The organism is Pseudocalidococcus azoricus BACA0444, from assembly GCF_031729055.1.
Lineage (GTDB): Bacteria > Cyanobacteriota > Cyanobacteriia > Thermosynechococcales > Thermosynechococcaceae > Pseudocalidococcus > Pseudocalidococcus azoricus.
The window spans coordinates 1-57,531 of record NZ_JAVMIP010000015.1 but is presented as its reverse complement, the minus strand read 5'-3'; the positions used below and the strand labels follow the sequence as shown (position 1 = coordinate 57,531).

56 protein-coding genes, 1 other RNA gene and 2 pseudogenes (1 of these 59 only partly in view) are annotated in these 57,531 nt (G+C 48.1%); 26 read left to right on the top strand and 33 right to left on the bottom strand.

Annotated features, from left to right (window positions below; all coding sequences use genetic code 11):
• The 15 genes from RIF25_RS12870 to RIF25_RS12800 form a co-directional block, all read right to left on the bottom strand.
• Positions 1–159, bottom strand: partial view of a type II toxin-antitoxin system PemK/MazF family toxin gene (locus RIF25_RS12870; protein WP_322878941.1) — the start only. It extends 222 nt beyond the left edge of the window; 159 of the gene's 381 nt are visible here — the first part of the coding sequence; the start codon lies at positions 157–159; the stop codon falls past the left edge of the window.
• Positions 152–424: a hypothetical protein gene (locus RIF25_RS12865; protein ID WP_322878940.1), complete on the bottom strand. Its 273-nt coding sequence runs from the start codon at positions 422–424 to the stop codon at positions 152–154. The genes RIF25_RS12870 and RIF25_RS12865 overlap by 8 nt, the downstream gene beginning before the upstream one ends.
• 44 nt (positions 425–468) lie before the next feature.
• Positions 469–1,107, bottom strand: coding sequence for a Uma2 family endonuclease (locus RIF25_RS12860; RefSeq protein ID WP_322878939.1), 639 nt, complete (start codon positions 1,105–1,107; stop codon positions 469–471).
• Positions 1,107–2,312 carry a type III-B CRISPR module-associated Cmr3 family protein gene (locus RIF25_RS12855; RefSeq protein WP_322878938.1) on the bottom strand — a complete coding sequence of 402 codons (1,206 nt, stop codon included), beginning with the start codon at positions 2,310–2,312 and terminating at the stop codon, positions 1,107–1,109. Before RIF25_RS12855 ends, RIF25_RS12860 begins: the two co-directional genes overlap by 1 nt.
• Before the next feature lie 2 nt (positions 2,313–2,314).
• Positions 2,315–5,419: a type III-B CRISPR-associated protein Cas10/Cmr2 gene (gene cas10, locus RIF25_RS12850; RefSeq protein WP_322878937.1), complete on the bottom strand. Its 3,105-nt coding sequence runs from the start codon at positions 5,417–5,419 to the stop codon at positions 2,315–2,317.
• A gap of 299 nt (positions 5,420–5,718) precedes the next feature.
• Positions 5,719–6,117, bottom strand: coding sequence for a hypothetical protein (locus RIF25_RS12845; RefSeq protein WP_322878936.1), 399 nt, complete (start codon positions 6,115–6,117; stop codon positions 5,719–5,721).
• A gap of 157 nt (positions 6,118–6,274) precedes the next feature.
• Entirely contained in the window at positions 6,275–7,402 is a 1,128-nt protein-coding gene (locus tag RIF25_RS12840) for a pentapeptide repeat-containing protein (protein WP_322878935.1), read from the bottom strand.
• A gap of 66 nt (positions 7,403–7,468) precedes the next feature.
• The gene (locus RIF25_RS12835) at positions 7,469–8,806 is read right to left on the bottom strand and encodes an aspartate aminotransferase family protein (RefSeq protein ID WP_322878934.1); all 1,338 of its coding nucleotides are present in this window, start codon (positions 8,804–8,806) and stop codon (positions 7,469–7,471) included.
• A gap of 772 nt (positions 8,807–9,578) precedes the next feature.
• Complete coding sequence (locus RIF25_RS12830) at positions 9,579–10,583, bottom strand: alpha/beta fold hydrolase (protein ID WP_322878933.1); 1,005 nt, start codon at positions 10,581–10,583, stop codon at positions 9,579–9,581.
• 29 nt (positions 10,584–10,612) lie between these two features.
• Positions 10,613–11,083, bottom strand: coding sequence for an OsmC family protein (locus RIF25_RS12825; protein WP_407682417.1), 471 nt, complete (start codon positions 11,081–11,083; stop codon positions 10,613–10,615).
• A 13-nt stretch (positions 11,084–11,096) separates the two neighbouring features.
• The gene (locus RIF25_RS12820; protein ID WP_322878931.1) at positions 11,097–12,032 is read right to left on the bottom strand and encodes a fatty acid desaturase family protein; all 936 of its coding nucleotides are present in this window, start codon (positions 12,030–12,032) and stop codon (positions 11,097–11,099) included.
• Between the two features lie 151 nt (positions 12,033–12,183).
• On the bottom strand, positions 12,184–12,402 hold the full coding sequence (locus RIF25_RS12815) for a type II toxin-antitoxin system HicB family antitoxin (protein WP_322878930.1): 219 nt from the start codon (positions 12,400–12,402) through the stop codon (positions 12,184–12,186).
• On the bottom strand, positions 12,399–12,623 hold the full coding sequence (locus tag RIF25_RS12810) for a type II toxin-antitoxin system HicA family toxin (RefSeq protein WP_322878929.1): 225 nt from the start codon (positions 12,621–12,623) through the stop codon (positions 12,399–12,401). The genes RIF25_RS12815 and RIF25_RS12810 overlap by 4 nt, the downstream gene beginning before the upstream one ends.
• A gap of 214 nt (positions 12,624–12,837) precedes the next feature.
• Positions 12,838–13,827: a hopanoid-associated sugar epimerase gene (gene hpnA / locus RIF25_RS12805; protein WP_322878928.1), complete on the bottom strand. Its 990-nt coding sequence runs from the start codon at positions 13,825–13,827 to the stop codon at positions 12,838–12,840.
• An 8-nt stretch (positions 13,828–13,835) separates the two neighbouring features.
• Positions 13,836–15,311 carry a TldD/PmbA family protein gene (locus RIF25_RS12800; protein ID WP_322878927.1) on the bottom strand — a complete coding sequence of 492 codons (1,476 nt, stop codon included), beginning with the start codon at positions 15,309–15,311 and terminating at the stop codon, positions 13,836–13,838.
• 312 nt (positions 15,312–15,623) lie between these two features.
• Here RIF25_RS12800 and RIF25_RS12795 point away from each other — a divergent pair, with 312 nt between their 5' ends.
• Positions 15,624–16,058, top strand: a complete 435-nt coding sequence (locus RIF25_RS12795; protein ID WP_322878926.1) for a hypothetical protein — start codon at positions 15,624–15,626, stop codon at positions 16,056–16,058.
• Positions 16,059–16,081: 23 nt separating this feature from the next.
• On the opposite strand, the pseudogene RIF25_RS12790 reads toward RIF25_RS12795, so the two are convergent.
• The 10 genes and pseudogenes from RIF25_RS12790 to RIF25_RS12750 form a co-directional block, all read right to left on the bottom strand.
• Positions 16,082–16,273 (bottom strand): annotated as a pseudogene (locus RIF25_RS12790) (amino acid--tRNA ligase-related protein); the annotation flags it as partial.
• A 50-nt stretch (positions 16,274–16,323) separates the two neighbouring features.
• The gene (locus tag RIF25_RS12785) at positions 16,324–17,811 is read right to left on the bottom strand and encodes a DNA cytosine methyltransferase (RefSeq protein ID WP_322878925.1); all 1,488 of its coding nucleotides are present in this window, start codon (positions 17,809–17,811) and stop codon (positions 16,324–16,326) included.
• A 23-nt stretch (positions 17,812–17,834) separates the two neighbouring features.
• Positions 17,835–18,302, bottom strand: coding sequence for a TdeIII family type II restriction endonuclease (locus RIF25_RS17340; protein ID WP_407682412.1), 468 nt, complete (start codon positions 18,300–18,302; stop codon positions 17,835–17,837).
• Positions 18,287–18,601, bottom strand: coding sequence for a TdeIII family type II restriction endonuclease (locus RIF25_RS17335; protein WP_407682411.1), 315 nt, complete (start codon positions 18,599–18,601; stop codon positions 18,287–18,289). The genes RIF25_RS17340 and RIF25_RS17335 overlap by 16 nt, the downstream gene beginning before the upstream one ends.
• Before the next feature lie 123 nt (positions 18,602–18,724).
• Positions 18,725–20,251: a lysine--tRNA ligase gene (gene lysS, locus RIF25_RS12775; protein WP_322878924.1), complete on the bottom strand. Its 1,527-nt coding sequence runs from the start codon at positions 20,249–20,251 to the stop codon at positions 18,725–18,727.
• Positions 20,252–20,335: 84 nt separating this feature from the next.
• On the bottom strand, positions 20,336–20,806 hold the full coding sequence (locus RIF25_RS12770; protein WP_322878923.1) for a globin family protein: 471 nt from the start codon (positions 20,804–20,806) through the stop codon (positions 20,336–20,338).
• Positions 20,807–20,949: 143 nt separating this feature from the next.
• Complete coding sequence (locus RIF25_RS12765; protein WP_322878922.1) at positions 20,950–21,423, bottom strand: globin family protein; 474 nt, start codon at positions 21,421–21,423, stop codon at positions 20,950–20,952.
• A gap of 108 nt (positions 21,424–21,531) precedes the next feature.
• Positions 21,532–22,257 (bottom strand): V4R domain-containing protein, encoded by a 726-nt coding sequence (locus RIF25_RS12760; protein WP_322878921.1) that lies wholly within the window; start codon positions 22,255–22,257, stop codon positions 21,532–21,534.
• A gap of 195 nt (positions 22,258–22,452) precedes the next feature.
• Complete coding sequence (gene ligA, locus RIF25_RS12755) at positions 22,453–24,534, bottom strand: NAD-dependent DNA ligase LigA (RefSeq protein ID WP_322878920.1); 2,082 nt, start codon at positions 24,532–24,534, stop codon at positions 22,453–22,455.
• A 25-nt stretch (positions 24,535–24,559) separates the two neighbouring features.
• Positions 24,560–25,438, bottom strand: a pseudogene (locus tag RIF25_RS12750) (Rpn family recombination-promoting nuclease/putative transposase); the annotation flags it as partial.
• Positions 25,439–25,615: 177 nt separating this feature from the next.
• Here RIF25_RS12750 and RIF25_RS12745 point away from each other — a divergent pair.
• Positions 25,616–25,846 carry a hypothetical protein gene (locus tag RIF25_RS12745; protein ID WP_322878919.1) on the top strand — a complete coding sequence of 77 codons (231 nt, stop codon included), beginning with the start codon at positions 25,616–25,618 and terminating at the stop codon, positions 25,844–25,846.
• A gap of 17 nt (positions 25,847–25,863) precedes the next feature.
• On the opposite strand, the gene RIF25_RS12740 is transcribed toward RIF25_RS12745, so the two are convergent.
• Both RIF25_RS12740 and RIF25_RS12735 read right to left on the bottom strand, forming a co-directional pair.
• Complete coding sequence (locus RIF25_RS12740) at positions 25,864–26,970, bottom strand: NAD(P)/FAD-dependent oxidoreductase (protein ID WP_322878918.1); 1,107 nt, start codon at positions 26,968–26,970, stop codon at positions 25,864–25,866.
• A 3-nt stretch (positions 26,971–26,973) separates the two neighbouring features.
• Positions 26,974–28,374, bottom strand: a complete 1,401-nt coding sequence (locus tag RIF25_RS12735) for a folate/biopterin family MFS transporter (protein WP_322878917.1) — start codon at positions 28,372–28,374, stop codon at positions 26,974–26,976.
• Positions 28,375–28,625: 251 nt separating this feature from the next.
• On the opposite strand from RIF25_RS12735, the gene RIF25_RS12730 reads away from it, so the two are divergent.
• Entirely contained in the window at positions 28,626–29,369 is a 744-nt protein-coding gene (locus RIF25_RS12730; RefSeq protein WP_322878916.1) for a DUF928 domain-containing protein, read from the top strand.
• Here the strand turns inward: RIF25_RS12730 and RIF25_RS12725 are convergent.
• Positions 29,366–30,781 carry a DUF4335 domain-containing protein gene (locus RIF25_RS12725; RefSeq protein ID WP_322878915.1) on the bottom strand — a complete coding sequence of 472 codons (1,416 nt, stop codon included), beginning with the start codon at positions 30,779–30,781 and terminating at the stop codon, positions 29,366–29,368. The two genes, RIF25_RS12730 and RIF25_RS12725, sit on opposite strands and share 4 nt — an antisense overlap.
• Before the next feature lie 285 nt (positions 30,782–31,066).
• Here RIF25_RS12725 and RIF25_RS12720 point away from each other — a divergent pair, with 285 nt between their 5' ends.
• The 7 genes from RIF25_RS12720 to RIF25_RS17330 all read left to right on the top strand — a co-directional run bounded on the left by RIF25_RS12720 (position 31,067) and on the right by RIF25_RS17330 (position 37,215).
• Positions 31,067–31,819: a response regulator transcription factor gene (locus RIF25_RS12720; RefSeq protein ID WP_322878914.1), complete on the top strand. Its 753-nt coding sequence runs from the start codon at positions 31,067–31,069 to the stop codon at positions 31,817–31,819.
• Between the two features lie 311 nt (positions 31,820–32,130).
• Positions 32,131–33,330 carry an O-antigen ligase family protein gene (locus RIF25_RS12715; RefSeq protein WP_322878913.1) on the top strand — a complete coding sequence of 400 codons (1,200 nt, stop codon included), beginning with the start codon at positions 32,131–32,133 and terminating at the stop codon, positions 33,328–33,330.
• Between the two features lie 140 nt (positions 33,331–33,470).
• Positions 33,471–34,295 carry a sulfurtransferase gene (locus RIF25_RS12710; RefSeq protein ID WP_322878912.1) on the top strand — a complete coding sequence of 275 codons (825 nt, stop codon included), beginning with the start codon at positions 33,471–33,473 and terminating at the stop codon, positions 34,293–34,295.
• Positions 34,296–34,358: 63 nt separating this feature from the next.
• Positions 34,359–35,528 (top strand): GNAT family N-acetyltransferase, encoded by a 1,170-nt coding sequence (locus tag RIF25_RS12705; RefSeq protein WP_322878911.1) that lies wholly within the window; start codon positions 34,359–34,361, stop codon positions 35,526–35,528.
• Positions 35,529–35,677: 149 nt separating this feature from the next.
• Positions 35,678–36,061: a hypothetical protein gene (locus tag RIF25_RS12700; RefSeq protein ID WP_322878910.1), complete on the top strand. Its 384-nt coding sequence runs from the start codon at positions 35,678–35,680 to the stop codon at positions 36,059–36,061.
• Positions 36,062–36,202: 141 nt separating this feature from the next.
• Positions 36,203–36,886 carry a peptidylprolyl isomerase gene (locus RIF25_RS12695; RefSeq protein ID WP_407682416.1) on the top strand — a complete coding sequence of 228 codons (684 nt, stop codon included), beginning with the start codon at positions 36,203–36,205 and terminating at the stop codon, positions 36,884–36,886.
• Between the two features lie 101 nt (positions 36,887–36,987).
• On the top strand, positions 36,988–37,215 hold the full coding sequence (locus RIF25_RS17330) for a hypothetical protein (protein ID WP_407682415.1): 228 nt from the start codon (positions 36,988–36,990) through the stop codon (positions 37,213–37,215).
• Positions 37,216–37,226: 11 nt separating this feature from the next.
• Here the strand turns inward: RIF25_RS17330 and ychF are convergent, their stop codons facing one another.
• Positions 37,227–38,318 carry a redox-regulated ATPase YchF gene (ychF, locus tag RIF25_RS12685; protein WP_322878907.1) on the bottom strand — a complete coding sequence of 364 codons (1,092 nt, stop codon included), beginning with the start codon at positions 38,316–38,318 and terminating at the stop codon, positions 37,227–37,229.
• Between the two features lie 61 nt (positions 38,319–38,379).
• Positions 38,380–39,075: a Crp/Fnr family transcriptional regulator gene (locus RIF25_RS12680; protein WP_322878906.1), complete on the bottom strand. Its 696-nt coding sequence runs from the start codon at positions 39,073–39,075 to the stop codon at positions 38,380–38,382.
• A gap of 606 nt (positions 39,076–39,681) precedes the next feature.
• Between RIF25_RS12680 and RIF25_RS12675 the strand changes: the two genes are divergently transcribed.
• Genes RIF25_RS12675 through RIF25_RS12660 form a run of 4 tightly spaced genes read left to right on the top strand, consistent with a single transcriptional unit; the run spans position 39,682 to position 45,075 of the window.
• Entirely contained in the window at positions 39,682–40,146 is a 465-nt protein-coding gene (locus tag RIF25_RS12675; RefSeq protein ID WP_322878905.1) for a hypothetical protein, read from the top strand.
• A gap of 14 nt (positions 40,147–40,160) precedes the next feature.
• Complete coding sequence (locus RIF25_RS12670; RefSeq protein ID WP_322878904.1) at positions 40,161–41,456, top strand: sensor histidine kinase; 1,296 nt, start codon at positions 40,161–40,163, stop codon at positions 41,454–41,456.
• A complete protein-coding gene (locus tag RIF25_RS12665) occupies positions 41,456–42,679 on the top strand; it encodes an anion transporter (protein ID WP_322878903.1) in 1,224 nt (407 codons plus the stop codon). Before RIF25_RS12670 ends, RIF25_RS12665 begins: the two co-directional genes overlap by 1 nt.
• 2 nt (positions 42,680–42,681) lie before the next feature.
• Positions 42,682–45,075 (top strand): NAD-binding protein, encoded by a 2,394-nt coding sequence (locus RIF25_RS12660; RefSeq protein WP_322878902.1) that lies wholly within the window; start codon positions 42,682–42,684, stop codon positions 45,073–45,075.
• Between the two features lie 24 nt (positions 45,076–45,099).
• Here the strand turns inward: RIF25_RS12660 and RIF25_RS12655 are convergent, their stop codons facing one another.
• Together RIF25_RS12655 and RIF25_RS12650 are read right to left on the bottom strand one after the other, a co-directional pair.
• Positions 45,100–45,735: a hypothetical protein gene (locus RIF25_RS12655; RefSeq protein ID WP_322878901.1), complete on the bottom strand. Its 636-nt coding sequence runs from the start codon at positions 45,733–45,735 to the stop codon at positions 45,100–45,102.
• 345 nt (positions 45,736–46,080) lie between these two features.
• Positions 46,081–46,389 (bottom strand): transposase family protein, encoded by a 309-nt coding sequence (locus tag RIF25_RS12650; protein ID WP_322878900.1) that lies wholly within the window; start codon positions 46,387–46,389, stop codon positions 46,081–46,083.
• A 132-nt stretch (positions 46,390–46,521) separates the two neighbouring features.
• Between RIF25_RS12650 and RIF25_RS12645 the strand changes: the two genes are divergently transcribed.
• The 10 genes from RIF25_RS12645 to dacB all read left to right on the top strand — a co-directional run bounded on the left by RIF25_RS12645 (position 46,522) and on the right by dacB (position 55,659).
• On the top strand, positions 46,522–48,195 hold the full coding sequence (locus tag RIF25_RS12645; protein WP_322878899.1) for an alpha/beta hydrolase: 1,674 nt from the start codon (positions 46,522–46,524) through the stop codon (positions 48,193–48,195).
• A gap of 89 nt (positions 48,196–48,284) precedes the next feature.
• Positions 48,285–48,887 (top strand): recombination mediator RecR, encoded by a 603-nt coding sequence (gene recR / locus RIF25_RS12640; protein ID WP_322878898.1) that lies wholly within the window; start codon positions 48,285–48,287, stop codon positions 48,885–48,887.
• The gene (locus RIF25_RS12635) at positions 48,884–50,272 is read left to right on the top strand and encodes a flavin monoamine oxidase family protein (RefSeq protein ID WP_322878897.1); all 1,389 of its coding nucleotides are present in this window, start codon (positions 48,884–48,886) and stop codon (positions 50,270–50,272) included. Before recR ends, RIF25_RS12635 begins: the two co-directional genes overlap by 4 nt.
• A gap of 172 nt (positions 50,273–50,444) precedes the next feature.
• A complete protein-coding gene (locus tag RIF25_RS12630) occupies positions 50,445–50,942 on the top strand; it encodes a hypothetical protein (RefSeq protein ID WP_322878896.1) in 498 nt (165 codons plus the stop codon).
• A gap of 118 nt (positions 50,943–51,060) precedes the next feature.
• A complete protein-coding gene (locus tag RIF25_RS12625; protein ID WP_322878895.1) occupies positions 51,061–51,963 on the top strand; it encodes an ROK family protein in 903 nt (300 codons plus the stop codon).
• Between the two features lie 54 nt (positions 51,964–52,017).
• Positions 52,018–52,201, top strand: a non-coding RNA gene (gene ssrS / locus RIF25_RS12620) — 6S RNA.
• A 156-nt stretch (positions 52,202–52,357) separates the two neighbouring features.
• Entirely contained in the window at positions 52,358–52,888 is a 531-nt protein-coding gene (locus RIF25_RS12615) for a hypothetical protein (protein WP_322878894.1), read from the top strand.
• Between the two features lie 177 nt (positions 52,889–53,065).
• On the top strand, positions 53,066–53,503 hold the full coding sequence (locus tag RIF25_RS12610; RefSeq protein ID WP_407682410.1) for a DUF29 domain-containing protein: 438 nt from the start codon (positions 53,066–53,068) through the stop codon (positions 53,501–53,503).
• 137 nt (positions 53,504–53,640) lie between these two features.
• Positions 53,641–54,195 (top strand): pentapeptide repeat-containing protein, encoded by a 555-nt coding sequence (locus RIF25_RS12605; protein ID WP_322878892.1) that lies wholly within the window; start codon positions 53,641–53,643, stop codon positions 54,193–54,195.
• A 21-nt stretch (positions 54,196–54,216) separates the two neighbouring features.
• On the top strand, positions 54,217–55,659 hold the full coding sequence (dacB, locus tag RIF25_RS12600) for a D-alanyl-D-alanine carboxypeptidase/D-alanyl-D-alanine endopeptidase (protein WP_322878891.1): 1,443 nt from the start codon (positions 54,217–54,219) through the stop codon (positions 55,657–55,659).
• Here dacB and bioD read toward each other — a convergent pair.
• A complete protein-coding gene (gene bioD / locus RIF25_RS12595) occupies positions 55,633–56,349 on the bottom strand; it encodes a dethiobiotin synthase (RefSeq protein ID WP_322878890.1) in 717 nt (238 codons plus the stop codon). The genes dacB and bioD overlap by 27 nt on opposite strands.
• Positions 56,350–56,491: 142 nt before the next feature.
• On the opposite strand from bioD, the gene RIF25_RS12590 reads away from it, so the two are divergent.
• Positions 56,492–56,992 (top strand): hypothetical protein, encoded by a 501-nt coding sequence (locus RIF25_RS12590; RefSeq protein WP_322878889.1) that lies wholly within the window; start codon positions 56,492–56,494, stop codon positions 56,990–56,992.
• Positions 56,993–57,048: 56 nt separating this feature from the next.
• Entirely contained in the window at positions 57,049–57,528 is a 480-nt protein-coding gene (locus RIF25_RS12585; protein ID WP_322878888.1) for a hypothetical protein, read from the top strand.
• Positions 57,529–57,531 lie beyond the last annotated feature (3 nt).

The window sequence follows — 57,531 nt, the reverse complement described above, 5'->3', positions numbered from 1 at the left end:
GGGAGCTAATAGAATTAAAGGATAACGTGTTACGCCCTTTGGAATCCCAACAATGATCGCAGGTTTCTTTCCTTCCTGTTCATGACCTTGAGGTTGATTACTTGGCAAAGCAACTAACACAATATCACCATAACTGAGAAATTTAATCATTTCACTCATTCACACGAATGGCTAAACCTTGATTTGGAATATATTCGACAGGGTGCTCAAGCCTAAAATTATTTTCTTCCCAATCTGTACTTGAAAGGTCAGCCAAATTGCTATCAAGCCAGAGCTTACTTTCAGCATCAACTTCTGGACTCATCTCAGGATCAACGGAATGTACTTCCTGAGTTAATGCAGTTAATACAACAATTTTATCTTCACTGGATAGTTTCTTTATTAAATTTAAAATTTGTTCAACATCAATAGTATATTGGCTCATAAATCACCTATTCCTAAATTTCAATAGTATCGACAATGGTTAAGTTACTCAGATGATAAATTCTTTTTGACCCAGGCCCGGAATTGACGAAATACAGTTGTATTATCGCTAGTTTCCGTCAACTCAATAAAAGGCATTAAGTCAGATGCTTGCAGTTGAGGAAAAGCAGGACTAAACTCCACCAGGCCATACCCGGAATCTGACCATTGATAAAACTCTAATCTTGTCCCATCAAACCGCCAGACTTCCAATACACCAAATGCATGGTAGATAGACATCCGACTAACCGAGCAACTGGTAATATCAATTTCTATGGCTAAATCTGGTGGCGGATCGTACTGTAAATTGATCTCTTTCTTGCCTCGCACAGCAGTCTCATTTTGAAGATAAAAACACTCATCTGGTTCTAAACCTCGTGCAAGTTTCTTTTTCTTTAATGTTGTCGAGCCTGCACTTGCAATTGGCATATTCATTTCTTCCGTCAATGTCTCAATCAGTCGAGCAATTAAGCTTTTATATCGCTCATGCTGATAGGACATAATCATAATCTCTAAAATCCCATGACTATAGTTAAGCTTTATCGGCCGCTCACCAAAAGCAGAGAGGAGCTGTTCATAGGTTTCCCAACTCACGTCATAGAGAGTTAGTTGTTGCGTTGGGGCTGGAGTCAGAGTTGCGGTCATCATTTCACCTCCTGATAAGGAATCCAAAGTAGTTCCGAATAGCCCAGTTGTCGCCAGTGATTCACTTTTTTACTGATTTCTTGATCTTGATAGAGGGAATCTGGTTTTTCCAAAAAATAAACACTTCCCGATGGAGCGGCAAAGACTTGGGGGGCTGGCTTACTCTGATCCGCATCATCTCGAAACCGACAACTAATGGGAACAGGTTGGGCTGTAGCAACTCCGGCCAGAACTGGATTTTTAGCATTGTGCCGACCCATTGGTGTCCATTCCCACGGCCAGGCCTGGCAGATACTTTTCCGCCGCTGACTTTTGGAATCTAATGTAATGCGTTCAAAAACTCCTGGGGTAATCAAATAAGCTAAAGATTTGGATTGCTGTTGGAAGTTATGCTCTGAGTGAAGTTTTAATAGTTGCCATTGCTCAGAAATAGATACATTAGCTAGTTCTAAAATCACTCGATGTCCTTCACCGCCTAACCGTAATGATAAAGGCTGTCCCAGTTGTTGAAGTTGTTGAATTAAAGTATGGGTTTTCTCATCCAGGCCAATGGCTAAACTCCACTCAGTGGCTAAGCGAATCACCTTTTCAACAAAATATCCATCCGCTTCTTTAACTTGTCGTGTCCCGGCCTGGAGCGTGTTGTGGGGTCGAGTTTCAATTTTCCACGGTTTAGATGTTTCGTTAGCTTCTTGATTACAGTAAAAGTCTTCAGCCTTGAGTCTATTACCTTGAATCCATTTCAAAATAGACCGATAGGGTAAAAACTGGCGTATCTCGGGGCCTGGGGGTGCATCAGAGTCTGAATCGTGAGGATTTCGTTCGGGTAACACTAATGGCGAGGGTTGATCCGTATCCCAAACCATTTGTTTCGCCGGATGATCCTGTGGTAGCCAGGCCTGGGGGGTTAATAATTGCTCGCCCACCCAAGATAACGGTTTGGGAAAATAAAGTTCATTTTTATAACATAAAAACGGGCCTGTTAATTTAATTTCAAGTTTTTGACTTAATAAGCCTCGAATCGCACCCGCAATCGTATGACCATTCGGCGGAAACACATCCCCACTGGCCCAGGCCCGTTCTCCCGGCGTAAAGGGTTTAGCATCCCGAAACATCAAGACATCTAAGGGTGTAAGTGTGTACCAGTAAATTTCTTGAGTGGATGAGCTTTTTGGAGTTAGTTTGGTATCTGTTGTTAAAACCATGGTTAAACATTCCCCAACTTAATTTCTCGATGCCGTAACACAAAAGCCGCTAACTTTAACCACCTTTGAATTTCTTTATCTCGCTCTTTCTCGGACGTGGTTTGGCACAGGGAAATGAGGAAATTAGCCAGATTATCCTGGAATTTAGTTTTAAGTGTTTTGAGTTCAGGAGTATTGAGTTTTTCCCGCCGTTCACAAAATGCGATTGTCCAGGGTTCAATTGCCTCAAAGGGAGCCGGATGTTGTTGCCAAACGGTTGCGGCCTGTTCAAATAAGGCAGGTTCTAAATCGGTTTCTAACGTTTGATTGACCGTGAGCAGCGATTGCCACTGATGAAAGGTATCAAACTTAGCCGTAGCATTGAGAATATTGCCATTGCCATACATCACCCGAGTTTGGACAGCATCTTTCTTTTTCGGCTTTTTCTCCTGAACTGTTTCACAATAATGCTCTTTAGCTTCCTTCTCAGCCTCCCAAAGATTTTCCAAAGCAATCGCCAATGGCACCGAATGATGGGCAATCACAATCCCAAAACTAATCGTGGCAAATTTTCCCATCGTAAATAGGGGCCTGGTTGAGAGATTTGCAGGTACTTCGCTCGTTTTCCAACGCCAATAATCGCCCGTGTCATCAAATTCTTTTTGGGGATCCTGATCACCCCGAAAACATTGACGAATATCCCACAACCAGCGATCCCATTCCCAAAGATTTGTATAGGCTAGAACATCGTCACCCCCGCCATAAATTAAACGTCCGGCATAGCGTTGTTCAGTTAAATAAGGAACCAGTTGATTGGAAAAATCTAATAAGGCTCGACTTAAGGCTCCATGTGTTGCCGGCCCCATTCGTTTTTTCAGCGTAATAAAGTCTGCAAAGGCCTGGTAAAGTTCCTGACTGTCATTGTTATCAGAGTTTTTTGCTCGATCTTTAATCTTGGTTTTCAATTCAGTTGCAACATATTTCTCATACTCTTTTATTGGTGTTCCTTTCAACCAATTACTCATCCCATCCCCATCACCAGCCGCCAACACATACCAATCTGCCGGATTATTGCCAGAATACCTTTGCGTTAAACAATTGGTAATCTTTCGTTGAGTTTCTTTGATAATTTCATCATTAGTGTCATTCGATGTTTCTAGCAGCCAGCCTGGGTTCAAATAACGGGAATGGAAATCACGAAATGATGCTGTTCGATGAGTATCAATCCAAGGAATACCCCAGGCCTGGTTATCATCAAGGTTAGCAACTTTGCTCCGTCCTAAAAACTCTTCGATAATATCTTCAACTTTGTAACAGGTCTCATGAAAATAATTTAATGCCTTGGCTCTATCTTCTGACTTAAATGATTTGAAATAACCTGCAACTCCTGCCGTCAAATCAGGATAACCGGAATTGGTTAAATCATCTCGATTCAGAAGTGTATCTAAAATCCTGGGCAATGTGCGCTTAATGACCTCAGTTGCATTCAGTTGTTCATTTCCATCAAACAGGCCAGCGTGATGTTTCCACAGTTCTTTCGTTTCTCCCTCGCTAATCCAGTCTTTGCCATCCTCAGGAGTTGGGTACACCACAGGCCCTAGGCCAGAAATCGTCGAGCGTGGGCTAAACGCAGTTGGAACTTGCCAAATCCGAGCATTTTTGCAGGCATTTAAGCTAAACCGCAACTGATCAAAAATATAGGGCCACCAGGAACCCACATTAATTTTGAAAGATCGATACCAACTTTGTTGAAGCGAACAATAAAGAAAATGAGCCTCTTTTTTCTGGAATAATATCTGTTTACCGTGCTTCTTAGTCTCAGTATTAGCAAATAGGGATTGTTTAGATTGATCCGTTGTTGAAACTAGACCATAAGTAATATTTTGTTGATCTAACCACTTCTGAAACTCAGGATTCCAGATATCTTCATTGGGAACTGTAGAATCATCAAAACGGAAAGATAGTGGAGTCGCTGAATTTTGATGGATTGCTTTATCCCCAATCGGTAATGCAGTCCAATAGGTTTGCCATTGAGACTTTAGCCAGCCGTGCCAAGAACTATCCTCAGGTCGTAAATCCCGCTGCCAATGTCGTTGATCGTGTAGTTCCTCTAAACTTAATTGACTAATTCTTAACCACTCATTCATCAAGGCCTGTTTGGCTAATTCCATCGCCGATTTAACCTTAGCTTCTGGCAGAATCATCACAATCACATTGGGAAATCCGGCCGTGAGAAGCTGTTGTGCCGTGGGTTCGGGAATCCAATCATGAAACTCTGGATATTGCTCCCGGAGCCAATGATCAATTAAGGGTTGCTGAAATAGGTTGGGATAAATCAACGCATCGGGGCCATACTTGCGGGCTAGTTTCCAACACACATGAGCCGACAAATAATGCAAAATCCAAGACCCCGCCCAAAAATCCCGTAACTTCCGGCTTGCTTTGATGAGTTCCTGGATCGGACTGAAACTAAAAATCCCTAAATAGGGCCGAGAGGCTGTTTTCTGTTGCCACTTAGGAACATTTTCAGCTTCTAAATCATATCCAGCAAGTGCCCCAGCTAAAGCCGAGGTCGTACTGACATGACTCCAAATAGAGCTATCGGGTAAGCGTGTTTCCGCAGGCATGAGCAAGAGTTTCTCATCATCACCAAATGCCCGTTGGGCCTCGATGGGTAAACATCGCCACAACCACCAAAACACTTTTTGAATATCCTGTTCTGTGGCAATTTCTGGATTTAGGAGTGAATTTTCAAAAAATTGTAGGGATTCTTTGCGGCTTGACAATATTCTTTGATGAACATCAGTCTTGAGCCTTAATTGAAGTTTATCTCCAGAGAGTAAATGCGTAATCTCTAGCCCTTCTTGATCGTAATCAACAGGTATCTGCAAACTACCAATAGCTCCTCGATCACTGGCGGAGGCCAAATAGTCTGCCTGTAAAATCCATTTCAGAAAATTACGATTTGTCTCCTCGGGATCCCAATTTTCTGAAACCCAACTCTGCATCACAGCCAATCTTCGCCAAAAACTATTGCCGCCCCGGCCTGAAGAATTATTATGAAGGGCTTTAAAGACCGGATCATGGAGAATTCCCCAAATCTTGGCCTGCCAGAATATTTGAGACATAAGGTATCTATTTTTATCGCTGCTTGAAATCAATAGTCCCTTACTAGAATGACCTATCACTAGGAACAAAATGTTAAATTTCGTGCGACTAACGGTAAACCCTTTAAGGGAGTATGGCAATCCGTTTTCATTTGTGAAACTGTTTGATCATCACTGCCCTTGGTAAGGAGTAGCCCTTCTATAAGCCTAGGGTTAATTCAAAATTTATCAGACACAAATAATCTTGGACTAATCTCACGAATGATTACTGTTTGCTATAGTCTGAAAGACCCTCTGATTCCGACAACTGTATTCAATTCTTATATCGGAAAAGATAGCTTTTTGTAAGTTGTCGATGCCCGAGTCGCATTGAATGCTTTAACCAGCAATATTACACCTGACCCAATGTAATCTGCTGCCAGGGCGTGTTGCTCACGTTTGTTAGCCTCAAAGATATGGATACCGATTTCGATGGTGCTTGCGAGTAAGGCGATGATGCCGATGATTTTGTAGAAGCGAGACTTATTGACGATGAATGACTTAATGACTCCAGACTGGACGAGGTTAGCGGTTTGGATCCTGACCTGGCTATAGGAGAGGTTTGTCATTTTGCAAAGGGTATTGCGATCACAGACCTCATGACTTTCAAGTGCGCTCAGGATTCGCTCCCGCGTCCGCTGCCCCTCATGGAGTTTCTTTTCGTTGAGTTTTGTGAACATATTTGACGCATCAAAATCTGGCTATATTTTAATCCAGTGTTTTTCAACTTTTCTGAAATCCTTATTCAGTATTGCTTTTCACTGTCATTTTTTTCATTTAGCTTCAATGTGCAAGATCAGGTTATAGTTCTTGTCTGAGTTTCAGGAATTGTAACGGCTAATGACCTAAAAGATTCGGAATCCCCTCACAGCCGCCGGGAATGGTCGCTCTGGTTTTTTCACCACCCCAGGCACAGCAGTAATAGCGTTGATCATCAGAAAGGGCCTGGACATCACTAAAGTCGGCATCTTCAATAATCGCTCCAGTTTGACTGCCAGTTTTGAAGTTAGGGGGTGTGACCCGATCTCTGGGGCTGGCGGTGGTAATGTCTCCATAAAAGAAGCGGGTGCGGCTGAGGTTTGCGGCTGTGAAGTTAGCTCCTTGGAGAACTGTTCCGGGCATATTGGCACGAGTTAAGTTACAGGCCTGGAAATTTGCACCCGTGAGATTTGCTTCACTAAATTCTGTCCACCGTAAATCTGTATGACTCAAATCTGCCCCGACTAACATACTGCCTAAGTTAATAATCCGTACCCCAAATTCAATGTCTTCTTCATAACCCCCCAGGCCATCAAAGATTGCCCGCCCCAGTCGTCGGTCGCGTTTGAGGGGAGCCAGTAACTTGGCACTGGAGAGAAACCGAATCACTTTGGCCTTACCCTCCGCATCTAAGCCAACCAAAATAGCTGCGGTGCGTCCTTCAGCAATGGCTCGCTCTGGAGGCCAGTCTTCGAGGAGGCCATCCTCCCCCAAAATCAAGTCGGAAATCCCTTGGAAGTAGCTATCAATGGTTTGCTGTTGGGTAATGCGGTTTTGTTGGGTGGTTAAATCTCGGGAAATCACATACTGTCGCCAGGCCACATAGGCAGCCAGCAAGGCCACCAAAATTTGCCCCAACGCGCCAAAGCCTTCTGCTAATGCCCCCACTGCGTCCCAATTTGTCCCCGCAAACCGCCCCTGAATCCACGGCCAAATCTCGGTCATTCCGACTAGGGCAATCAGGGAAAAGACGATACCAAACATCGCCAGGATGAACTGTCGTTGGGCAGGAGCTAAATCTTGCTGAATCCACCGCTGGGTAAAGTGCCAAAGGGTGGGCGCATTGACCAGGAACAAAACGCTTGCGGCAATCACCCCAACACTATCCCAGTCCAAGACCCAGGCCCCGATGAGGACTACCATGGCAAGCGTGCCTAAAACCTGTCGTCCCACAAGCAATACAGCAGAGTAGAATCGAGACGGCATGGGCATTTCAGAGGACTGGAGTATGAGTCATAATAACGGTTGTAGCAGACAGCAAGGCTTAAAGGGTTAATCTAAGGTTTTCAAAACATCACTGATGGTACTGACAATTTGTTCAATTTGGGATTTGTTAATAATTAACGGCGGCGAAAGGGCAATAATATCCCCGGTTACCCGAATGAGGAGTCCTTGGGCATAGCAGGCCTGGAAGCAGTCAAAACCACGTTGCCCCGGTTGCCCCGGCCGAGATGCTAATTCAATCCCCGCCACTAAACCCAAATTTCGCAAATCAACCACATGGGGACTACCTTTGAGGGAATGAATCGCCTCTTGCCAAAATGGGGCCATGGCCTGGGCCTGGTGGAAAATCCCATCCCGCTCATAAAGGTTTAAGGTCGCTTCGGCAGCCGCACAGGCCAAGGGATGTCCCGAATAGGTATAACCGTGGAAAAATTCAATCCCGGCGGTGGGACTATCCATGAAGGTTTGATAAATACGATCCCGTGCAAACACCGCCCCCATCGGTATAGCCCCATTGGTCAGCCCCTTCGCCACCGTCATCAAGTCAGGAGCCACCCCAAAGTAGTCCGCGGCAAAGGCTGTCCCGAGTCGCCCAAAGCCAGTGATCACCTCGTCAAAAATCAATAAAATCCCGTGGCGGTCGCAAATATCCCGCAAGCGTTGGAGATAGCCTTGGGGCGGAATTAAAACTCCGGTTGAGCCAGCAACAGGTTCCACAATCACCGCCGCAATGGTTGAAGCATCATGGAGAGCAACAATTTTTTCCAGTTCATCGGCTAAATGCGCGCCCCAGGCCGGGATTCCTAGACTAAAGGCATTTTGCTCCAGGTTGTGGGTATGGGGAAGATGATCCACACCAGTCAATAAGCTGCCAAAGAATTTACGATTTGGGGCAATGCCACCCACCGAAATCCCCCCAAAGCCCACGCCATGATAGCCCCGCTCGCGCCCAATTAAACGTACCCTGCTGCCTTCACCCCGTTGCCGATGATAGGCCAAGGCCATTTTGAGGGCCGTATCGACTGCTTCAGAGCCAGAATTAGTGAAAAAGACATAATCCAGGCCTGGGGGGGTGAGTTGGGCCAAACGATGGGCTAAATGAAACGGCCCGGGATGTCCCATTTGGAAGGTTGGCCCAAAGTCTAGAGTTGCCGCCTGTTCTGTAATGGCTGAAACAATCTCCGGCCGACAATGGCCCGCATTCACACACCACAGGCCCGCCGTTCCATCCAAAATTTGCCGCTGATCATGGCTGGTGTAATACATCCCCTGAGCAGAAACCAGTAGGCGGGGTTGGGTCTTAAATTGACGATTGGCCGTAAAAGGCATCCAGAACGCTTCTAAATCCGTGGGAACTTGGGTACTTAAGACAGGGGAGTTGACCATGACCGAAATGCCTGAATTTTACTGACTTTCTCCATCTTAACGAGTTTTTCTTACGTCTCTAAGAAATATTATGAGTTCAAGTCGCGGTTAGGTTTTGGTTTAATTACAATAGTGTGGCGGTCACATCATTAAAAATGTGGTTATGAACTTAACGATTGAGATTAAACAAGCAGAAGACAGGTAGTAGATTGCTGAAGTCATTGCTTTTGCGCTTCATGATTAGGAAGAAATTGGTTCCAAAATGCTAGGGCGTGTCATCTCTGAACGTTGGCGTTAGCCTACTGGAGGTACAGCAAAGTTCTACAAATGAGCCAAATGACAGAAGCAGCAAGATAAATTAAAATTACAGGTAGCTTTACCATAACGAGTCAAAGTTGCCCGGTACTGCTTCAATGCAAAAAAGTCTACTACGTGCGGCCAAGATTTAGAATCCAATCAGGTGGTGGGCTTTGTAGAGGTGTTTGTTGCAGGGATAAGGTACGTTGCGGTTGGCTTTTGAGGAAATAAGGACTACACAATTTTGCATTCGTTTGATTGATCCGAGATTCCATCTCGCCTAAACTTTGCCTAATTTTCCAGGTATATAGCAATTCGTTTTTAAATATGAGAGAATGAGAATGCGTCTTGGATAGCTCTATAGCAAACATTATTTGTATTAAAGTCAACTAACTTTATCAGCAATTCTTTCTCTCTGTCATTTAATGTTTTCATGAGCACTTATTTCAGTTTGGTTAAATATAATTAGTGATGGATATAATTTAAGAAGATTGAGTTAGCTTAAAAAGCTTCTTAATGCGAGATTTATATAAGTTTCATCCTCTCGATTTTGATAAGGGTTTCCAGCGCGATGACCCCAAATTGACGGAATCGGCAAATACTCAGCATTGGGAATTAAATTGGCTTCGGCAGCACAATCTTCAGGCGTGAAATATAAATCCGTTGTAGCTGGCATCACCAAAGTTTTTGCTGAAATGGATTTGAGGGCTTGTTCATAATCCCCCTTAAAAATCGGATTATCACTGACATCACACCGCAACCAGGTATCAAGCATGGCAATCAGATTATGGGGGTCTCGTTTCCGGTAACTGGCTTCCCAGGCCTGCTGTAAATATTCTTCTAACGTTTTATACCCTAAATCCAGGTAAATCTTAGCCCGATAAAAGGCTTGCGAGGCGGCCCAACTGGCATATATCCGGGCAAAGGCTTTATATCCCCGATCCGGTGTTGCCGTAAATTTTGTTCCGTCCCAGGCCGGGTCAGCGGTTAGAGCAGCTCTCAGACTTTCTAAAAAAATCCGATTGTGATCTGTGGTTTTAGCTGTGCCACATAACGCTGCAATCCGTTCAACCTGGCCAGGAAACAATGCCCCCCAATGATAGGCCTGTTGCGCTCCCATAGACCAACCATAAACTAAGGCTAATTTTTCAATGCCAAAAACATCTTTTAATAACTGTCGCTGGGCCTGGACATTATCAATATGAGTAAACCAAAACCCGGATTCTGCTAACTGACATTCTGAGCAATTACTGGGAGAACTCGATAGACCATTGCCAAACATATTTGGAATCACAATAAACCAACGACTGTGATCCAGAATCCGATCCGTACCAATCAACCAGTCAATATCCGAATGGTGCGCGCCATAGGAGGTGGGATAAAGAATCACATTGCTGCGATCCGCGTTTAATTCCCCGTAGGTTTGATAGGCAATTTTGGCTTCAGATAAAACCGCGCCGCATTGGAGTTGAAAATTAGGAATGGTGTAAGTTTCAGCCATTGAATTTATGTTTTTATCCTGAAGTTTAATTATTTGACGTTAATCGTGGAGTGATGTTTGACGGGAAAGTTGACAGAATTGGCAATAAAACAAAACTCCCTAGCCCGCTCATGCAATTCAAACGCCTTGTTCATCATTGAGATTTCACTCACGGTCACGATCGGGTTTAACATCACCTCAGTAAAATACCCCCGCCCATCTTTGTCCACGACCATCACCCCAGTTGCTTGATCGGAGTAATTCACAACAACCACCCCCGCATCAGCACATAAATGCAAGTACCAGAGAAGATGACAAGCCGACAAAGATGCTATCAGTAATTCCTCGGGATTATGCTTGCTTGGATCACCCCGAAAACTGCTATCCGATGACCCGAAAATAGCTGGTTTATTGAGAATTTCGATGGTGTGGCTTCTTTCGTAGGCCCGATAACTACTGGTTCCTGTCCCCAAATTGCCTGTCCATGTGATCGTGGCCTGGTAGTGATGGGTGTCTTTCATGAGCGTTTTGGCTTCAATGGGCCGGGGTAAAACCATCAATGATTTTGCGATTTACTGTAATATAACCCGGCTCGATTTTGGTTAAATTCTCTTTAATTTTCTCATGAGCTTTGGCTAAGGCATGGAATGGAATCGAAGCATACAAATGATGTTCGGCATGATAGGACATATTCCACATCAGTAAGCGAATCGGCCAAATCGTATAGGTCGTGCGGGTATTAGTAAGCGGGTTTTCATCATGAGTGCAGCCCGTATGTTCCGCCAACAAAATTGCCCGTAAAATCGGTTGTCCTAAGGCCAAGGGAATCAGCCAATAGGTCAAGAACCAAGGTTGTTGCAAGGTAATAGAAATACCGATAAACAGGACATAAGCCAATATCTGCAACCGAATTGAACGAATCACCTCCGGCCTGGCTTCCTCTGGGATACAAGGGCAATTTTCTAGATTTCCTAAGGCAATGCGAATATGTCCCTTAACCTTGCCGATCCACCAAGGAATCCCGCTCACTTCCCAAAGATATTCCCGCCAGTTGGTCGGTTTTGGGTCTTCCAGTTCCGGATCCTGGCCTGGGAGTTGGGTATAGCGATGATGCCATTTGTGATAGCGGCGATAAAACGTGCTGTTATAAAAGCAAAAAATTCCAGCAAACCAGGCCACGGCATCATTCACTTGATTATTGGCAAAGGCGGTTCGGTGACTGGTTTCATGAAGCGTGGCAAACATTGAGGCGAGGCTAAACCCATAGATCACGCCAGCAGGCAAGGCAATCCACCACTGCGCCCAGGCCAAATGTGTCCCCCAGACAATGCCACTGGCCACCATTACCGTTAAATGGGCTAATAGCTGTAAACTGCCTTTCCAATTTGACCGTTGATTCAGTTCTTTCAACTCAGCCGCCGGAATGATCAGTTGTGGCTTGAGGGGGGGAAGGATAGAAGAATTACTCATGAGTACGTGCAGTTTCATGTCACCAGTCGCGTTGCATTCACTATGGTAGTGCAATAATTAAGCTCACACACTTGCAGATAGATAGCCTTCCGTTAATCAGGATTACATTCAGGTTTTGGTTCTAATTAACTAGCATCATGAGAATATTCTGTTAAGTCAATTGAAGTGTTTTAGGCTCAGGAATCATTTCCCCATCTGCTCGCCAAGCCTCTAAGTATATTTCAATCACTTCTTCACCCTTTTGAATAGCTTCTTCACGAGTCTTTCCATAGGTACAGGGCATGATAACAAGATTTGCAAACTCTGGAATTGTGACTAGGAAAAGTTGATCTTCATCCGACCATTCAACAATCATGCTATACCGATTCATAAATCCTTGTCCTCCTTCAACTCTTTTAGTGTAGCGAGTAGCTTTGCTACTTGTTTTTTCAGGTAGAGCGGAATATCATCTCCGTCCTGGCCTGGGATTGTTAGGGTCTTGCTAATCAAAGGATGCCTCCAAAGCTCATGGCTACCCTTACCACGCTTGGACAAGTAAACAAATCCTTCACGAGCGATCTGGGCTTTTAACTCTCGAATTTTCCTTGGCATAATTATTTCTTTTGAGGTTTACGTAACACAGACTAAATGAATACCAGTAACGTGGTGTAACCATGATCGATAAAGCATTTCCTAGCTTATCTGCAGCGCAGAAAATATAGACAATATTATTTCAAGAGATGACAATTTAATTTTTATCTTGATATTTTTATATATTAAAATAATGATCTCGATAAACTAGGTAGGATCAAAAAATTGGCTATTGTTAATCAATGTACCCATGATCTAAAAACCAATCCACCGCTTCTTTGAGGGCTTGATCCACCGGAGTTTGGGGTAAATTTAGCTCATTGATGGCCTTGGAAGCATCGTAATACATCTTTTGTTTAGACATTAAGACTCCATCCACCGGCACACTTGGCGTTTTCCCCAATTGACCCAACACCAGTTCATCAATCCAGGCCACGATCAACGGCACAATCACAGGAATCGTTACTTTTGGGGCTGGTTTTCCAGTAATAGCAGCCAATTTCTCTAAAATTTCCTTCAGGCTCAGATTTTGATGGCCAAGAATATAACGTTCTCCAGTTTTGCCCTTCTCATAGGCGAGTAGATGCCCCCAGGCCACATCTCGGACATGAATTAAATTTAACCCGGTATCGACATAGGCCGGCATTTGATTCCGTAAAAACCGGACAATTAAATCTCCAGTCGGTGTGGGTTTAACATCCCAAGGACCGATGGGTGTGGTGGGGTTAACAATGACAATATCTTGACCTTTTTTAATGGCTTGATGAGCTTCCTGTTCAGCCCAGTATTTCGACTGTTTGTAGGCACTGATCAACTTTTCTGGCGGGCTTTGATAGGCTTCAGTTCCTGGCCGACCACTTGGATCGACACCGATAGCGGCTACGGAACTGGTATAAACAACGCGTTCTACTCCGGCCGCTTGGGCTGCTTTGAGGATATTTCTTGTCCCGAAGACATTACTCTGATAGAGTTGCTTTTCATCCCTCCTCCAAAGACTATAGTGAGCCGCTACATGGAACAGGGCCTGGCAACCGGTCATCCCCTGACTGAGGTTTGGTTGAGTCAAATCCCCAGGAATCAGTTCAATGTCCAGGCCCTCAAGGGTGACGGCTTGCTCAGGATTGCGGACAAGGGCTTTAACCTGCCAACCTTGTTCTTGGAGTAAGCGGATTAAATTGCTACCAACAAAGCCACTGCCCCCGGTGACAAATGCAGTCTGGCCCATAGCTTAGCTTAATGTCCCCCAAACACTTCAATATTGGCAAAGGCACAAACAGGGGAAGCATGGCCGACCCGAATCGCTTGATTAGGTTCCCCTTTCCCACAGTAGGGTGTGCCAAAAATCCCTAGAGTTGATTGATCCCCCACTGCAATCAGATTCCCCCAGAAGTTGGGTGTTGCGCCTCGATAGTTGGGATTACGGAGGACTTGCCCCAACTGCCCGTTTTTAATTTCCCTGGCATATTCACAGCCAAACTGAAACTTGAGCCGATAGTCATCAATAGACCAAGAGCGGTTGGATTCCATGTAAATGCCCTGTTCAATATGGCCAATGATCTCTTGCCAACTCTTGCTTCCCGGTTCAATGTTTAAATTCGCCATCCGGTCAATGGGGGGGCGATTCCAGGAACAGGCTCGTAAATTAGCAACCCCTGGCACACCTGAGCGCAACTGACTTTCCGCACTCCCCAGGCCCCGTAGCAAGATGCCTTCTTTAATCAAGTATTCTCGTTGGGCCGGTACACCCCCATCATCAAACCCATAACTGGCTAACTCGGTTGGCACAGTCGGATCAAAGGTGACATTGAGCAAAGGCGAGCCATAGACCAACTGCCCAAAATCCGATAACTTGACAAAACTACTGCCGGCATAATTGCGCTCATCGCCCAAAATCCGATCCAACTCCAAGGGATGGCCAATACTTTCATGGATTTGTAACATCATTTGATCCGGAGCCAGTACCAAATTTGTGGTCGTAGTTGGACATTCAGCGGCAGTTAACAATTCCAGAGCCTGGCTGCCAATCTTTTCGGCCCGTTCTAAGACCAATTCTGCTGCCAAAACCTCCAGGCCAGCTTGATAGCAGCGGGCAAACATCCCATTGTCAGTGCGTTGTTGAATGTTGGCTCCATCTTGGGCCGTGGCGGCATAGTGGGTGATGACCTGGAGAAAGTCTTGACGAATATTCCCACCATTACTGCTGACCCAATGGGAGGTGGTGGCGACGGTTTGCATCAGGGCAGTGGTTTGGACAATTTTGTCTGAGACTTTCAGAGTTTGGCAAATTTTCTGTAAAAGTTCATTAATCTCCCCAGGCCCCAAGGCGGCGATAGAATCTGGGTTGAGACGGCGATATTCCCCAACTACAGCCGGTCGAATTGCGGTTGAAACGGGGGTCAGGCTCCACTGGGATGCTCTCAAGGCTTGCTGATAGGCCTGATCTGTCGCCCGCTGCAAACTTTCGGGATCCAAACGATTACAGGCCCCATAGCCCAATTGCCCATTCACCAAAACCTCAATCATCACCCCGGCCGAGAGATCATGGTGATTGACTTGGGGGTTGCCATCGCGCACAGAGCGGGTGGTGGTGGTCTCTTGGACGTAACGTAAACCAATCCAATCTGCTTGGGTATGAATCTTGGCTAAGGACTGGGCTAAGTCAGGGGGGTCAAGTGCTGTCGGCAGAACAGGGGTGATCAGAGATGTCATAAGGTAATTGGAAGGGGGTGGGGGATGCAACTCAGTGATCTTAGCTCAGTAGCCGACTTGTCGTTGTAGAAGCGAGTCTCAACCTGATCCCACGGCAAAAAATCCATCGGAAAATTTACCGCTGCGTCACCTATGTCAAAAGAATGGCTTGACCTGCTGAGATCTGCATCCGGTGCGGGGGGCCATGTGTGGCCAGTTTGGACTTGTTGCTCAAACCAGGTTAAGCCTGACAAGATAAAAGATTTATGGAGATTCAGGGTATTGACTGGGCCGGGGGGTAATCTGAGTGTGATGGCGTTTGGATCCTTAGTTATGGTTAGTTGGAAGCCCATTGTTTTATCTGTTGCTTTGGCGGGCCTGGGATGTGTCACTCCGGCAATCTTGTCCCCCCAATTCTTTGATGCTCAGGTGTTGGCCCAAACTAAAATTACTCCCAGCCGAGCATTAACCGTGATTGTTGTGAACAACTCTGGTGTTCCAGTTGTGGCTGGTGAAGGTAATGCCAAAAACAATACTTTAACTCCTGGCAAGTCAAAGTCTTTTTCATTTCCTCCCATTAAGAACTATGTTAATGACGTGAATATTCTGATTTATAACAGTGGTGGCACTCCCCTAACCTTCAGCACTGCCAGTTTCAATACCAGGACAAATACCCTAACGATCAATATCGCCGCAACAAAAGCCAATAACCCCAATGTCCACGGTAGTGTCAGTATTGGCCCCAGCGGTACGGTGCGGTTTATTTAGTTGGGCTTTGGGTCTAAAAAGGCCTATGTTTCTGGTCGCAACAGGGGAAAGGCAATCACATCCCGAATACTGGGGGAATCCGTCAGCAACATCACCAGGCGATCAATCCCAATCCCCAGGCCCGCCGTGGGTGGCCTCCCCTGTTCTAAGGCAGCAAGGAAATCCTCATCAATGCTGTCGGCTTCTAAATCTCCGGCCTCTTTGCGGGCGGCTTGGGGTGTGATGGATTAGGCTTGTGTCACTGCCCTTAGAACTTATGCTCATTTTATTGGGAGTTAAAAACACCAGTTTCCAGAATTGCCTTGCATAGGTTATCAATGACAGGAACCGAAACACTATTGCCAATCAGTTTCATCCATCTTGATCTAGCTTCTGGGAGCTTAAAATCTTGGGGAAATCCCTGAATTAAGCAAGCTTCATTTTTAGTAATTTTTCTAAATTCCCTAGTCTTATAAATTTCTTTGATAAATTTTTCTTTTAATTCTTGATAGTTGACTGCCTTAATTTGCTTTAATGTTATGAAGTCATTTGTATCACTTGCCACTAAGGTAGGGTAAATATTGGAACTTGGCAAGAAAATACGGTTTATACCAAATAATCCGGTACTAATTTTAGCATTCTTAAAATCATAACGAATTTCCATGCATTGAATTATATTTTTATCTTTAAGTGATTCGATGGTTTTTATAATAGATATTTTCTTTATAATTAATTCTTTTTCAATCTTCAAGTTATCAATCAAAATTTCTTGATTATGGGCAAATTTAAGCAGTATTTGTTCATCCTGATTTAAGGTGCAACTATTGTTGTCTTTTATAGCAAAACGATATTCTTCTGCTTGCAAGATATCTAATTGAAGTAGTGCGTCAATTTCTGCTTGAGTAATTGTTGGATCTAGATGTTGAAGATGTTGTAAAGATAATGGATTACCATCTAGTTTGCCATAATTACTTTTTCGTCTATTTTTGAGGAGTAATAAGCAAATATCTTTTTGCCGCGGAGTTGTATCAATAATATCCCAAGAGTGGATTGTTGTTGGGCCATTTCTCAAGTCATTAAATAAAAAGTAGTCGTTAAATCCATTGGTACTAGAAAGGCTCATAGTCTTAGGTTCAACAATATTACCAAATAAATCTCTCTGAACTATCTCACTATCTGGTAGTTGCTCAAACTGGATCCCTAATATGTCGCCAAGTTTTAGTTTCTTATCACTAATTTCTGGCAGTTTAAATTTTTCAAGATAGTATTTTTTCTGAAATCCAATGATATAGATACGCACCCTATTTTGTGGCACTCCATAATCAAATGAGTTGATGACAAAATAGCGAGCGTAATAACCGGCTTGTTTAATTCTTTCGAGAATATACGAGAGAGCTTTTTGATTGCGAGGGTCAACCAGGCCTTTGACATTCTCAAAAATAAATGCTTTGGGCTGGGCCTGTTGGAGTAAATAAATTGTATCGTTCCATAGTTGCCCTCTATCATCATCAAAACCTAAGTTTTTCCCTGCAATTGACCAACTCTGGCAAGGAACTCCCGCCGTTAATAAGTCATGGGCTGGTAACTCTTTAATTTTGGTAATATCTCCCAGGTTATAACTAGGGTCAATCCTAAAGTTTTCACAATAGACATTGATTGCATCTTTATTGATTTCGCTAAAGCCAAGACAATGACCACCATGCCGATTTAATGCGATTTTAAAGCCGCCAATTCCCGCAAAAAGGTCAATAAATGTGAATCTTATCGGTTGCATTGAGTTTTTCTGATTTAATTCAACTATCTTAAAGCTCCTGCTTCAAAGTCCTGAGGCGGTTCAATTCTCAAAAATTCTCGATAGATTCGTTCTTTATAATCCTTTCCTAATGAATTGATTTCTTGGATAAATTTGGTGTAAGTACCTTTTCCGCCAATCAAGTCCCAAAATTCATTACCGATCAGCACTGACTTATCTTGATCCATATTGAACCAGCGCTGGGGAAAAGGCCAGGCATAATCTTTTTTTTGACCATAAGGATTATAGGGCAAGGCAAAGTAAGCATGATCCACAACTTTTGGTTTCATGGCTAGTAGTTTCAATAATTTTTCTTTGCTAACTTTGGTTTGATCGCTGTTAGGTAATGGAGCTTTTAATTCAAATGCATATCGTTGTCTAGTTTTTTGATTTTGGATAAAAAGATCACAGACAACAGTGACCGGAATAGGTTGTCCACCTCCTGCCTGGATATAGTCTAATTCTTGACCCAATTCGGTTTTTTCCTGTCTTTACCCTTGCCATGCTCTAGCTGATTTAAAATTTCTTGAATTCTTCTTAAGCTTTCTTGGTTGACTGTGCCGTTGATCCTATGACCTAGTTGACAGTTACCATGGGCTTCGAGGGCGACCACTTCTGCCAACTTTTCCCAAACTTGGCCAAATGGGGTGACAAATCTACGCTCAAAATGTGAGCCTTTGAAAATTTCATCCGGGACTAAGGCAGCATAAAGAGGTTTACTGGCATAGTGTTTTTCATTGATGAAAGGGTCTTCCTCTAGGACACGAACCATCACCCTCTCCATCATTTCAGAGACGACATTCTTGATGGCCTGGGCAATTCTCTGCTGTTTGTTCATTAAGAGGTGATTTAAATGATCAATATCCGATTCAATGTTAGCCCCACTGATGTCAATCTATCCCTCAGACCGCAACAGGGGAAAGGCAATCACATCTCGAATACTGGGGGAATCCGTCAGCAACATCACCAGGCGATCAATCCCAATCCCCAGGCCCGCCGTGGGTGGCATCCCCTGTTCTAAGGCAGCGAGGAAATCCTCATCAATGCTGTGGGCTTCTAAATCTCCGGCCTCTTTGCGGGCGGATTGTTGCTCAAGGCGTTGGCGTTGATCTACCGGATCTGTCAGTTCAGAAAAACTATTGGCTGTCTCTCGTCCAACAATAAACAATTCAAACCGTTCCACCAGGCCTGGTTGTGACCGATGGGGTTTAGCGAGAGGAGAAATTTCTACAGGGTAATCTAAGACAAAGGTGGGCTGGATCAGATTCGGTTCAACCGCTTGCTCAAAGGCTGCATTCAAAACTCGGCCGATGGTGTCGCATTTTTCCGTGTCTTTAATCCCAGCAGTTTGGGCAGCAGTTTGGGCAGTTTCGAGGTCGGTAAATTCCTTGAAGTTAATCCCGGTTGCTTCTTGAACCACAGCGTGCATCGTGATCCGTTTCCAGGGTGGAGTTAAGTCAATCTCTTGCCCTTGGTAGTTAATTTGGAGTGTGCCTAAAACAGTTTCAGCGGCATAGGTAATTAAGGTTTCCGTCAAAGCCATCATATCGGTATAGTCCGCATAGGCCTGGTAAATTTCGATGCTGGTAAATTCCGGGTTATGGCGGGTAGAAATGCCTTCATTCCGAAAGATCCGCCCCATTTCAAAGACTTTTTCAAACCCACCCACGACCAAGCGTTTTAGATGTAATTCCGTCGCAATCCGTAAATAAAGCGGCATCTCCAGGGTGTTGTGATAGGTAATAAAGGGTCTGGCTTCGGCTCCCCCCGCTTCGGCTTGTAAGACTGGGGTTTCAATTTCAATAAAGCCCTGCTCGTCTAAATATCGGCGAATTGCGGCGGTAATCAAGGCCCTTTTTCTGAACGTTTGCCGGACTTGGGGATTAACAATTAAATCCACATAGCGTTGCCGATAACGTTTTTCCACATCGGTCAGGCCATGCCACTTGTCAGGAAGCGGTAACAGGGATTTGGTCAGGATGGTATGGGAATGGACATAAACCGAGAGTTCCCCTTTTTCGGTGCGTTTGATTGTCCCGACAGCCCCCAAAATATCCCCCGCGTCCGTCAGTTGCTTGAGGTGATCAAAGGCCTGGGGATCCGTTTCCCCCATCTTGGCCTGGATTGTCTGCTTGTCGAGATAAAGCTGAATCGTGCCTGTTTCATCTTGGAGGGTAAAAAACGCCAATTTGCCAAAGACGCGCCGATTTAAGATCCGTCCCGCCACAGAGACTTGAACATCAACGGTTTCGCCATTTTTTAACTCGGCATACTGGGCCTGGAGTTGGGCGGCAGAATGGGTGCGATCAAACTGGTAGGCATAGGGGTTAATCCCCAAATCCCGGAGTTTTTCTGCCTTTTCGATCCGAGTTGCTTTAATCTCTTCTAACCCAGAGCCACTGTGATCCGTTGCCTCAGCCATGCCAATTCCTTAAAACAGTCCCATAATTCCATAGCCTACTGATTTTGCCATTGTTCGCGGGGCTTGGGGAGTTGTGACTGGATGTTATTCACCCAAGATGGATTTATCTAGCTCTAAGGCTGGTTGCATCAGTTTGGCCTCTTCTGGAGTCAGGTGGGCATTAACGATATTGGGTAGGACTTTGTAGGTGGCCTGGGAGGCTTTTTGATCCCGGAAGGCATTGATAATTGTCCGGTACCAAAGAAGAAAACCTTCCCGCAAAGAATCCAAGTCACCAAACAACATGGATGTGGCCGAGATCCGTAAAACGTGCTGGCGATCTCGTTGACAGACGGCACTATGGTCTTGCTTGCCTTTCTGGAAAATGTAAGGACTTTGGGCCTGGAGGGTAGCACCTAATTCTTCCGTAATGGTCGTCTCAGCATCCCGAACTTTGCTGTAGGCACTCATGCGCGTCTCTACGGTTTCTAGGTAGTCTTTGAGAAATTTTAATTCGGAGGGGCTAGCAAACCGACCATCGGCTTCATTGGCTAAACGGGTTAACTGCTTAAACATGAATATTTTCCTAGGGAATAATGGTTTGTTTTGGCCAGGGCGCATTCAGGAAACTGCTGGGGAGACGGCAACTAAAACGCTGTTTAAGATCAATGCCAGGCATGAGTTAATTAACCGCCATTAAACCCTCTCCCCACCAAAGTTTACTGGGACAAAATCGAATGATTCAAGGACAAGATGGGTTGCATATAGGTGTATTCCAGGGGGGATAACAGTTTCTTCATCATGTCTGGCAGTTGTTTGCCATAGGTGTTTTCAGCCATGTGGCTATAGTTAAAGGACTTGACAATGGTGCGATACCAAAGTACAAAGCCGTCCCGGAGTAAATCCAAATCTGCAAACAACATCGCGGTGGCACTAAGACGAATTGCATTGGTTAAGTCCCGGCGACAAATACTGGCTTGATCCTTGCCGCTAAACGTGTAGCAACTGGATTTAGCTGACAACTGCCGCTGTTGGATTTCTGAGACTATACTGTCTGCTGCTGCGCCAATTTTCTGGTAGGTTTCGACCCGCCCATTCACAGTATCTAAATAGTCTCGCAGAAATTTTAACTCTGCGGCAGTTGCAAACCGGCCATCGGCTTCTGTGGTCAAGCGATCTAATTGAGTTAACATAGTCATTCTCCAGATTAATAACAGCAGGATTAAGGCTAATAAAGTTAAAAATCAATCTCAAATCTCATGTTCAAAAATACACTCCATCACCCAGAAAAACTTTTGCGGCTAGGGGGAAAGTTGCCCATTTTTCATCCGTTTTTCAATATCGCTTGCGGAGGCACCTTCGTTTTGCCAGAATGAAGCGGCATCAATCCGTTCCTGCTTACCCACAAGAAATTTACAGTAGGTTTCCCCCATCGCATAGCATTGAATTTCGATACAACCGAGGGATTTTTTAATCAGGCCTGTGAAAAATCCAGCAAACATTCCGGCATAAAGATAGCAAACCGGTTTTCCCACATCCCCTAAGGTTCGAGCAACAACAGAATCAAAGATATTGATAAACATGAAGCCATTTTTCTGCTCCGATAAATCAATATCCCAATTGCCCCACCCTTGGGTGACAAAGGGCCACCACCAGGCCTCGAACAAAAAGCTCAAATTGGTTTGGCGCAATTCGCGGTTATATTCTTGTCGGAAGTTTCGTTGAAAAAAGTCGGCATCTTTTAAGCCCCACTCTTCCCCAATTTTGTACATCACCAAGGTTGAGGCGGGGCCAACTTCCTGCTCCAGGCCAGTAATCATGCCCACAATAAAATCTTCAGTGACAAGAATGTTCCGAGCTTGATGCCAGTCGTGGATGGTTCCCTGTGCCCGATTGAAGTGCAAATGTTCGTCTAAACTAAAGTGATTCCGACGTTCAGGGTGTCTTGAGCGAAGAGTTTGGGTTGCAAGAGGCTGGAGCGTACTACGACTAGTAAGATGAGCAGCCATATTTTGAGATGTAACCATAAGTCCGCAACACGTCCCCCTGTGTTTATGATTTATTGGCCAATTGGTAGGCTAATCCTTAACAGAAAACTGATTAACAATCATGGCCAATCACAATCATGAAAGTCAGCAGTTTCCATCGCCCCAACAATCGCCCTATCCCTCAGCCTATGGCGGAATCTGAAGGAGATGTACCGTGATTTTACGGATATTTGCTTACTGCAACATTTCTACAAGTTCGGCTTCTGAGAGGCAGGGAATCCTCAGGGTTTGCGCTTTGGTCAGTTTATTCCCGGCATTGGCACCGACAAGGACATAGCTAGTTTTCTGACTCACACTGTCCGTTACTTTACCCCCGGCCTGGAGAATCAGCATTTTGGCTTCCTCGCGACTGAGGCTGGGGAGAGTGCCAGTAATCACGAAGGTTTTACCGCTCAAGGTTTGGGGTTGAGAATTTTCTGATTTTTGAGGCTCTGGAGTGGTCAGTTGCAGGCCGGCCTGGGATAAGCGGCTGATTAAGGTCTGGTTAGCGGGATCTTGCCACCAATCCACCACGGCCTGGGCAATTTCTGGGCCAATTCCGTGAATCCCATTTAAGCTCTCAAGGCTGGCCTGGGAGAGTTGGGCCGCACTGGGAAATTCCGCCGCAATCAGTTGAGCATTGACCGCCCCGACATGACGAATCCCCAGGCCATAGAGAACTTTGTCCCAAGGTTTGGTTTTGGATTTTTCCAGGCCAGTGATGATATTCGTAGCCGATTTTGCCCCCATTCGGTCTAGGTTAGCCAGTTGCGGGGCCTGGAGGGCATAGAGATCCGCCACATCCTTAACCCAGCCTTTTTCGACTAATTGGGTAATAATTTTCTCCCCCAGGCCATCCACATCCAAGGCCTGACGACTGACCCAATGGAGCAAGGAACCTTTCACAATTGCCGGACAACTGGGATTCACACAGCGGGTTACAGCCTCATTTTCGGGTTGAATCACAGGTTGGTGACATTCGGGGCAGTGGCTCGGAAAAATAAACGGTTGGGTATTGCCCTGGCGTAATTCTGGAAATACTCGTAACACTTCTGGAATAATTTCCCCGGCTTTGTGCACGACAACCCGATCCCCAATCTGAAGGTCTAACTCAGTGACGCGCTCGCGGTTGTGAAGGGTGGCCCGAGAAACTGTCGTTCCCGCTAATTGGACTGGTTTAAGTTCTGCCACAGGGGTTAAGGCTCCTGTCCGGCCCACTTGCACCGTAATATCCAACACCTCAGTGATCGCCTGTTCCGGTTCGTACTTCCAAGCAATCGCCCAACGGGGAAATTTTTGCGTAAACCCCAGGCCCTGCTGTACCCCTAAATCATTCAGCTTAATCACTACCCCATCAGTTAAATAGGGCAGCGTTAATCGTCCCGTGGCCCAGTGAGCATAATAGGCCTGGACTGCGGTTAAATCGTGACAGAGTTGCCGATTCGGATTGACCTTAAAGCCGATGGATTGCAACAGTTCCAGACTATGCCATTGGGTTGTGGGCGCGGGGCCTGGGAAATTGGCTGGACTTAAATCATCCGTGTCGGGCAGGTGTAACGTGTAAGCAAAAAAATCCAGTTGCCGTTGGGAGACAATCCGGGCATCCAGTTGACGTAGGGTTCCAGCCGCGGCGTTACGGGGATTGGCAAACAGGGCTTCTCCTTTGGCTTCTCGCTCTTGGTTAATGCGGTGAAAGACATCTAACCCTAAAAATGCCTCTCCTCGAATTTCGATCAGTGCGGGGGGATTGTCCCAGTTGAGTTTGAGGGGAATGGCGCGAATCGTCCGAACATTGGGGGTAATATCTTCCCCAGAACTGCCATCTCCTCGCGTTGCCCCCCGGATTAAAATTCCATTTCCATAGGTCAAGGCCAACGCCGAGCCATCAATTTTTAGTTCACAGACATATTCCGGTTGGGGCAAAGTTTGATCCTGATTTGTTTGCCAATAGCGTTGCCAGCGATCTTGCCAGGCCTGCATCTCCCCCAGATCAAAAGCATTTTCCAGGCTGTATAACGGAATCCGATGCTGCACCGAATTAAATTGACTGGCAGGTTTTTCGCCAACCCGTTGTGTCGGACTATCGGGGGTAATGTATTGGGGATATTGGCGTTCTAGGGCCTGGAGTTCGTGATAAAGCTGGTCATAGACGGCATCCTCCATAATCGGATTATCCAGGGCATAGTAGGCATAGCTGGCCTGGTGGATCAGTTGCCGCAGTTGATGAATTTGGGCTTCAACCGCAAAAATCTGGCTTTGGCTGCTGTGATCACGCATACATAAAAACTTGAGATCAGAAAATTTATCGGGATTGCTGCTCGAACCAGAATTTTAGATCAGTGGGGGATTGAAATATCAAGACACTTTCAGCCAGATGCTCTAGTTGCGAAATAGACAAGGCCCGAATTCGCTGGGATAAATCTTCGGAGAGGCGACCAAATTTTCCTTCTAAGATTCGTAAGATCAATTCTGCTTCCCCTTGTTGTCGTCCTCGTTCCAAGCCTTCAAGCAAACCTCGTTCCAGGCCTTGACTCAATCCCCGCTCTAATCCCCGTTCCAGGCCCCGTTGCTCGCTGGTTTGGACTAAATCTTGATAGGTTACGGACTCCCGCATGATTTCCTCCCGAAGTAGTTGCTGTAAGACTGCTTTGCTAAACCTTAGCCCACCCAGCAAGTAAGTATAGGTCGCCAAATTCACCCGCTCAACTCGATTATCTAACGCCTCTAAGCTTTGGGCCACCTGTTGGAGAATTGCTTCTGGTGCGGGGGAGTTAGCTAGGATCGCGAGGGGCCATAATCGGGGTTCTGCTAAGAGTGGCTCAACTTCTTCTTCCCAAAGCCGGATCACTCGATAACCATGGTGGGTCTGATTCAAGTCAAAGGCATCCACATAAACCAATTCCGAACCGCTGGGCTTGAGAAACAGAACAATCTGAACCACGGTGCAGCGATACTGGCGATAGAGGCGGACAAAATAATCCAACATTCGCAGGGGCATCTCGGCATCGGGGGCCGTTTGAAATTCCAGGTGCAAAATTTGGCCGCCCACCCTCAGAAAACTAACAAAATCAGCCCGAATTGGCTCTAGTGAGAGTTCGGTTTTGAGGATTGAGATTTCAGTTTCAGCCTCTCCCAATAGCCACCGGACAAAGGGCCTGGGATTTTGTTCAATCAGAGACTTACAGAGGTTATCCTAGGGCATATCTGGGATGTTACATGGTCTGCTTTGGGCTTGGGGGAGTCCCTAGGCCTGAATTTCCTAGCAGAAAACTATCCGAGAATCAAATTAAATCGGGTATGATGGTTATTTGCGCAAATTATGAGGCCCTGGGTTCCCCCATTCAGCTTCATACGTTATTTGACTTTATTTCCTTACTCCACCATCTCACTGCCCAATTACCTAGAGGTCAGCATGGCTAAACGCCGCAATCCTAAAAAAGAAAAAGCCCTCCGTAACCAGGCCTATGCCCGTAAGTTTCGTAAACGGTCTCCAGGTCGCTTTGGCCGCCGCTTCTTTAACGACAACCGTAATGAGGCCAAAGAATCTGAAAATGCCACACCAGAAACCCTAGAGGGAGCCAGCGACTAATTCTCAAGGAACCAGCGTTAAGGCAGGGGTGATTTCAGACGCTTGGCAGTTTCAATTCCAGATTGCCAGGCCCGCCCTAGTCCCCAGGCTTTGTTAGTTTGCCCACACCAATCACCACAACAGATCAAAGTCGGTGACATCGGGGCGGCGAGATAGGGCCGGGGGTAGCCTTGAGTCACTTGAGCATATCGCCAGCGGTGGACTTGCAACCAGTTGGGGATGGCCAACGCATCAGGTAAATTGTAGGGTTTTCGGACTGACTCCCAGAGTGTATAACCAACTTCATCTAGGGAAACAGTCTCAAGATTGGCCTGGGCATATTCCGGGGTGCTGTGGAGAACAATCACAGGGGGGGCCGGCTGCGGTCGCTTTTGACTATCCCAGGCCCACCAACGAATTAGAGGATCCTCCAGAGCCAGCCGAGGTAAGGGGGGGAGTGCCGATCCCAACTCTGGATCAAACCCAACCATCACCGTCAGGCAGGGATCATAGCTAACTTGACCTAAATGGCAGAGAAACTCTCGGGCCAGGCCCTGATCACTCAAGGGGTGGCAAAGTGCGTGGGCCTGGGGAGCCGGAATCGCTAGAACTAAGGTCTTAGACCACCAGGCCTGGGTGAGTTCCTTGGAGTTGAGAGTAGTTACTTGCCAAAGTTGAGTATCTGGATTGACATGAATATTGGTTGCCCGTTGTTGCCGTGCAATGGCCAGGCCTGGGGCTAAATGTTTGGCAATGGCGGTCATCCCTTGGGGCGCGGCATAGGCTTGAAAATAACTTGGTTCTAAGGGTTGAGTAGGGATAAACTCGGGCCAGGCCTGGATCATTTGCTTGGTTAATAGCTCAGTTGTTAAGGCTTGCCACTGGGGCCAATCGGGAAAATCGTCAAAGCCTTGGGGGGCCATCCAGGCCGGGACACCATGATCGAGCCAACAATCTGCGCCAATCCGCCGAGTTGCAATTCGCCCCCCCAGGCCAGCAGACTTTTCTAAAATTAAAACCCGTTGTCCAGATGCCTGTAACTCTTGCCCACAGACGAGTCCCGCCAAACCAGCCCCAACGATAATGACATCAAAAACATCACCACTGGGATCACCCTGGATCGGAATTGGAGTCAGGTTAGTCATTGTTTAACCGCTCGTAATGGATTCCAATTCAGATCCTTCAGCAACAGCAGCGGAAACTAGGGTCGGAAAAGTTGGGGCCTGGTCTGGGAGCCAATTTAGCAGGGGCAACGGCAGCAGCGTACTCAGATTTGCCACCACCACCAAAATCCACAGTTGCCCAAACTCCTGGTCAGAAATTCCTAGCCAATGGGTCAAGAGCGCGCCGGTTTCATGGGAGACCAAATTGGCCAAATTAGAGATGGCCATTAAAAGGGCAAACAGTGTCGCTTCAATTCCCGGCGGACAGAGGCGGGCGGCCAATACCAACACCGGCATAAAGGCAATTTGTCCCATCACCGTCAGGATTAAGCTATCCCCCAAACTAAACCAGTGATCATCAATACCCAGGCCCCGATTAACATGGGTAACCAACAACAGCGTTGTCATCCCCAACGCCGCCGAGAGAATTGTACTCCAGAGAAAAATTGTCCGGACGGGTAATCCCCGTAAAAACCGCTGAAAAATCCACACCCCCAACAGGGCAGCCAAACTGGTGACTAAGCGAACCCGCCCCAAAAATTCCGGATCGAAGCCTAGCTCATTGGTTGTGAAGAAGAAAAACGCCGAGTCGGAACTGGGGGTGGCTTGCCAGAGAAACAAGAAGGCCACAGGGAGCCAAATTTGTTTCTGCTTCAGGGCCTGGGCAACATTGAGAATATGCGTCCAAGTGGCGGAGAATTTCGGCCGCTCTGTGAGAGGGGTTTCATGGATGAAGCCAGCGACCCCAGAAACAAGCAGTGGAAAGGTAGCCGTGATTAAAAAAATCGTATCCGTACTGAAGTGGGCCAAAAGCTGTCCACTCAAATAAGCTGTGATAATGCCGCCCACGGCCGTTGCGCCCCAACAAAGAGACTGCAAGGTTCCCGCTGTGCCAACAGACTCTCCCCTGGCCCGTTCCACCACTAGGGAGTCCACAATCACATCACTCACAGCAATGGCCAAAGAACTAAGGGCAATGGCCAAGGTGGCTTGCCAAGGGGCTGTTACTCCCAAAGCCAGATAAACCCAGGCCCCGCAGCCCAAAAAACCAGACAAAATCAAGTAGGAACGCCGCCGATACCCAAACAGAGGCAAACTATCGGAAAGCAACCCAAACAAGGGCTTCAAAACCCAAGGTAAAGCCACAACCCCCATCAAGGCGGCCACCTCTGCCGGAGTCAGTCCCAACTCATCCTTAAAAAAGAAGCTCACAGCTAGGCGCGCCAGCCCTAAAATCCCCTGGACAAAATACACCAGCAGGATTGCCAAGAGTTCCGGGGTGGGTTCTTGTCCCAAAAACACGGTACGCGTCAGCCAGCCCTTGAATCCCGTTCTGGTGGGCGGTACTGGAATGACCAGGGTTTCGGCAGGGGGGTCAACAATCATTACTAAATATTAAGTAGTGCTAATGTCCATGATACTGATCGAATTTGGAACTATGAGTTTAGATAGAGCATATCAGCCAGGCCACCGTTGAAAGGGGCTTACAAGTTTCAATGATCATCCCGCAGCCGGTGGTGGGGAACTCCAGGGCAGTGATGGATATCAACAAAGACGGGGGGAAGCTATCACAGTTTTCCGAGCTTGACCTCCTTAAGCTGAAGATATGGGATTCAATCACCTGGAGGATACTCCCCATGCAACTGCAATCTCTCGCTCACGTTACCCGGATTATCGTTGGTGTTTTGGGACTGGGTTTAATGCTCAACGCTGGCCTGGCTTGGGCTGATTTTGTTCCTCCCAGTAACCTCGGCCGGCCGGGTAATCGGGAAGGGGCGGCGACTCGAGGGACATGTAAATTTGATCTAGCCGAAAAAGAGCCAGGTCTGACGGCCCTCATCCCCCGTGCCAACATTGGTCTGACCACCGCGGCTAATCCAACTGTCTTTTGGTATTTACCCAAGAACAACTACCAAGTTGGGGAAATGATGCTCTACAAAGCCACAGAAACGGAACAAACCCTTGTAGATCGCACTACCTTTCTTTTGGAAGGTCGCCCTACTTTGGATCGGTTTACCTGGGCTAATCAGACTCTAGCTCCCAACCAAGACTATCGCTGGGTGTTAAGTCTCATTTGTGATCCAGCTAATCCCGATCCCTCCCAAATTGTTTATGTGGAAGGTTGGGTGCGGCGGGTGGATTTAGCTCCCAATGTGCAGACGGCACTGGCCAATGCCCAAGGTCTGAATCGGTTTCAGATCTTTGCTAAGGCTGGCCTCTGGTACGATGCCCTGACGGTTTTAGCCAAGCAACCCACTAGTGCCCAAGTGCGCCAAGAGTGGGCCAAGCTCCTGACGGCTGAGACGGTACAGTTACCCACTTTAGGTCGCTATCTCCTGACCAGTGCGACAACCGCCACAACTAAAACTAATAATCCCTAGTTGGCATTAAAGACTTGCACACCGCCGCCGCGGGCCATTGGCTCTAACACCAACCGTAATTGGACTGGGGCCGGAGCATTGGTTGCCGCAACAAAGGGTTCATTGGCCAAGGGAATAGGGGTGCGGTCAATATAAACTTCTGCGGCCCGGTTGAGGGGTAAGGCCCGCTGAAGACTGCCATCGGGGTTAAGAATCAGGGTGTATTCCAAGGTTTGGCTCAGTTCTGCGGGAGGTTGCCAGCGTTGACTAAAGTAACTCCGCACCGCAGCAACAGACTGACCACTGGCCACGTCTAAGTTAAGGGAACGGGCAACGGCGGCCGGCGAGCGGACGGGACTTTGGGCATTGGGGGGCAAGGGTCTGAGGGCAGCGGCTCCAGCACTAGGAGAGGTAATGACGTTACTGTCCAGGCCAGTTTCAAGACTACTATTCTCCTCTGGTTTGGCCGGGGTAGTTGGGGCAGGAATGGTGATCCGGGCCTGGGGAGCATTGGCCTGGGGTGGGGCGGGGCGGGGTAAGAACTGGCTGGGTGCTTCCTCAACTGGACTAGCTGTACGCACTGGGGGGGGAATGGGGGGTAAGGGTATCGGGCGCAAGTTGACAGAGGCCTGGGGTGGATTGGCAGGGGTTGGAGCTTCCCCTAAATCGGCCGGGGCCTTGGGAATGAGGGTGGGTAAGGGTAAATTCAGTTGGGTCGGAATTTCCGTAGGAGCCATTTCCTGAGAGAGAAACTGGTTTTCCGGTTGGAGCCAAGGGATCAAGGCTGTTGTCACCCCTAAAACGACCGCCGCCACCGCCGTACTTTGTACCCACACGGGTGTTTTTTGCCAAGCTCCATAGACCCGCGCCCCCAGGCCAGGTTGAGGCTGTAACAGCGGGCAGCATTCCCCTAAAAGATTACCTAGATCAAATAACTGGGAGAGGCTCAAGGGTAAAATCGAGGGATCAAAATTTTCTTGGGCTTCTGAACAAGTTAATCTTAAAAACCCTAGATGCAGATGATGGGACAAAGGAGAGACCTGGGTGAGGAAAATGGCTGGAGAGCCGGGTAAATCGCCTCCTTCTGGTGCAAAAACGTCCGAAACCAGGGTACTGATCTCCTGATCCAGGCTGGCCGGGGCCAAGAGTCGCATGGGTTGGGCCTGTTCCGTGAAGGCCTGTCGCCGTTTTGCTAATAGGGCCTGGGTGTAATTATCAACACAAAGATAAAGGGCCTCTAACTCTGATCGCTGGCCATGGATTTCAATAACGGGGCTTTCCGCGAGATTATGGGGATCTTCGGGTGGGGACAAGCGGAGCGTAAATTGTAAATTTTCCCAAGCTTGGCGAGTTGCCCAGGCCAAGAGAGGATGACTTTCACCCGTGAGCCAAAGTTGACAGGTGGGTTGACGATAACAGGCTTCTTGGAGCATAGACATTAAACCTAGGCACTATCCCACTATATCGGTCTAGCCTTATCTGACCAGTGCTAACCCAACTTATCCCGATCGTCCTAGATCCGAAACTGTAAACGGTATTTGCCCAAAGAGCATAGGGAAGGGCAGTCAATTAATCATTGTCACAACCAAAATCCTTGGAGCAGGCCTCGTGGTGCAGGGCAATCTGGAAAATACATTGATGTAAATAAATTTTTATGTTTATAATCCGTACAGTTCATCAAGATTTATATGGTAGTTGTTAAGGTTCAGTAACATTTTATGAAGCCCCGGATTTTGGTCATTGATGACGATCCAGCTATTGCCGAGCTTGTCTGTCTCAACCTAGAGCTTGCTGGCTATGATGTCACCCAGGCCGCCGATGGGATTCAAGGTCAAGCCCTGGCCCTGCAACTGCTCCCCGATTTAATCATGCTGGATTTGATGTTACCGCGGGTGGATGGGTTTACGGTCTGTCAACGCCTGCGCCGGGATGAACGCACCGCCATCATTCCTGTCTTGATGTTAACGGCCCTCAGTCAAACCCAAGATAAGGTGGAAGGCTTTAATTCTGGGGCTGATGACTATTTAACCAAGCCCTTTGAAATCGAAGAAATGTTAGCGCGGGTGCGGGCTTTGCTGCGGCGCACGGATCGGATTCCCCATGCGGCCAAACACAAAGAAATTCTCAGCTATGGGCCCTTAACCCTAATTCCAGAACGATTTGAAGTCATTTGGCTGACCAAAAACATTAAACTCACCCGCTTAGAATTTGAACTGCTTCATTGTTTATTGCAGCGACATGGGCAAACCGTTTCCCCCAGTGATATTCTGACGGAAGTTTGGGGTTACGATCCCGATGATGACATTGAAACGATTCGCGTCCACATTCGCCATCTCCGCACAAAACTGGAACCCGATCCCCGCCATCCCAAATACATCAAAACCGTCTATGGGGCTGGTTACTGCTTGGAACTGCCTAACACAGGGGATGAAATGCCTGGGATCAGTATTAAAGCCAACGTCCCTGTCTAAGATATTTGTTCAATCGGCTGCTCACTGTTCTGAATCTGTGGCGATCATTGAATTCACATCGCTCGACTGGTCTGCTTTGTTGCCGTCAGGCCCCTATAAACCTGGCAACGATTATTGTTTGATTTGAGCCTTGTTTCACCTGAATTTTCTGGGCAAAAGGATTGCAATGATTTCAGATCTCTCTGGGTTATGTATAACCTTGAATCCTTTTGAGGGAAACACAGGCCCTATGATCAAAGGTTAGAGGTTTCTCTGTTGCCCATTTCTAACTACGACATCAGCCAAACTATTTGACCTAGAGGAGATAAAACTTGCCAATTCTGCGCCTTAGCTGCCTCTTATTGCCCTATTTAACTGTCGTGAGTTTACTAGGATTGCTGATTAGTGCAGGCCAAGGTTGGCAGTGGGGCTGGCCTGGGATTGGGCAAACGCTCAAGGCGCGCTTGTTTTTGGGATTAACGCTTTTATTGATCATCAGTTCCTTGGGCGCAGTTAATCGAGGCGAGGCACTCTTACAACTGGTTCACTTTATTCCTTTTTTTATTTTCTTCTTAGGTCTAGATGTTGTCTTCAATCAGAAAACGTCTCTATTACCCACCTTGGCCTGTGATTTTGTTTTGGCAGCCCTGCCCTTAAATTTGTTGGCCTTGGGAGAATGGCTGATTAAAGCTCTCTATCGTGAATATGGTTGGCCCAATTATGGAGCATGGCCGTTGGTGGGGGGTGCGCTGAACATTGTTCCCGACCGAGTTGTGATTTGGTTTGGTGATCCAAATTTCTTCGCCAGCTACTTAGTGATGATCTTTGGTTTAGCCTTGGGGTTATGTTGGCAAGCGGGCCAGAATCCCATCTCCTATCCAACGCCTTGGGGTACGCTTGTCCTGCCTGCCAGTCTAATCTATGGCACTACAGCCGTGAATGGGTTAACAATTTTGGCAACGGCCTCGCGCACGGGATGGGGGGCCATCGTTCTGCAATTGGCTTTGGTTGGGCTGGCCTGGCAAAGACGGCTATTATGGCCAATTTTAATGGCTAGTGGGGGGCTGCTACTGGCTGGCTTATTCAGTGTGGCAGGGGTGAGTGGTCGCCCAGAATTTACGGCTGATCCGCGCTTTAGCTTGTGGCCCTTGGGTTGGCGGCTCATGGTCGAAAAACCTTGGTTTGGCTGGGGGTTAGGCAATTTTAAGGAGCTTTATCCCACGATGGCGACGATCCCCAATTACCCAGCCCTGGCCCACCTACATAACTATTGGCTGACCCTAGGTGTGGAAGCGGGCTTACCTGCCATGATTTTATTGAGTGGGATCGTTCTCTGGCAGGCCTGGGGGAATGGAGTTTGGCTGCAATTTTTTAATCCCCATAATTCTCGAAGCGGCTGGCAATTAGGCTATGGCTTGGGTTTTTTGGGAACGGTGGCCTATGGACTCCTGGATGTGACCTATTTTCAAGCGGCTAATAATGCGTTGGGGTGGTTACTCTTGGCGGCTCTAACAGTGATTGGGCAAAGATGATCCATCCAAAGTTATTTCATTAGGGCGCCTATTTTAGCCCATGAACACCTCAGACATAAATTAAGGCCAAGAGGCTTTTGAACTCACTCCTCTGCAATCTAATATCAATCTGATATGCAATCTAAATTAGGCAATACGGTATGACGTTAACAACGACAGCAGTTGTCTCAAGGCAATGGTTGGGGGCGCTGCTCGGACAGCCTGGCCTGGTGGTGATTGATTGTCGCTTTTCTTTGAGTGATCCAGGCCTGGGAGAACAGCAATATCAACAGGGGCATATTCCAGGAGCTTTCTATTTACATCTCAATCGGGACTTATCTGGGCCGGTGGAAACCCATGGGGGCCGCCATCCCCTGCCTGATCCAATCACGCTTGGACAAACCTTAGCTAAATGTGGAATTGATGCCGATACCTGGGTCGTGGCCTATGATGATTCTCGCGCCTGCTTTGCGGCCCGTTTGTGGTGGTTACTGCGCTGGTTAGGCCATGATCAGGTGGCGGTGTTAGATGGGGGGTATCAAGCCTACTGCCAGGCCCAGTTGCCCATTTCTAAAGAGATTCCTAGTCCGCAAACCGGAAATTTCCAGCCCAGGCCCCGCTTAGATTGGGTGGTAGATTATCAATTTGTCAAAGACTATCAGCCAGATCTGAACCGCGTCTTAATTGACTCCCGCGAACCGGCCCGTTACCAAGGAGAGATTGAACCCATTGATCCCATTGCTGGGCATATTCCGGGGGCGGTGAACTATCCTTGGACAGAGATTACTGATCTCCAAGGTTTTGTGAAATCTGTACCGGAACTCCAAGCCCATTGGCAGCAGTTAGACGATGCCGCCGGCCTGGTGGTCTATTGTGGTTCTGGGGTGACGGCCTGTGTCAATCTTTTAGGGCTAGAGTTAGCGGGCCGTCCGGGGGCAAAACTGTATGCGGGCAGTTGGAGTGATTGGTGTTCCTATCAAATCTAGGCAAGAAACTTCCCAGAAAAAATATGTCACACTAGATGGGCAGTCATCGCGAACAATCCGGTTATGGGTGAAGGGACAGGAAGTCTAGTTTTGCAATGGGTGGATCGGATTGAGCAAATTCCCCAAGGGGCCTGGGATGCCTTAGCTTTACCCCTAGCAACCCCGTTTTTAGAATGGCATTGGTTACGAAATCTGGAAAACTCTGGCAGTGCCATTCCCCAGGCCGGCTGGCTACCCCGACATCTCACGGTTTGGCGACAGGGAACGCTCATTGCTGCTGCCCCCCTCTACATTAAAGGCCACAGTCAAGGGGAATTTGTTTTTGATCACCAATGGGCTGATTTATCCCAACGATTGGGGATTCGTTACTATCCCAAACTCCTCGGCATGACCCCCTTTACCCCGGCCCAAGGCTATCGGTTTTTAATCGCCCCTGGGGAAGATGAAGCCAGTTTAACCGCTGCGATGTTGGCTGAAATTGATCGCTTTGCCCAGGCCAATCACTTTTCAGGCTGTAACTTTTTGTTTGTGGATCCAGATTGGCAACCCTTGGTTGAAGCCTGTGGCTACCGGGCCTGGTTACATCACAGTTATGTTTGGCAGAATCGCAACTACACCACCTTTGATGACTATTTAGGGGCTTTTAATGCCAACCAACGCCGGAATATTAAACGAGAGCGGAAAGCAGTGAGTCAAGCCGGCCTGGAGATGGTGGTGCATAGAGGCGAAGACGTGAGTCGGACACTGTTAAGTCGGATGTACCATTTCTACGGAGATACCTGCGATAAATTTGGTTGGTGGGGGAGTAAATATTTAACGAAAGCCTTTTTTGAGCAACTGCACCGAGACTTTCAACAGCGGGTTGTTCTGGTTACGGCCTATCGAGAGGGAGATCGCACCCAGCCCATCGGGATGTCCTTTTGCATTCGGAAAGCGGAGAATTTGTATGGTCGCTATTGGGGCAGCCTTGAAGAAATAGATTGCCTTCACTTTGAAGCTTGCTACTACCAACCGATAGACTGGGCCATTTCCGAAAGGATTCAAATGTTTGACCCTGGAGCGGGTGGTCGTCATAAAAAACGGCGTGGATTTCCGGCAACACCCAATTACAGTCTGCATCGGTTTTACGCCCCCAGATTAAGCCAAATTCTCGATCACTATATTGCGGAAATTAATCAGCAAGAACAGGCCATCATTGATGAAGTCAACCAAGATTTGCCCTTTAAGGCCTAAGTCGCATCCCGATTCACAGGATAAATTTTCCAGAGTTTTCATCATGTTCAGCTCGTCCGTAAAATTTCTCTCCCACCAGAAACCCTGCTAACTTGCCCAGAAAAATCATCGCCTTGGCATACTGAAAAGGAGACACCCCCAGGCCTGCTATGCTCGGTAACTTTCAACGTAGCCAAATCCGCATCGAAATTCCAGCCACGGAAATCCAACTCTATGACAGCTTGACGAAGCCAGAGTTGATGGAACAGTGGTTGTGGCCGCAACGCCTGAGCGCGGGATTACCGGAACGCCTTTACCCCGGCCTGACCTTTACAACAGCTTTAGGGCCCATTGCCGTAGAACATCAAGTGGAACAGGTCGCTAGTCATGGCCTGCAATTAATCCTGCGCCGGGGGATTGATGGGGTTCATGAATGGTACTGGGGCGAAGGGTGGGTGCAGTCTAGTTTGGAGGGTATTTCCCTACTTCCCTTAGATTTGGGGCAATCCCTCACCCTCCTCCGCTTGCGAGAGTTTATCCGCCGTTATTGCTAGCTAAACTCTCCCTGTCCTTAACTCTCCAGCCCTAAGGAAGACAGCCAGACCCAATTTAGGGGATGATAAACGTTGGTATTTGTGGAGAATCTTACTGTGCTAGGTCAACGCTGGTTCAAAATCCTCAACCTAATCCTGTGGATTGCCTTGACGGGGTTGATCGTGGCTTGTCAGTCTCCTGCCTCTGTAGCCAATACCAGTTCTGTACCTGGAGCGCAAAGCCCAACCCCTATGAATGGACCTCGTTTGAATGGTGATGCCACTGTTGTTTTAACGGTTAATGATCGGCCGATTACGATTGTGGTCAATGGCCAAGATGCCCCCTATACCGCTGGAAACTTCGTTGACCTTGTGGAGCGCGGTGTGTATGATGGCACCATTTTTCATCGAGTCATTCGCAGTCCGCAGCCCTTTGTTGCCCAAGGTGGAGACCCCCAATCGAAGGATCCCAACGTTAATCCCCAGGCCTATGGGACTGGTTCCTTTGTGGATCCAGCCACTGGTAAACCCCGCTATATCCCCCTCGAAATTCTCCCCCAAGGCGCAACCGAACCGGTCTATAGCAAAACGTTCAAGAGTGCTGGTATTTCTCAACCCCCCAAACTTTCCCATACCCGTGGGGCGGTGGCGATGGCTCGTTCCCAAATGCCTGATTCCGCTTCAGCCCAGTTTTATATTGCCTTGGGAGATGTCCAGTTCCTCGATGGGGATTATGCTGTGTTTGGTTATGTCACCGCTGGCCTGGATGCGGTAGATCAAATTCAACAGGGTGATAAATTACAGTCTGCTAAGGTCACAACCGGCCTGGAAAACTTGCAGAAATAATTACAGCAGTTAAACAAGTTATAAGTGAGGAAAAGTAATTTTTATAGTCATAGGGATCCGGCCTAATTCATTGCGCTCTTTGAAGCTGTAACTCCAGGTAAATTAGGATTCTGAGCCTATGGAAGTTCCCCCAACTGAAAACATGCTACAGCCAGGGAGAAACCATTGATGAACTCATGGGAAATATGCGTGAAGTGATTGAGTTATGTCTTGATCAAGTCGTTACAATTCCTCTACATTCTCAGAAAAATATCGGTAAAGGCCTATTGCTTAAAATTCTTAGAGATGCAGAAATTACTAAGGATGAATTACTCAGTCTTTTGGAGTAGTTTAATGACTGCTAGACATTAAAGCGAAAGAGCATCACATCCCCTTCCTGAACAACATATTCTTTGCCTTCGCTGCGAACCAGGCCCCGTTCTTTGGCCGCAGTCATTGATCCTGTGGTGACTAAATCTTGATAAGCCACAGTTTCCGCCCGGATAAAGCCGCGTTCAAAGTCCGTGTGAATTGTCCCGGCTGCTTGGGGTGCTTTGTCCCCTTGGTGAATCGTCCAGGCCCGGGTTTCTTTTGGCCCCGTTGTAAAAAAAGTCCGTAACCCCAGCAAATCATAGGTGGCCTGGATTAGGGATTGTAATCCGCCTTCGGTCACACCCAAACTGGCTAGATAATCGGCTCGCTCTTCGGGGGATAATTCGACTAACTCAGCCTCCACTTGGGCCGACACCACCACCACCTGCGCGCCCTCGGCCTGGGCAATTTTTTTAACCTCTTCAACCCATTCATTCCCGGAGGCTAGTTCCGTTTCAGCAACATTGGCGGCATAGATAACAGGCTTAGAGGTTAACAGTCCTAAAAATTGAGTAGCGGCGGCCTCGTCTTCAGTTAGCAGCGTTTTCCGGGCCGGTTCACCATTATTCAATGTCTCTAACAGCTTTTCCAGGCCCGCTAATTCGACTTGGGCCTCTTTACTATTCCGGGCCGTTTTGCGAGTGCGTTCAATCCGGCGTTCAATTTGGGATAAGTCAGCTAGAGCCAGTTCTAGGTTAATCACCTCCATATCCCGGCCGGGATCCACTGAACCAGAGACATGAATAATATCGTCATCGTCAAAACAACGCACCACATGGACAATGGCATCCACTTCGCGGATGTTGGCTAAAAATTGGTTGCCCAGGCCCTCCCCTTTACTGGCTCCCTTCACCAGGCCCGCAATATCCACAAACTCCACCCGGGTGGGGACAATTTCGGCGGATTGGGAAATAGTCGCTAACACCTGTAGACGGGGATCCGGAACTGCCACCACACCTACATTGGGTTCAATCGTACAAAAGGGAAAATTGGCCGCCTCAGCCTTGGCATTGGCAACTAAGGCATTGAATAAGGTAGATTTCCCGACGTTGGGCAACCCGACAATTCCAGATCTGAGCATAGATTAAACGACTAAGCGCGGCAAATGGCACAATCTCCACTCTAACCGAAACATCCCAAACCTATAGTAAAAGATTCTCTAAGGCTCGGGGATCGCTGATGCAGAGGGTATCATGCCCCCGTTTAATCATCCCTTTGCGCTCCAACTTCCCTAAGACGCGAGTCACCGTTTCCCGGGCCATGCCACTTAAACTACTCAACTCCCGATGGGGAAGGTTAGGAATTTCAATCCCCCCCGTGCCTTGCTTGCCCTGGCCATCGGCCAAAAACAACAAAATATCAGCCACTCGCGCCGTGCTATCTGCTTCCCGGAGTCGTAATCTGCGATTGAGTTGCCGTAAACGCCGGGCCATCAGTTTTGCGAGGCGGATCCCGGCCTGGGGTTCGGTGTTGACCAAATTAACAAAGTCCAAAGCAGGCAAATTCGCCACCACTGTTGGGGTCAGCGTAATCACATCCGTAGAGCGGGGGACTTCTTCAAGAGGAGCCATTTCCCCAAATAGTTCCCCACGGCCAATGATATTTAAGGTGACTTCTTTGCCATCAATGTTATAGGTGCGAATTTTTACCCAACCACTGAGGATGAAATAGACTGAGGTTCCCCAATCATTTTCCAACAAGATGACCCGATTGGCTGGATGTTGTCGGGTTACGACATGGGCGAGGGCTTGTTCTACCATATTGGCCGGCAGCCCACGAAAAAAAGGACTGTCCGCTAGGGATAAATAAGATTCGGTATGGCCTCGAACTTCAGGCATAAATAAATGAGATGGCAACCATCCCCAGAAATAATTTCTTTACTTCAGCAGCAGGGATTAAACCTTTAGAATACTCGCTCAATTTCAAAAATTCTAGAGAATGTTAAAAAAATTCGTTTAAGTCTTGGCTCGTCCTCACTGGGGTTAGCTTCTCATCAGGGGCATCAGGCTCAAGGATGGAGAAATGATTGATTACCACAATAGCTGACAACCTATCTAAAAATTCTCATGTTCACTGCACCGTGCCACTTAGCAATAGCTAAAATTTTATAGCGATTTTCCTGAATCAGATGATCTAGAGTTATGCAGACTGTTCTGAGAGAGTAGAAATCTTAAAAGGAGTGCCAAGAATGGTTCTGTCACCATTGGCTGGGTTCCTAGGGGTTGTTGGTAGCCGGAAGGAGGTTAGGTTCAATATCCATCTTTGATAAAACTCAATCTTAGGTATTTCTTAATGTTTATAAATTTTTGACTGATTTTGACCGAGTTAGGGGCAGAGTTGACCTGAATTGCCCCCTGGCCTTAGTTTTATCCAGAAGTCGATCCTCCAATTTTCCCCCTGAGATTCGCTATAACGTACCTAAAGTCTATTGCCCTAGTAAAATTATGAGTAATACTGCCCACCGTTATCTGCGCCTGTGCCAAGCCTATGTACAGTTAGCCGATAAGTTTACCCAGTTGGATGTCGAGCAAATGACCTTACGGGAAAAGCTAATTCCATTCCTATTGGCGTTCAAACATTACAAAGAATTGTCAGAACAGTTGGCCAACGAAAATACCAGCCTCCAGGCCGAGCTAGAGGATATCCGGCAACGCTATGCCCAACTGAACGCTGCTGAGAACCAATTTGCCCCAGAATTGACCTCGGAGTTAGAAGCAGCCCTGTTGGAAGCCGAAGAGCAGATGGCCCTTGTGGAAGAAACCATCCAAGAGCAAAATATGGATCCCGATCCCGATCTCTTGCCTGTGGAAAAGCTCCTCCTGGATGAATATGTGACCGGAACAGGTGAACTTGCCGGAATGTTTCCTGAGGCTGGGGTCAACCCGAAATTAGCTGAATCCCATTTCTAAGTGACGTTATCCCAATGTTGTGGCCCGCTAGTCCGGAATATGTGGCGCTTTGTCGTTCCCAGGCCCGGCTAACGGTCAATCACTTAGGCATTAGTAGTTTTGGGGTCTATCTGACGGAAGAATCAGGGGATCGCCGCAGTTGGTTGCCGGTCTTGGTGTATCCTGATGCCAATGAGGCCGCTAATCTCGACTCTTTACCCTTCTCCTCCCTGCCACTCCAGTCCGTGGATTTTCGAGAACCGCAGGGTTTGTCCGCCAGTCGTGAGGGAATTTCAGCCCCAAATCGGCCCTTACCCAGTCTGCCCCCGGCTTCTGGATCCCCACCCTCCTGTTTAGAGACTGAGTTTTGGCAACGGATGTCCCCGGAGTCCGAGCATTTAATTTTGCCGTTGATCTATGAATCTCTCCCCTTGGGTGTGCTGGTGGTGCGGCGATTGGGGGGAAATTGGCAGGCCTGGGAAGAGGAGCAATTACAGCAGGTGGCAAATACGTTGGCCGTTGGCTGTGTAATGGATCAGCGGCATCAGTGGCTATCGCAGGCCCAGTCCCCCAGTTTGGCGCAGCAACAGGATGTTTTAGGAAATTTACTTCACCAGTTCCGCAATCCCTTAATGGCCCTGCAAACTCTGACAAAACTCCTCCTCAAACGCCTCCAGGCCCCGGATAAAAACCGCCCAATTGTGGAAAGTATCTGGCAGGAAGGGCAACGCTTACAATCCTTAGTGGAACAATTTCAAGCCACCTTAGAGGCATCCCCGCACCCATTAGCCCCCGTGACCACCGCCAGCCTCAGCCTAGCCCCTGCGGCCCTCAACCTCAGACCAACGGATTTAATGGGCACAATTCAACCCCTCCTCACCGCTGTCCAAGCCCGAGCCAGTGAATCAGAAATTACCCTAAAGGTCGAATGGGCCCCCCAGCTTCCCCCGGCTCTCATTGATCCAATTGCCCTCCAAGATATTGTGGGTAATCTCTTAGATAACGCCTGTAAATATACGCCTCTGGGGGGAGAAATTCATCTGCAAACCCGGCTACTGAGCGCGACGACCCAAGGCTTGTTAATTGTGGATACCGGCCCAGGAATTCCCCCCGGGGATCTCCTTCATCTCGGGGAGCGGGGCTATCGGGGACAACAGGCCCAGGGCCCGATTCCCGGTACAGGTTTAGGGATCGCCATTGCCAAAAACTTAGTCGCCCAAATGGGAGGAAGTTTGACCATCCAAAGTCCCTTTCCCCCCGATTCCGGTCAGGGCACGGCCGTTTTGCTGGCTCTCCCCAATGCTTCTGAAGGTCATCTATCTGAATGCTGATGCCCTGGCTACAGACAGGTTTAACCATGCTTGTCTTAGGGATCACCTATTTAGGGTTAGCAATGGGGCAGTGGCCAGGATTGTCCTTAAATCGGGCGGCCATTGCCTTGGTGGGGGCAGCAGCGGTCATGGGCTTAGGGGTGGTCACGTTACCCCAGGCCTGGCAGGCCATTGATCCCACCACTATTGTTTTCCTCTTCAGTTTAATGATCGTCAACCTCTACCTGGGCTATGGTGGTTTTTTTAACCTAGTGTTACAACAAATGCTGGGCTTAACCCGCAGCCCTTGGGGCCTATTGGTGCTGTTGAGCTTGGGCAGTGGACTATTGTCGGCTTTCTTTCTGAATGACACCCTGGTTTTGGTGGGAACACCCTTAGTGCTGGCAATGACCACGGCCTTAAACCTGAACCCAATTCCCTATCTCTTGGCCCTGGCTGGTGCGACTAATATTGGCTCGGTGGCAACCTTGAGTGGCAATCCCCAAAATATTTTGATTGGTTCTTTGTCGGGGATCAGTTATGGGCTGTTTGCGCGGCAGTTAGCGCCTGTAGCCATCTTAGGGATCGTGATTCAACTGACCTGGCTCTGGTGGCTCTATCCCGAAATTCGGGTCTGGGAACCAGTTCCGGTGGTGGTCTTATCCAAACTGCGCCTGTTACAGCCATTGTTGACTAAAAGCCTGTGGGTCGCAGGTCTGATGTTGGCGGGGTTTATGGTGGGTTTACCCTTGGGGCCCGTGGCCTTGACTGCGGCAGCGGTGTTGTTGGTGATTGGCGGGATCAAGGCCGAACGAGTTTTAAGACAAGTAGATGGAATGTTGTTGTTGCTTTTTGCCGGTTTGTTTATCTTGACTCAGGCCACGCGCCATCTCAACCTCTTAGAATCCCTGACTCCAGTTGTGGCCAATCCTTGGGGCCTGGCGGGACTAACGGTAGTTTTATCCAACCTGATTTCTAACATCCCAGCGGTGCTGTTGCTTGCGCCCTTGATTGCCCCAGATGACACCCAGGCCTGGTTACTTCTCGCGACTAGTGCCACCTTGGCTGGAAATTTGAGCTTATTTGGTTCGGTGGCTAATTTAATTGTGGTGGAGGCGGCCCGGAGTAAAGGCCATCACTTAAGTTTTCGAGAGCATTTACGTTTCGGCCTGCCCCTGACTTTGATAACCGTCGGTCTGGCCCATGTTTGGGTGTATAACGTGGGAATATTCCGAGGGCTTTGAGGATGGTTCAGTCCCGCGAGCATTTTATTCCTGCCTTTGGTCAATGGTTAAGGGAAATCTGGCCGGACGCAACCGTGGCCTGGGAACTTACTCACCATGGTTTATATGGCTGGATTACGGCCCAGAATTTTCCAGAACCGGAAGCCCTGAATCAACAGCTAGGGGACTATTGGATTTCCCTGCGCTCTCGATCGGGTTCTTGGCCTCCTCCCCCTGTGACCCTGTTTGCGGCTGGCCCTGACGAAGCCTTTCCCCGTTGGCAAGTTAGGCATCCACCTTTGGCTCTCCAGCGGTTACATCGGCCCTTAGATCCGGGTGGGGATACGGAAATTCCTTCAGAGATGCGCCTGGCCAATCATTTTATTATCTGTGGCCTGGGCAGTTTGGGTCAGTACTGCTACGACTGTTTACAGCAATTTGCTACGCCAGCCTTTCCAGTCCAATTAACGGCGATTGAAGTATCTCAACCAGGGGCCTGGGAGGTGCAGGGGATTGCCGATACCTTGGGGGCGAATTTAATGATTGGAGATTGTCGCCAGGCCTCAGTGTTGGAGCAGGCGGGAATTGGGGATTGTCGGGCAATTTTACTAGTCACCAGTGATGAGGCAACCAATGTAGCCGCAGCCATTGCGGCCAGACGCTTAAATCCCAACGTTCATTTAGTTGTACGCTCGGCCCGACAGAATTTGAATCACCTTCTCCAAGAAAAGTTAGGCCGTTTTGTTGCCCTCAATCCAACGGAGTTACCCGCCCCAAGTTTTGCCTTGGCAGGCCTGGGAGAAGGCACCTTGGGCCTATTTACTATTAATGATCAGCAATTACGGGTAGTCGAACAGCGAATTACTGCTACCGATAGCCGCTTTGCAGGGATCAATGCCCACCAATGGTCTCGCCGCCAACAACGTCTGTTTAGTATTTTTGAACCCGTTAATAATCCCCAAACTCCCAGTCGCTATGCCTGTTTTTTTCCCGCTTCAGAGTCACGCATTTTTCATCAGTGGCGACCGGATCATATTCTCGGACTGGGAGATCGGTTAGTTTGGGCAGAATTGGTCTCAGGGGGAGTAGGAGTGCAGGGGGCCAGATCAACAACTGGGGCTAGACGGAAATTTCTCCGCCAATTATTGAATCCCTGGTCTTGGGAGCAAAAACTTAAAGCGAGTTGGGCCTGGTTACGGGGAGAAGAACGACGATGGCTAATTGTACGGGGCCTGGGCCTGGGGTCAGTGTTGTGGGGTATTTCGACCCTCCTCCTTCGGTTTAATGTTCCGCACATGACCTGGCAAAAGGCATTTTTCTCAGGGTTTATTCTTTTACTGGGTGGTTTTGGCGATGTTTTTGGCGGTCTGGAACCGGAGGATATTCCCTTTTGGGTGATGGCCTTTTGTCTTTTGGTAACCCTGATGGCTCTGCTGTTTATTTTGGGGGTTTTGGGCTTAGTTACGGAACAACTTTTGCAATCGCGCTTTAGTTTTCTCAAACGCCGTCCCCCCCTGCCCCAGGCCGGTCATGTGATTTTGGTCGGTTTTGGTCGTTTAGGACAACAGGTAGCGGATATTCTCTTAACGATTCGGCAGCCCTTAGTAATTATTAGTGACTCGGGAGAAAATATACCTCCCCTGACCATTCCCTATCTCAGTGGTGATGTGATCCAGACTATGGAAGCCGCAAACCTGGCCACCGCCAAAAGCATCATCTTAACCAATGAAGATCAAATGTTGAATTTAGAGGCCGCCTTAATTGCTCGGGATCAAGCCCAAGGGGATCTCGGCCTGGTGATTCGCACGTTTGATCAACTCCTGAGCGAAAACCTAGGGGACTTACTTCCAGGGGCCCGCTCTCTCTGTGCCTACGCCTTAGCTGCTGAAGCCTTTGCCGCCGCCGCCTTGGGGGAAAATGTTTTGGGTTTGTTTCGCCTCCAGGATCGGACAATTTTGGTTACGGACTACCAAGTGACGATGGGTGATACTCTCCTGGGCCTGGGCCTGGCAGAAGTGGCCTATGGCTATGGAGTCGTACCCATTTTTTATGAAAAGCAAGGGAAAACTATCGGTGATGAGCGCAAGCAAAAATTTTTTCCTACGGATGACATGATTCTCGGGACTGGGGATCGCCTCGTAGTTTTGGCTTCGATTCAAGGGCTGCAACGGATTGAGCAGGGTAAGTTAATTCCCCCCCGATTATGGCGACTTTGGGCCGATGCTCCCCTTTCCTCGGAAGTAGCTTTAGATGCAGGGAATATCCTCACCAATATCTCCGGCTGCCATCTCAACCAGGCCCGGGATTTTATCCAATCACTCCCTGGCACTATCGAACTCAAACTTTACGATCATCAGGCCTATCGCTTAGGGCAACAATTAAGCCATCTTTTAACGATCCGTCTCTATCCTGTCTAAAAGCAGAGTTGTCCTCAGGCTGTCTCAGTAACTGGAACCTCGATAACGCCGTCGCGTTGAATTATCACTGACTGGAGGTGACTCAGGGGATGCTTCCCGGACTTCTGTGCCCCGATATTTACTAGGAGTTTCCGGTGGGGCAGGGGAAACCTTCGGTAACGGCGGCAAAGCGGGCAGTTGGGGGGGAGATGAAACAGCCTGTTGCAACGCACTCATTTTACTGAGGGCAGCCATGAGACTCTCTTGCTGGAGTGGTTCTCCTAAAAGTTCCATAACGCGGCTGAGATGGGTGACAACACTAGTAATCAAGGAGTTTTGTTGCAGGCCAGGCAGTAAATCCAATGCCCCTTGATGAATGGCCCAACGCTTTTCGGCGGGACTAATGGCGCGCTCTTCCCCAACGGTAATGACAATTTTTAAGCCCGGATAATCCTGCTGACAGGCCTGGCAGAACCGATAGGGATTAGTCACCTCCATCCCCATATCAATCAGGAGCAGATCGGGTAACTTGAGGCCCACTGCCTGCATTTGCGCTAACACTTGCACCAAATCCGCACTATTAGACTCCCAAATTACGGTGATTCCCTGGGAGGTCAACGCACCATGCCAAAGTTCGCCCTGTTTGGGAATGGCCTGGGTCATGAGGATGGTTTTAGTCATGGGTCAAGGGGGCCGCAAAAAGAACTAGAGCTAAAAACGCGCCTACTCTCTACTAAAATGCCACTTTCACTCCCAGCTAACTGTTCATTTAGAACACTCTAGACAGATTCGCAGGATCAAATTAGATGAACCATTCTCAGGGGATAAAAATCTGCAAAGTATTGTCCATAGACTATTACCTGACTCGCCTATATTAAAGTTTCAATAGGTAATGCCAAACCTTGGTATAGCGTTACGCAGACTGTTCTGAGAGAGTAGAAATGTCAAAAAGACTGCTCATAAAGCATTTTCTGACTTGTCCCCATCTCACCCTAAATGGGTAACGCTATATAATCTCCATTACCCTCAATAATCTGGTGGGACATCTCCCTTGGTGCTCCCAACGCCCACGGCAGGCTTCGCCAACGCACGCACCATCTGATTTTTCTGACTGGTCAGTATTGCTCCTTTTTTCCCGCCCCAGTTGTCGGCGTGACGCACTGTTTTCTCATCCGCCTCTATCTCTACCCAGCTATTTGCACCACAAATAACTGCACAGAGGGCTAACCCAATCATGTCCAATAGCTTATGCTCCAACAGGTTTGCTGCTCTCGAGTCCCCTAGTGCTTGAAAGTAGATAGTTACGTTAGAGCTAGGTCTGATGAGGGCAGTCATAAGAAAGTCTTAATCTGTGCATTCCCATCTTTATCTCTTTGGGTATGCGTTTGCCCTGCACCGCCGATGATTATCCTTGATTCATCTCAAGTAAACAGAGTATGGTAGCGAAAGTCTTTCTAAGGCAATCCTATGCGGTGGTTATCTCCCCAATTCCCTAACGTTATCCCTACAACCTTTAAACATCACTCTCGGAAACTAGGAAAACTTTGGAGTTGGAGCCTTGGTTTAGGGGTATTACTGGGAGCAGTTGCTAGCAGCCCGGCCTGGGGAGCGGATTCCCTAACAGTCTCGTTAGCCGGGATTACAATCACAGCCACAACCCAAGACTTGACTGGTTTTAGTCAAACGGGAGAACTGCCAGCCAACTTAGCTCCTTTGGGGACATTTCTGAGTGCAGGTGATTTGGCAGCATTGCGTTCGGCATTACAGCAAAAAATTACATTTCCGGCCGAAGGTGTTTCCCAATTGTTTAACACCCCAGCCGGTCAACGAGTCTTAAATGTTTTGGGGCAGTTTATTCAAACCAGTGACGGCCAATCAGGAGCGACGGATCTAAAAACTGCCTTGATCCAGTCTGCCCAATCACCGGAGGGACTAACCGTCCTAGGTGTAATCAAAGAGTTTCCTGACACCAACATCAAAATTGATGCTGCCCAGGCCATTCCCCTGGTCAATGCCATTTTCAGTGAAATTAGTACCACTAAAGCAGTCATTAATATTGTTAATCAACAGAGTCAAACTGCCCTCGCTAAATCCCCTAATCTTCCCAGTACCCTTGGGGATCTGACCGCACCTGGCCCGAATACCTGGCAAGTTCAATCCCTAACCCTGAATCACAAAACAGCTAACTTTCAATTTCCCGTTACCCTGTATGTTCCTAATATTTCTGGGACAATTCCCTTAGTTGTCATTTCACCAGGCCTGGGGGAAGACTTAAATACGTTTGCCTATTTGGCTGAACATTTGGCTTCCTATGGATTTGGGGTGGCCATTGTTGATCATCCAGGCAGTGATGCCACCCGGCAAACGGAGTTTCTGGCTGGTAAAATTCCCGAAGAAATTCTCCCTCAAGAATTCATCAATCGGCCCCAATCCATTTCCATCACCCTAGACTATCTGGCTCAACTACCGACGGTAAAATTCAACACCCAAAGGGTTGGTTTGCTGGGACATTCCTTTGGCGGGTACGATACTTGGGCCTTAGCTGGGGCAACCCAGGATGGTGCAACCCTCACCGCTGCTTGCCAAAATCCAGAGACAATCATTAAGCCTTCTGTGATTCTTGATTGCAAAGTCACTAGACTACCTAGCCCCCTACCCAATTTTCGCGATAGTCGGATTCAAGCAGCGATGGCGATTAACCCCATCGGGGGAACAATTTATGGCTCAATAGGCTTTCAAGCCATTCAAATTCCGATGCTGGTTCTAGCGGGGAGTGAAGATTTTATTGCCCCCCCCTTAGTTGAGCAATTTCAACCTTTTTCCCAACTCAGTTCAGCCCAAAAATACTTAGTTCTCCTCAATGGTGGGACACACCTGTCCACAATGGGTGACTTACCCCCAGAGAACAGCCCCAATGCCCTACCCCCCTTTGTTGTTGGTACGGATCCGGGGATTGCCCGTAATCAACTCCAGGCCGTGACTGTGGCCTTTATGCAAGCCTACATTAATGGTCAGCCGAACTTCCAGGCCTACCTTTCTCCCGCCTATCTGGCCAAACTCAGTCAACCCCAAATGAAGGCCACCCTGACTCAATCCCTCACTCCGGCCCAAATTGAGGCGGCAGCATCCCCCCCTAAATAGAGATTCCTGTCAGGACTTGGAAGCAATTAAGGGAGAATAGAGGGGGCCTGGGAGTCGGGTTGAAGGGCAGTTGAGGATTAGTAAAGTTTATGAGTACGGTTTATACGCGTCCGTTGGCTCGCTTAATTGAACAACTGCAACGACTCCCTGGCATTGGCCCCAAGTCTGCTCAGCGGCTAGCCTTACATTTACTGAAACGTCCCGAAAGTGAAATCCAGGCCCTAGCTCAAGCTCTGCTGGATGCGAAACAACAGGTGGGGGTATGCGGGGTTTGCTTTCATCTATCGGCCGAGCCAGTTTGCGACATTTGCCGAACTCCAACCCGTGAGGATAGCGTCATTTGTGTGGTTGCTGATTCCCGCGATGTGATTGCCATTGAAAAAACCCGTGAATATCGGGGCAAATATCATGTTCTGGGGGGATTGATTTCGCCAATGGATGGCATTGGCCCCGAACAACTACAAATTCATCCCTTGATCCAACGGGCCAGCCAAGAACGGGTCATAGAAGTGATTTTAGCCATTAACCCCAGTATTGAAGGGGAAACTACAACCCTCTACTTGGGCCAACTCCTCAAGCCCTTTGTCAAAGTGACCCGGATTGCCTTTGGTTTACCTGTGGGTGGGGATTTAGAATATGCCGATGAGATGACCTTAGCAAAAGCTCTAGAAGGACGGCGAGAATTGGAGTGAGACGACAGCGGTTCTTAACACTGCTCGGTGGTGGGGGTCTAGGGTTAACCTTAGCCAGTTGTTGGGATCAGGCCAAACCCTTGCGTGGAGCAACCAATCTGGATCAAATCTGGGATGTAATTGTCATTGGGGCCGGGGTGGCGGGCCTGACTGCGGCTCGGATGCTTCAGGATCAGGCTCAGCAGGTTTTAGTCCTAGAGGGACGCGAGCGAATTGGCGGGCGGGTTTGGACAGATCGCAGCTTAGGAGGCCTGCCCCTAGATTTAGGTGCTTCCTGGATCCATGGAACAGAGGGGAATCCCTTAACCGCTATTACCCAGGCAGCGGGTATCCTCACCCACCCCACCGACTACGACAACATCACGGTTTTTGATCTCGATGGCCGCCCTTTACCTGATCAAGTCACAACTGAGTTAGATCAAACACTCCAGGGCATCCTTGCCACCGTTGATCAGCAAGACCTCCCCATCAACCAATCTCTACAGCAGGCCATCAACCGAGTGCTAGGGGGACAGACATTAAACTCAACTCAACAACGCCGTCTGAATTATGTCATCAATACCACCATTGAACATGAGGTAGCCAGTGATATTGGGGACTTATCGGCCCGCTATTGGGATGAAAGCGAAATTTTGCCAGGAGGTGACGTTCTTTTTCCCCAGGGCTATGGGCAAATCATCCAAGTCCTAGCTGCACAACCAACCCCTCTGGGGATTGAAAGCCAGCAAATCGTCCAGGCCATTGATTACACCAATCCCCAAGTCGTTCAAATTACCACAGACCGCCAAGTTTTCCAGGCCAAGGCCGTTATCCTTACTGTTCCCTTGGGGGTACTCAAAAAAGGCCAGATTCGCTTTAATCCCCCCTTACCTCAGCCCAAACAAACCGCAATCCAACGCTTAGGCATGGGAGTTCTCAACAAAGCCTATTTTCGCTTTCCCCAGGCCTTCTGGGCAGAATCAGATCTCCTCGGCTACATCTCCGCTGAAAAAGGGCATTGGTGTGAATGGTTGAATCTCTATCCGGTGCTCAAGCAACCCATCTTACTCGGATTTAATGCCGGCACCTATGGACAATACATTGAGAGCTTGGGGGATGCAGAAATCATTCAAGCGGGCCTGGAGACCCTCAAAACCATATTCGGCCCCAAGATTCCCGCACCAACTGGAACCCTCATCACTCGCTGGGGTCAGGATCCCTTCAGTTGGGGGGCCTATTCCCATCTGCCACCGGGTGTCAGTCCGGCCGATTACCAAACCCTTGCCCAACCCATTGGTCAGTGCCTATTCTTTGCGGGGGAAGCCACCCAGTCACAGTATCCAGCCACGGTTCACGGAGCCTTACTCAGCGGTCAACGGGAAGCCCAACGAATTTTGCAACTCTAAATTTTGTGCCTGTGCCACTACTGTCACACCCCTGTTTTCGCCCCTCTTCTGCTTGATTCATGCTAGTGGGTGAAGCCGAGACTGCCCTCAAATCCCTAGAGTTAAAGTTAGGTAGCGGTCAACTCTATTCCAGACTCACGAAGCATGACAGGTTTATTTGGTGGGTAACAATATGTTAAGAATTTCATGGTCAGGCCTGGTGGGGATAGCCGCTTTTACACTTGCAGGAACATTCAGCAGCACTGTGCCAGTTCAAGCCAATCCTCGCCCTAAGTCACTGCTGGCCATTTCCAAACCCACCACAGGGATGCCAAACCTGAAAAATGGAATTTATCTTTATGGTGAATCACCCCGACCAGGCCAACTCCGCCAAACTTACATGGTTTTTGAGGTCAACAATCATGGGATTACAGGTGCAGTCTATATGCCCGATTCTTCCTATGATTGCTTTCAGGGAACCGTCCAAGAGGGAACCATTAATGCCCTAATGTTGGATAGCTTTGAGGCTTCCAGTTATCCAGTAACCGTCAATTTAGGAGAACTCCACCCCTTGCAAGCGAGTGTAGCCGATCAAACCCTACTCAAAAGTTGCCAGGCCAGCCTAGCCCCCCAATTCCAGGCCGCGGCAGAACCAAACTTGGCCCAAGCTCTCCCACACCTCCAGCCCTAAGTCACCAGGCCGATTTTTGGGATTAATCAGCCAAGATCACGGAATCACAAACAGAATATGGCAAGATCCAAGCCAGCAACCTGGGGGATGACTCTCTCAAGATAGATGGATAGCCGTTATGTCTGATAAAGAGGTACTGGGGATTGATCTCGGTGGTACTGCCATTAAATTTGGCCGGTTCAATCGAGAGGGAATTTGCCTCGAAAAACTCACTGTCCCCACCCCCCGACCCGCCTCGCCGACAGCCGTCATTCAAACCATTGTCGAAACCTTAGAAAAGCTGGATCCCGACAACAAAACCTTAGCCATCGGCATGGGAGTTCCTGGGCCGACAGATCGGGCTGGGAAAACGGTGCGCGTTGCGATTAACCTCGATAACTGGCAAAACGTCCCCATGGCTGAAACCCTGGAAAAACTGACCCATCGTCCCGTCATTTTAGCTAATGATGCCAATTGTGCCTTGGTCGGCGAGGCCTGGTTGGGAGCGGGGCGGGCCTACAAGGATGTGATTTTGCTCACCTTGGGCACAGGGGTTGGGGGCGGAATTTTATTAGATGGCAAACTCTTTATCGGTCGCCATGGTACAGCCGCCGAACTGGGGTTAATTACCGTTGATTTACATGGCCATCCCTGTAACAGCGGCAATCAAGGCTCCCTGGAGCAACACGCTTCGGCCACAGCCATTAAAAGACGCACCGGGATGGATGCTGCTGCTTTGGCGGCCCAGGCCCGCGCCGGAGATGGCGATGCTTTAGCGTTTTGGGCCACCTTTGGGCAAGAATTAGCGGCTGGCCTGGCGACGTTTTTATATGTGTTGACTCCAGAGGCAATTTTGATTGGCGGGGGGGTGAGTGCGGCCATGGATTTATTTTTACCGTCTCTTTGGGCAGAAGTCGAACGGCGGGTATTACCCAGTTCACGGGATGGCTTAAAAATTATTCGGGCCGAGTTAGGTAATCAGGCGGGGATAGTCGGAGCGGCCAAGCTGGCCTGGGATTTAGTCAAAAACTCTACCAACTAGTTACCCAAACCAAAGACTTGTCAGCCCAGTGACCTCTGTTAAAATGGCCCGTAGGTTTGACTGCGGCGTTGGTGACTGCCAATATTGTTTTTTGATCTATAACTTAAAACAACGGGAGCCGAATCCATTGGTGGCGGTACACTGGTCTTTGTTGCCAGAAACTTTAAGCCGATGCCAGCGTTCCCACCTGGTTCATCCCAGGTCATAAACTGCGGTAAAACGGCGTTGTGGTTAACCTTTTTATGATTTTCGGATCATATAGACTGTTCGTGATCATCTTGTATCGGTAGCTATAGAGGCTTAAATCATGAGATGGCCCCGTTGGATTCCATACCCTATCAATTGGATAAGATCTGGCCTGGCTTTATTTTTCGTAGTAGTGGTAATTTATGTCATGATGGCTACCACTTTTATGGGCCTATTAGTTTCTGGCTCAATCAAACACCCCACACCGCTGGCCATTGGGGCATTGCTAGGGTTACTCATTCCCATCTTTTTCCTCGCAGTAGTCCATAAGTCTCTATTTCGCCGTCAAGTCCCTGGCTGGTTTCCCCGTTGGTCATCTTGGTATGAAGGAACAGCGATCATCGTGGGAAGTATCCTAACCTTTTTAGTGATGACACCCTTTGCTTATGCGTCCTGCGGCCGATATTTTCGCTACTATTCCTCCTATTGTCACTACACAGATCAAAAGATTGGCATGATTCTGACCATTGGGCTAGTATTTGGGGCCTTCTTTTTCCAATCTGAGTATCTTATTAGGGATGCGATTGGTAACAGAAAGAAAGCATCTAAGCCTAAAGTCAGTCAGCCAGCGCAGCCAACAATCAAACCACAAAACCCAGATGTTGAGCCACCTCAAAAACTACAAAGTAATTCCCTTCTATCGGAGTTAGCGCGACTCAAAAAAGAGTTAGGCCGTTAGTCTCAATGCTCCTAGGAAGGGCAGTCTAAAATTAAGGAATTAGCCACTATAGCGTTACGAGGCTGCTCTGAGAGAGTAGAAATTTCAAAAAGACTGTTCACATAGTATTGTCTGACTTGTCTCCATCTCACCCGAAATGAGTAACGCTATATCAGGAAACCATAACGGATGATCAACATGGAAAAATCAAGCAAACCCTTGTATGAGAGCGATTTTAGTCTGTGGGCAGAAACAATGGCAGACCTGTTGGATCAGGGGCGATTTACGGATTTAGACATTGAAAACTTGGTGGAGGAGGTGCGGGACTTGTCTAAACGGGAGCGAGATCGACTGTTAAGTAGTCTGCGGTTGATTGTCCATCATCTTCTCAAGTGGGATTATCAGCCCCAAAGAGGATCTCGGAGTTGGCAACTGACGATACAACGGGAACGCAACAATATCCGCTTTTATCTTAAGGATAGTCCCAGCTTGAAACGTTATTTAACTGATGAATGGGTTATGGAGGTTTATGATAATGCTCGTTTGGACGCACTAAAGGAGACGAATTTAGATTTTCCGAAAGATTGTCCTTATGGTATTGCTACAGCCTTAGAGCGGCCAATTGAATTGGGCTAGGCAATTGGCATGGTATTTTCAAGCTTCAATCTAAAAATTAAACTTGGTTTGCGCCAGAATAAGATTCTGACCTATCCCCCTGACGAAATGCGGAAATTAAGATTAAATAAGAGGGGAAAGAAAGGATGAGGTTTGAGATGAAGGGATTACCCCAAACTGTGATCGGATTGTTAGGCGTTGGCCTGGCCTGGACAAGTAGTGCTTTGGCGGCTAATCCGGATCATGTGGCCCAATTATTGACGACAAATACCTGTCCTAGCTGTGATTTGAGTGGGGCTGACTTAAAGGGCTATAACTTTTCTGGGGCCAACCTAACCAATGCCAACCTCAGTGGGGCCGACCTGAGCAATGCGGTTCTCACCCAGGCCAATCTGCAAGGGGCTAACTTGAGTGGGGCTAACCTAACAGCGGTTTATATGGATCGCACCAATCTCCGCCAGGCCAACCTGAGTCAAACAAAACTGATCATGGCTTCCCTGCGACATTCCCTCTTCAACCAGGCCAATTTTCAAGGCGCGGATTTAGCCGGAGCCGATTTGCAATATACAGATTTACGCCAGGCCAATTTTCAGCAGGCCAACTTAGAACAAACCAATCTCTTATTTGCCCGTTTGAATCGTGCTAATTTGACCCAGGTGAACTTAGAGGGAGCCTATCAACCGAAAATGCCCTATCGTCTGATGTTTCATTAGGCCAGGCCTGGGGTAGTCGGGTTGTTCTCTTACCGTTTTTCTTCAGTTTCAAAGGGGTTCTGGGCTAAATTTCTCCTGCCCCTAGGACTATTCTTCCCCGCCCCAGCCTTAGGACTTTGCCCTGCGAATTTATCAACTGCGATTGAGCCAATTATTACCGCTGCTGACTATACCCAAGGACGCTGGGGAATTGTCATCCAAACCCTCAAGCAACCCAACTCGCCCCAGGCCCCGGTCACGCTCTATCAACGGGATGGGGATAAATATTTTCTGGTTGCCTCGAATGTCAAACTATTCACCACCGCCGCCGCCCTTCAGCAATTTGGCCCCCAATATCGCATCCAAACCCAAGTTTTCGGAATTGGCCAAGGGGCTAATTGGGACTGGATCCGCTTAGTTGGGAATGGGGATCCAACCTTAACCACAGGAGAACTGCAAAAAATTGCTCAGGGACTGTGGCAGCAGGGAATTCGCAAGATTGACACCCTCGAAATTACGAGCCTGCCCTTTCCTGACCCACCCCTTAATCCCACTTGGGCGTTGGAAGATACCAGTGCCGGTTACATTGCCCCGATTACCCGCTTGGCCTTAAACCGCAATGCCCTCCCCCTGGTGGTCACACCCCAACAACTCGGCGCGCCCCTAAGGCTGGCCTGGGAATCACCTGCACTGGGCCAAGGCTGGACAATAAGCAATCAAACCCGCACCGTGGCCGCAACCGCCCCAGAATCCCTAGAAACCAACGTTGTTCAAGGCGCGCAAACCATTCAGGTGATTGGGCAGTTGCGTGTTGGCAGTGAACCAGAAACCTTAGATATCCCCCTCCTTGATCCCTATCCAACCATCTTGTCCCAATGGCGCGCCGCCCTCGCAGAAGTGGGGATTCAAGTTCAGCAACTCCAGTTTCAACACAGTCCCAATCGTCCTATGGGCCAACCCCTGTTTTCCTTGGCCTCCCCACCCTTGCCAGACATTCTGAATCAAACCAATCAAACCAGTGATAACTTTTATGCCGAAACCTTAAAGCAACTGATCGGGGCTGTTCAGCCAGGGCAAATGGGACGCATTCTTGGGGCCTGGGGCATCAGTTCCCAATCCTATGAACTTGTGGATGGCTCTGGTTTATCGCGGCAGAATTGGGTTACACCCCAGGCCCTAGTTGAACTCCTCCAGGCCCAGCGTTTAAGCCCAAATTGGTTGACCTTTCAAAACTCTTTGCCCCAGGCCGGTGTGAATGGAACCCTCCGCCGCCGTTTCCTAAATACACCTGCCCAAGGAAAAGTCTGGGCCAAAACTGGAACCTTACGGGGCGTTTCTGCCTTATCAGGGTATGCCGAGCCAGCTAATTTTGCCCCTGTTGTCTTTAGTATTGTGATTAACCAAGGCCAGCAAGACGGGGCGGCTTTACGACCAGGGATTGACCGGATTGTTTTAGAGCTAATGAACCTCCAAACCTGTCCCTAGAATTCCAGGCAAGAGAGCTTCCAATTGTAAACTTGCTGCGGCTTTGGCGAGATTTGGGATTTCAGCTTTTTCTAAATAGGGGATGGTGCCGATCACTGGTGTATGGGTTAGGGTTTCCAAAAGTGTTTGATTAGCCCACTGTTCAATTTCAACCTCTGTGCAAGGAGTGAGGCAATTACGGATTAGGCCGCGGATCATTAGTTTCTTCTCTCTGGCCAAGGCGAGATTTGCCACCGCTTGACCCATTGCGCCCAACTTGACCGGCACAACCAAAACGATGGGGATCCGCCAGGCCTGGGCTAGATCTGCGACTGTCCATTCCCAGGTAATTGGCGAACCCAATCCACCAATGCCTTCCATCAAAACCAAATCATAATCGGCTTGGAGATGTTGTAGGGTTTGCCAGACTGGTGCTAGATCAATCTCCCTATTTTCTCGGGCCGCTGCTAAGGGAGGAGCTAAAGGGGCCTGGAAGGAGACGGGATTAACCTCTAGGGGCGATTGTTCTAGGTCGAATAACCGATGATAATGCTCTTGATCTCCCACTGCTCCCGATTGTAAGGGTTTGAACAGTGCGACTTTAAGTTTGGGGGCATGGGCCTGGCAATAGGCAAACAGGGCTGAAGTTACCCAGGTTTTACCCACTTCTGTATCGGTACCAGTAATTAAAACAACGGGGCTTGAAGTCATGAATATCTCGGTTCTATGGGGGGTGTATAAATCAACTCATCAAAATAGCCTACTGGAATGAATCACCCTCCAGATCACAGGCGGCGGACTGCACCAATCGCGCATCTGACGGATCGAATCTTTCCGTTTATAACATAGGGATATGGTAAGTTTTCTTGGCCTGCTACCCCGTACCCTAACAACATTTTTATTTGCCCTAACTGCTTTGTTGAGGTTCTATGGCAACTCCGAATCTGTCCCCATCCCCCGTTTCCCCCTCACCTATCTCCAGTGGAGCTTCTGGGCCTTCATCGCTGCAACAACGGCTTTGGTGGTTAATCTCGGCCTTGAGTGGCACGCTGGACATCAACGCCGATATCGAGAGGCTGAAGCACGAGAAATTGCTATTGAGACAAGAAAAACTGCTATTGAAACAAGAGAAGTCGCAGTTGAGACAAGAGAAATTACGAATCGAACAAGAGATGTCGCAGTTGAAACAAGAGAAATTGCAGCAAGAGAGCGAGATCGGGCGGCTTATCGAACTCGACTCCAAACTAAATGCCTTGCAGCAATCATGGGATGTCAACTTGCCCCCAATCCCCGAAGTAAACAGCGACTCCGAGACCTGTTAACCCTACTAGAGGAATATTCTGATTTGCTGTAGATGGTTCAAGTTCGGCCACCCTCAGAGCTGCTCACACAGATTTGTAAGATAGGGATATGGTAAGTTTTCTTGGCCTGCTACCCCGTACCCTAACAACATTTTTATTTGCCCTAACTGCTTTGTTGAGGTTCTATGGCAACTCCGAATCTGTCCCCATCCCCCGTTTCCCCCTCACCTATCTCCAGTGGAGCTTCTGGGCCTTCATCGCTGCAACAACGGCTTTGGTGGTTAATCTCGGCCTTGAGTGGCACGCTGGACATCAACGCCGATATCGAGAGGCTGAAGCACGAGAAATTGCTATTGAGACAAGAGAAGTCGCAGTTGAGACAAGAGAAATTACGAATCGAACAAGAGATGTCGCAGTTGAAACAAGAGAAATTGCAGCAAGAGAGCGAGATCGGGCGGCTTATCGAACTCGACTCCAAACTAAATGCCTTGCAGCAATCATGGGATGCCAACTTGCCCCCAATCCCCGAAGTAAACAGCGACTCCGAGACCTGTTAACGCTATTAGAGGAATATTCTGATTTGCTGTAGGAA

Coding starts and splice junctions, on each gene's coding strand:
- RIF25_RS12865 (WP_322878940.1), bottom strand. CDS start 424: ATGAGCCAATATACTATTGATGTTGAACAAATTTTAAATTTAATAAAG.
- RIF25_RS12860 (WP_322878939.1), bottom strand. CDS start 1,107: ATGACCGCAACTCTGACTCCAGCCCCAACGCAACAACTAACTCTCTAT.
- RIF25_RS12855 (WP_322878938.1), bottom strand. CDS start 2,312: ATGGTTTTAACAACAGATACCAAACTAACTCCAAAAAGCTCATCCACT.
- cas10 (WP_322878937.1), bottom strand. CDS start 5,419: ATGTCTCAAATATTCTGGCAGGCCAAGATTTGGGGAATTCTCCATGAT.
- RIF25_RS12845 (WP_322878936.1), bottom strand. CDS start 6,117: ATGTTCACAAAACTCAACGAAAAGAAACTCCATGAGGGGCAGCGGACG.
- RIF25_RS12840 (WP_322878935.1), bottom strand. CDS start 7,402: ATGCCGTCTCGATTCTACTCTGCTGTATTGCTTGTGGGACGACAGGTT.
- RIF25_RS12835 (WP_322878934.1), bottom strand. CDS start 8,806: ATGGTCAACTCCCCTGTCTTAAGTACCCAAGTTCCCACGGATTTAGAA.
- RIF25_RS12830 (WP_322878933.1), bottom strand. CDS start 10,583: ATGGCTGAAACTTACACCATTCCTAATTTTCAACTCCAATGCGGCGCG.
- RIF25_RS12825 (WP_407682417.1), bottom strand. CDS start 11,083: ATGAAAGACACCCATCACTACCAGGCCACGATCACATGGACAGGCAAT.
- RIF25_RS12820 (WP_322878931.1), bottom strand. CDS start 12,032: ATGAGTAATTCTTCTATCCTTCCCCCCCTCAAGCCACAACTGATCATT.
- RIF25_RS12815 (WP_322878930.1), bottom strand. CDS start 12,402: ATGAATCGGTATAGCATGATTGTTGAATGGTCGGATGAAGATCAACTT.
- RIF25_RS12810 (WP_322878929.1), bottom strand. CDS start 12,623: ATGCCAAGGAAAATTCGAGAGTTAAAAGCCCAGATCGCTCGTGAAGGA.
- hpnA (WP_322878928.1), bottom strand. CDS start 13,827: ATGGGCCAGACTGCATTTGTCACCGGGGGCAGTGGCTTTGTTGGTAGC.
- RIF25_RS12800 (WP_322878927.1), bottom strand. CDS start 15,311: ATGACATCTCTGATCACCCCTGTTCTGCCGACAGCACTTGACCCCCCT.
- RIF25_RS12795 (WP_322878926.1), top strand. CDS start 15,624: ATGGTTAGTTGGAAGCCCATTGTTTTATCTGTTGCTTTGGCGGGCCTG.
- RIF25_RS12785 (WP_322878925.1), bottom strand. CDS start 17,811: ATGCAACCGATAAGATTCACATTTATTGACCTTTTTGCGGGAATTGGC.
- RIF25_RS17335 (WP_407682411.1), bottom strand. CDS start 18,601: ATGGTTCGTGTCCTAGAGGAAGACCCTTTCATCAATGAAAAACACTAT.
- lysS (WP_322878924.1), bottom strand. CDS start 20,251: ATGGCTGAGGCAACGGATCACAGTGGCTCTGGGTTAGAAGAGATTAAA.
- RIF25_RS12770 (WP_322878923.1), bottom strand. CDS start 20,806: ATGTTTAAGCAGTTAACCCGTTTAGCCAATGAAGCCGATGGTCGGTTT.
- RIF25_RS12765 (WP_322878922.1), bottom strand. CDS start 21,423: ATGTTAACTCAATTAGATCGCTTGACCACAGAAGCCGATGGCCGGTTT.
- RIF25_RS12760 (WP_322878921.1), bottom strand. CDS start 22,257: ATGGTTACATCTCAAAATATGGCTGCTCATCTTACTAGTCGTAGTACG.
- ligA (WP_322878920.1), bottom strand. CDS start 24,534: ATGCGTGATCACAGCAGCCAAAGCCAGATTTTTGCGGTTGAAGCCCAA.
- RIF25_RS12740 (WP_322878918.1), bottom strand. CDS start 26,970: ATGACTAACCTGACTCCAATTCCGATCCAGGGTGATCCCAGTGGTGAT.
- RIF25_RS12735 (WP_322878917.1), bottom strand. CDS start 28,374: ATGATTGTTGACCCCCCTGCCGAAACCCTGGTCATTCCAGTACCGCCC.
- RIF25_RS12730 (WP_322878916.1), top strand. CDS start 28,626: ATGCAACTGCAATCTCTCGCTCACGTTACCCGGATTATCGTTGGTGTT.
- RIF25_RS12725 (WP_322878915.1), bottom strand. CDS start 30,781: ATGCTCCAAGAAGCCTGTTATCGTCAACCCACCTGTCAACTTTGGCTC.
- RIF25_RS12720 (WP_322878914.1), top strand. CDS start 31,067: ATGAAGCCCCGGATTTTGGTCATTGATGACGATCCAGCTATTGCCGAG.
- RIF25_RS12710 (WP_322878912.1), top strand. CDS start 33,471: ATGACGTTAACAACGACAGCAGTTGTCTCAAGGCAATGGTTGGGGGCG.
- RIF25_RS12705 (WP_322878911.1), top strand. CDS start 34,359: ATGGGTGAAGGGACAGGAAGTCTAGTTTTGCAATGGGTGGATCGGATT.
- RIF25_RS12700 (WP_322878910.1), top strand. CDS start 35,678: ATGCTCGGTAACTTTCAACGTAGCCAAATCCGCATCGAAATTCCAGCC.
- ychF (WP_322878907.1), bottom strand. CDS start 38,318: ATGCTCAGATCTGGAATTGTCGGGTTGCCCAACGTCGGGAAATCTACC.
- RIF25_RS12680 (WP_322878906.1), bottom strand. CDS start 39,075: ATGCCTGAAGTTCGAGGCCATACCGAATCTTATTTATCCCTAGCGGAC.
- RIF25_RS12675 (WP_322878905.1), top strand. CDS start 39,682: ATGAGTAATACTGCCCACCGTTATCTGCGCCTGTGCCAAGCCTATGTA.
- RIF25_RS12670 (WP_322878904.1), top strand. CDS start 40,161: ATGTTGTGGCCCGCTAGTCCGGAATATGTGGCGCTTTGTCGTTCCCAG.
- RIF25_RS12665 (WP_322878903.1), top strand. CDS start 41,456: ATGCCCTGGCTACAGACAGGTTTAACCATGCTTGTCTTAGGGATCACC.
- RIF25_RS12660 (WP_322878902.1), top strand. CDS start 42,682: ATGGTTCAGTCCCGCGAGCATTTTATTCCTGCCTTTGGTCAATGGTTA.
- RIF25_RS12655 (WP_322878901.1), bottom strand. CDS start 45,735: ATGACTAAAACCATCCTCATGACCCAGGCCATTCCCAAACAGGGCGAA.
- RIF25_RS12650 (WP_322878900.1), bottom strand. CDS start 46,389: ATGACTGCCCTCATCAGACCTAGCTCTAACGTAACTATCTACTTTCAA.
- RIF25_RS12645 (WP_322878899.1), top strand. CDS start 46,522: ATGCGGTGGTTATCTCCCCAATTCCCTAACGTTATCCCTACAACCTTT.
- recR (WP_322878898.1), top strand. CDS start 48,285: ATGAGTACGGTTTATACGCGTCCGTTGGCTCGCTTAATTGAACAACTG.
- RIF25_RS12630 (WP_322878896.1), top strand. CDS start 50,445: ATGTTAAGAATTTCATGGTCAGGCCTGGTGGGGATAGCCGCTTTTACA.
- RIF25_RS12625 (WP_322878895.1), top strand. CDS start 51,061: ATGTCTGATAAAGAGGTACTGGGGATTGATCTCGGTGGTACTGCCATT.
- RIF25_RS12615 (WP_322878894.1), top strand. CDS start 52,358: ATGATGGCTACCACTTTTATGGGCCTATTAGTTTCTGGCTCAATCAAA.
- RIF25_RS12610 (WP_407682410.1), top strand. CDS start 53,066: ATGGAAAAATCAAGCAAACCCTTGTATGAGAGCGATTTTAGTCTGTGG.
- RIF25_RS12605 (WP_322878892.1), top strand. CDS start 53,641: ATGAAGGGATTACCCCAAACTGTGATCGGATTGTTAGGCGTTGGCCTG.
- bioD (WP_322878890.1), bottom strand. CDS start 56,349: ATGACTTCAAGCCCCGTTGTTTTAATTACTGGTACCGATACAGAAGTG.
- RIF25_RS12590 (WP_322878889.1), top strand. CDS start 56,492: ATGGTAAGTTTTCTTGGCCTGCTACCCCGTACCCTAACAACATTTTTA.
- RIF25_RS12585 (WP_322878888.1), top strand. CDS start 57,049: ATGGTAAGTTTTCTTGGCCTGCTACCCCGTACCCTAACAACATTTTTA.